The sequence below is a fragment of the Pseudomonas migulae NBRC 103157 genome, assembly GCF_002091715.1.
In the GTDB taxonomy this organism is placed as follows: domain Bacteria; phylum Pseudomonadota; class Gammaproteobacteria; order Pseudomonadales; family Pseudomonadaceae; genus Aquipseudomonas; species Aquipseudomonas migulae_A.
Map to the genome: position 1 here is coordinate 1 of NZ_BDAG01000049.1, position 44,049 is coordinate 44,049.

A 44,049-nucleotide genomic window follows, 5' to 3' on the forward strand; every position below is an offset into this window, starting at 1 on the left:
GCGCCCTGGGCCGCAGCAAGCAGGAAGTTGCACACAACCTGTTCGCCGGCGATTGCTCCGGCATGCGCAGCGAGGCCGGCTGGGTGCCGGAGCGCTCGTTGCCGGTGGCCGCGGTGCGCGGCGAACTGGCGCCGATTCCGGCAGAACTGGCGAATCAAAGCAGCCGTAACAACCAATTGCTGCTGGAAGCGGCGCTGCAAATTCGCGACGACATCGATCAAGCGATCCAGACTTACGGCCGCGACCGCATCGGCGTGATCCTCGGCACCAGCACCTCCGGCATCGATGAAGCCAGTCGCGGGCTGGCTCATTACATCCGCGAACATCAGTTCCCCGTCGAATACGACTATCAGCAACAGGAACTCGGTGCACCGGCGAATTTTCTCGCCGACTGGCTGCAACTGAGCGGCCCGGCCTATGTGATTTCCACCGCCTGCACCTCCAGCGCCCGAGCGTTGATGAGTGCCCAGCGCCTGCTGGACCTGGGCCTGTGCGACGCGGTGCTGTGCGGCGGCGTCGACACTTTGTGCAAACTGACCCTCAATGGGTTCTCGGCGCTGGAAGCGGTGTCCGAACAACGCTGCAACCCGTTTTCGGTGAACCGCCATGGCATCAACATCGGCGAAGCCGCGGCGCTGTTCCTGATGACTAAAATTGCTGGCGACAAACAGTCGATTGCCCTGTTGGGCAGTGGCGCCAGCTCTGATGCGCACCACATTTCCGCACCGGAGCCGACCGGCCGCGGCGCCCTGCAGGCGATGCGCAAAGCCTTGAGTCGGGCGAACCTGCAACCTGAACAGATCGGTTACCTGAACCTGCACGGCACCGCCACTCAACACAACGACGCCATGGAAAGCCTGGCGGTGTCGGCATTGTTCCCGGCCGGTGTACCCTGTTCGTCGACCAAACCGATGACCGGCCACACCCTCGGTGCAGCCGGCGCACTGGAAGCGGCGTTCTGCTGGTTGAGCCTGAGCGCTGACAATCCAAACCATGCGCTGCCGCCACACGTCTGGGACGGCCAACCCGACCCCGAACTGCCGGTCCTGAATTGGGTGACCCCGGCCAATCGCCTGGCGTCCATTGCACCTCGCTACCTGATGAGCAATTCCTTTGCCTTCGGGGGCAATAACGTCAGCCTGATTATCGGAGATGCCCCATGATTGACTGGCCGCTCGCCGAACTGCTGCCGCACGCTGGCGACATGATCCTCATCGATCAGATCCTGGCGTTCGATGACGAGCAGATCCACACCCGCCTTACCGTCAAGCCCGATGGTCTGTTCAGTCGTCCTGACGGCAGCCTGCCGGCGTGGGTCGGCATCGAATTGATGGCGCAGAGCGTGGCCGCCTACGCCGGTTGCCATGCGCGCCAGCGAGGCGATGCAGTGGCGTTGGGTTTCCTGCTCGGCACCCGTAAATTTGAATGCAACGTCGAACATTTTCCCGCCGGCACCGAGCTGACCATCCACGGGATGCGTTCGCTGGAAGACGACAACGGCATGGGCGTGTTCGAATGCCACATCAACGCCCCCGGCATTCACGCCACCGCTCGTCTGAACGTGTTTCGCCCGCCTCAGGCCGCTCAATACCTTAACGAACCCTCAGGAATCCAGTCATGACTGAATCCGTACTGGTCACCGGTTCCAGCCGTGGCATCGGCCGCGCTATTGCACTGCGTCTGGCTCAGGCCGGGCACGACATCGTGCTGCATTGCCGCAGCGGGCTGGCGGACGCTGAGGCCGTGAAAGTCGAAGTCGAAGCCTTGGGCCGCAACGCGCGCATCCTGCAATTCGATGTGTCCGACCGCGCCCGTTGCAAAGCCGTTCTCGAAGCCGACGTGGAAAGCCACGGCGCCTATTACGGCGTGGTGCTGAATGCCGGCCTGACACGCGACGGTGCTTTTCCAGCGCTGAGCGAGGATGATTGGGATGTGGTGATGCGCACCAACCTCGACGGTTTCTACAACGTGCTGCACCCGGTGATGATGCCGATGATCCGACGTCGCGCCGCCGGGCGAATCGTCTGTATCACGTCGGTTTCGGGGTTGATCGGCAATCGCGGGCAGGTCAATTACAGCGCCTCCAAGGCCGGTTTGATCGGCGCGGCGAAGGCGTTGGCGATCGAGCTGGGCAAGCGCAAAATCACCGTCAACTGTGTCGCACCCGGCTTGATCGACACAGCCATGCTCGACGAAAACGTACCCGTGGAAGAACTGATGAAAATGATTCCCGCACAACGCATGGGCACCCCGGAAGAGGTGGCCGGCGCGGTGAACTTCCTGATGTCGACGGAAGCGTCGTACATCACCCGGCAAGTGCTGGCCGTCAACGGAGGCCTGTGCTGATGAAGCGCGTCGTCGTCACCGGCATGGCCGGCATCACCTCATTGGGCAGCGATTGGAAAACCATCGCCGCCAACTTCGCGGCCAACCGCAGCGGCATCCGCCGGATGGACGAGTGGGATCGTTTTACCGAACTCAACACGCGCCTGGCCGGGCCCATCGATGACTTCAAGGTGCCGAACCACTGGACCCGCAAGCAACTGCGCAGCATGGGCCGGGTTTCGCGCCTGGCCGTCGGCGCGGCAGAACAGGCGCTGGCCGATGCGGGTTTGCTGGGTGACGAATCGATCAAGGACGGACGCATGGGCGTCGCGTGCGGCTCCTCCACGGGCAGCACCGACGAGATCAAGGCGTTCGGCAACATGCTGCTCAACTCCGTGGCCGAAGGCCTGAACGCCAACTCCTACGTGCGCATGATGCCGCACACCACGGCGGCGAACATCAGCATCTTCTTCGGCCTCACCGGCCGGCTGATCCCCACCTCAAGCGCCTGCACCAGCGGCAGTCAGGGCATCGGTTACGCCTACGAATCGATCAAGTTCGGCCGCCTGCCCTTGATGCTCGCTGGCGGAGCCGAAGAGCTGTGCCCCACCGAAGCCATGGTCTTCGACGCGCTCTACGCCACCAGCCTGAAAAACGACGCGCCGCAGACGTCGCCACGCCCCTACGACAGCGGTCGCGATGGCCTGGTGATCGGTGAAGGCGGCGGCATGCTGGTGCTTGAAGAACTGGAACATGCACTGGCTCGCGGCGCGCACATCCATGCTGAACTGGTCGGTTTCGGCAGCAACGCCGACGGCCAGCACACCACTCGCCCAGAGCAGGCCACCATGCGCCGGGCCATGGAACTGGCCCTCGAAGACGCCGGGTTGCAGCCGTCGGACATTGGCTACGTCAACGGTCACGGCACCGCGACCGAACAGGGCGACATCGCTGAAACGCTGGCCACCAGTTCGCTGTTCGGTGAGCACATGCCGATCAGTTCGCAGAAGAGTTTCCTCGGCCACACACTCGGCGCCTGCGGTGCTTTGGAGTCCTGGTTCAGCATCGAAATGATGAACAGCGATTTGTACGCGCACACCTTCAATCTTGATGAAGTTGATCCGCATTGCGGCAAGCTTGATTACCTGCGCGGCGAGTTTCGGCAGATGAGCAATCAGTATGTGATGAACAATAATTTTGCGTTTGGCGGGGTTAATACTTCGCTGATTTTTAAGCGCTGGTCGTGACGACGCAATCCTTGTAGGAGCCGGCTTGCTGGCGATAGCGGAGTGTCAGGCGACATCAATATTCATTGATCCACCGCCATCGCCAGCAAGCCGGCTCCTACAGGTTCAGGACATCACGACGATGGTTGCCCAGGATGGATCGAGGTTATCCAGCACACGGTTTACCGCCAGCTCCCCAAGCATGATCGACTGTTGAATTCCCGGCAGGGTGTGATTGTCGGTATCGGCGCCTTACGCACAGCTACCATCAAAGTGCAGGAATGAAATTGCCTGACTGTTCGGCATGCAAATGGACACGATAAAAAACCTGTAGGAGCCGGCTTGCTGGCGATAGCGGTGGATCAGTCGACATCAATGCCAACTGACAATCCGCCATCGCCAGCAAGCCGGCTCCTACAGGTTCGGGTCGTTCATGACTTGAGGGGTTCGACCTTACGCGTCAACAGCTCCACAAACGCCTTGGCCATGGGGGATTTCTGATCCTTGCGCTGTACCAGCCACACCGCCGAAACCGCCTCAGGATCGAGCAGCGGCCGATAGACCACACCATCTATCCGCATCCGCTGATAAGACGCCGGCAACACCGACACACCCAACCCCGCCGCCACCAAACCGATAATGGTCATGGCCTCACCCGCCTCTTGCGCGAAGTGCGGGCTGAAACCGGCGTCCCGCGCCAGGCTCAACAACTGAGCGTACAAGCCGCTGCCATAACTGCGTGGGAAAAACACAAACGGTTCGAGCGCCAACGCCGACAGAAACAATCCCGCTTCACTGTCCTGAACCAGCGGATGCTTGGAACTGAGCACCGCCACCAGCGGCTCGCGCATCAACTCCACCACGCTAAGCGAGTCCGGTAGCCCCAACGGCCGCATGATCCCGACCTCGATCGACTCGTCCACCAGCGCCTCGGCCACTTGGGTGCTGCTCATTTCGCGCAAGTTCAAATGCACCGCCGGAAAGCGCTGGCGAAACGAAAAAATTGCCTGGGGAATGGTCGAGTTGAACGGTGCCGACGAAGTGAAGCCAATCTTCAACTCCCCCAGCTCACCCAACTGCGCCCGCCGCGCCACATCCGCCGCTTTGTCGACCTGCGCCAACACCAACCGGGCTTCTTCCAGAAACAATCGCCCGGCCTCACTGAGCTCGACCCGACGATTGGTACGCTCGAACAATCGCGCACCGACTTCCTGCTCCAGCGCCTGAATCTGCTGGCTCAACGGCGGTTGCGAGATGCCCAGCACCTGAGCGGCGCGACCGAAGTGCAATTCTTCGGCGACGGCGATGAAGTAGCGCAGGTGACGCAATTCCATGAAAACTCCATTAGGTCGCAAAACCTCTTAAACAGGTCGAACAATATATTGGATTGAATCATTAGGCAGCTATATGCTTTTTTCATCGCCTGACCGGCTGCCTGCCCCGAGGTCTGAAGTGAAAACTGCTGTCGCCCCACTCGCCCACGAAGTTCCGCCCGCCGCGCTGGACGATGCCGTCGCCGAGCTCAAGGAAATCTACATCGAAAAAGGCACGCCGATGTTCATGCGTACGGTACTGGCCTTATTCTCCGGCGGCTTCGCGACCTTCGCGCTGCTGTACTGCGTGCAGCCGATGATGCCGCTGCTTTCCCACGAATATTCCATTAACGCAGCCCAGAGCAGTCTGATTCTTTCGGTGGCCACCGGCATGCTCGCCATCGGTTTGCTGATCACTGGCCCGATCTCCGACCGTGTCGGGCGCAAACCGGTGATGGTGGCGGCGCTGTTTGCCGCGGCGCTGTGCACCATCGCCAGTTCGATGATGCCGAGCTGGCACGGCGTGCTGGTGATGCGCGCGCTGATCGGGTTGTCGTTGAGCGGCCTGGCGGCGGTCGCCATGACGTACCTGAGTGAAGAGATCCATCCGCAACACATCGGCCTGGCAATGGGCCTGTACATCGGCGGCAACGCCATCGGCGGAATGTGCGGACGCTTGATTACCGGGGTGTTGATCGACTTCGTCAGCTGGCACACGGCGATGCTGGTGATCGGCAGCCTGGCGCTGATCGCGGCGGCGGTGTTCTGGAAGATCCTTCCCGAATCGCGCAACTTCCGCGCCCGCTCGCTGCACCCGCGCAGTCTGCTCGAAGGCTTCACCATGCACTTTCGCGACGCCGGTTTGCCGTTGTTGTTTCTCGAAGCCTTTGTGCTGATGGGCGCGTTCGTCACGCTGTTCAACTACATCGGTTATCGCCTGCTGGCCGACCCGTACCATATGGACCAGGCCTTCGTCGGGCTGCTCTCGGTGGTGTACCTGTCGGGCATCTACAGCTCGGCGAAAATCGGTGCATTGGCAGACAAGCTGGGCCGACGCCAGGTGCTCTGGGCCACTATCGTGCTGATGCTCGCCGGCCTGGCCCTGACGATGTTCACGCCACTGCCGCTGGTGATCATCGGCATGCTGATTTTCACCTTCGGTTTCTTCGGCGCGCATTCGGTGGCGAGCAGCTGGATCGGCCGCCGCGCCACCAAAGCCAAGGGGCAGGCATCGTCGCTGTATCTGTTCAGTTACTACGCCGGGTCGAGCATCGCCGGCACGGCGGGTGGGGTGTTCTGGCACTTGGGTGGATGGAACGGGATCGGGCTGTTTATCGGCGCGTTGCTGGTGGTGGCGTTGTTGATTGCGTTGAAGCTGGCGAAGTTGCCGCTGTTGCCCGGGGCTGCCCAGGTTTAAACCCGATCAAAAGCTGAAGTCGTACGCCGATCCCCTGTGGGAGATAGCCTGCTAGCTCTCACAGGGGGAATGCGTACGATCAAAGAGCCAGGCCGGCCCGAAGGCCGCCTCGCGTTGCTGTGGCGGTTGTCGCCCGCAAAGACCGCCAACCGCAACTACCTGAGCACCACCCGCGCCTCAAGCACCGCATCACGCTTTTCCAGCACCAGCGATTGCACCAAAGCCCCATCCCGCTCGGCACGATCCAGCCATTGCAGCAGCGTCTTCGCATCCCCGCTGAGGGTCAACCGCAACAGGTCGTTATCGGCATCCATCTGGTGCAGTTCGAGCCCCGCCGCTGCGGCGCTCTCGCTGATACGCAACGACAAGGGCTGATCAGCGACGACCGCACTGGTATTTCGGGGTTGCGCCCGTTGCAGCTGCGCAGCCAGGGCCAATTGCTGTTGATGCCGACGCTCGACGGCTTCCAGACGCTGACGGGTCGGTTGCCAGATCAGGCTGAACACCACGACCGCCAGCAAAAATGCGCCCACAGCCAGCAGCAGTCGTTGCTCTCGAATGGACAAGCGTTGCCAGACGGCCTTCATGTGTTGTCCTCCACGACCAGTGTCGCCTGCACGCGATTGCGCTCTTTGCTCGCACTGTCGACCCTGACCGGCACACCTTGCTGCCGCCCGCGCTCACGCAGTTGCTCAAGCTCGGCAAAACTGTTGGCGGTCAGCTGGACTTTCCAGCCGTCGCCTGCACGAAGCTCGATGCGCCGCACTTCGACATGACTCGCGCCGATGACCTGCTCGACCAGATCCACCAAACCGGTGATACGCGTCTTCTCCGGCTCGGCGGTCTGGCTCTGCAGCACCCGCAGTTGCGTCGCCAGATCCACGATGCGGCTCTGGTCAGGGTAAAGCGCCTTGAAGCGCTGCTCGTTCTGGCTGTAGAGCCGACGGGTTTCACCCTCGAGAAAATGGATTCGCGTTGCGCTGGCGCCCCAGGTCAACAGCAACAGCATCAGTAACGCCAAACCACCGATGTGCCAGGGCAGACGCTTGCTGCGCGGGGCGAAGGCTCCTTGCAGCAGGTTGATGGCCTGGGAGTGGCGAAGGCTCAGGCACTGGTCGACATCGACCGCGTCGTGACGCTCGTCGATCCACCGGATATCCGGGGGCAAGGCAGGTCTGAGCGAGGCCAGCCCGTCATCCGATACGGCCACGCGGGCCGGCATCCCGCCGCCGATCAGCCATCGACCGAACCATCGAACGACGACCGCCTCAGCCCCGGGCAATACATCGGCATCGACAAAGACGGATCGGACGCCAACATCCGACTCGGTCAACAGCGCGAGCACAGCGGCGAATCGCTCGCGACCGATCACCATCACCGGGTAGCACCTCTGCCGGTCGCGAGCGCCGATGCCAAGGTGCAATTTTTCCAGCGCGTCACTCAGTTGATCTTCTACGGCAAACGCGATGGCTTGCGCAGCGGGCTGACGCCTGGAAGGCCACGGATCGCTGCGCACCCAACTGCACATTTCCATGGGCAACAGCAGATCGACCGTTTGCCCGTTCAGTGCCTGTGCGACTTGTTTCAATGGCATGTGCTGACGTTGGCCGGTTGAAGACCAAAGGCAGCACGGCCAGTCGGGCGACGGCTCGGCAAGGCCCTCGGCGTTCAGGTAAAGCCAGGTGTTCATCGCGGCATCTCATGAGTACTCGAAGGAAGAAGACGTCGTTGCAGGATCTTGAAGTGGTGCGTGTCGGGATCTCGCTCGACATCAGTGGCCAGCAACAAACGGCTCTGCCCCTGAATGACCTGCACCGTGATCCGAAACCAACGGCTGCCGGTGCCCAGCCCATGACTGCTCAGGCCTGCGCCGGCGAGCAGCGGGTCCTGAGTAAAGGCCTGAACGCTCGCCCATGCAGTTGCCGACCGCTGCCGGACCAACGCCTCGGCGGTCGTCGCCTCCACGCCATCGAGTGCCCTCAATACCAGAGCCGGCGCGGTATTGATGTTCAGAGCGGCGTCTGCGGGAAGCACCGCGACCCAGGGTTCCAGTTGACGCAACAGCGGGCCGTCGACACCTGGAAGCAGGCGCAGCTGGTTCAGCTCCTGTAATGCACCGACCTGACTCAGTGGCAACGGCGCAAGATCGAGCAGCTCGAGCAAGCGCCCCCAACGATCAAGGGTGACCTGATCTATCTGGCCCTGAATCAACAGTGAATTGAGATTGAACCGCCCGGCGAGGTCTTCGATATCGACGCGCAACTGCGCGCCCTCGATGTCGAAGTCGGGCATCGTCCGCGCCCAGTCCTGGGTCAGATCGACGTTTTTTTGCGAAGCATTCGCGGCGTCCTGTAGCTGCAAAAGCGCCCAGGTTTCCCCGGCACTCGCGAGTTGCCGCAAGTGAATGTGATGCATCGATTTCCCGCTGCTTTGCAACGACAGCCGATGACTGCGCAGCAGGCCGCTGGTGATCAACAGCGCCAGACTCATCACCAGCAACACACTGATCAACGCGATGCCCCGTTGACGCCCGTTCATGGCAACGCGCCCGGCAACAGCAGCACCCGACGGATCGCCTCGAAACGGCCCACCGACACTTGCAGCTCCACGGCCATCGGTGCCCTCAGATCCTTTCCAGCCGGCCACTTGCTGCGCCATCCGGTTTGACGATCGAACAAGCGCCAGCTCAAGTCCCGAACATCGTCGAGCAGTTTTTGTCGCTGCATGATGGGCGTACCTTCACCCTGGCTTTCACGCCACAGCACTCCGTTGTCGAGTCGGTACGTCAGTGTCTGGCGCTCGCTGCGGGGCTGGTCCAGAGGATTGCGCCAGTGGCTGCGCTGCAATTGCAGCCCCGTTGGCTGGAGCACGACAGGCTGTTCGGTAACCTGCAACAAGTCCCGCTCAATCACCGCCACCGCCCGTTGCAGCCGTCGAAACTCCCGTTCGTGGGCCGTCGTGCCTTTCTGCGTGCGCACGACACCATCGAACAACCCCCAACTGGCCAGGCCGAGCAACGCGAATATCGCCATGGCGATCACCAGCTCCAGCAAGGTGAAACCGGATTGCCTATTCATGACGATCAGGTATCCAGCCAGTGGCGCGGTGCAAGGTTTGCTCGCGCCCGGAAAGGCTGACGTCAACGTCGACCTTGAGCAGTCGCGGGTCAGTCGATGCGCTGATGTGCTGGCGCAACAGCCAGTCGCGGCGATCCATGTGCACCACGCGTTGCTGTTGACCGAGGGCCAACCCGGGTTGCAGGCGCAATTCATTCAAATGGTTATCGGCCAGCCAGGCGGCGAAGAGTCGTTCCTCGACCGCGCCGGTCTGCTTCAACACGTATTGGCTCACCGACAGCACGGCCGCCGCCAGCGTCGCGAAGACCGCCAGGGCCACCATGATTTCCAGCAGCGTGAACCCACGCGTACGTGCCCGCGACAGCCCCCTATCCATCAATCACAGCCTCGCCCAGGCCATCGCTCGAAAGACTCAGGAGCGTGCTGTCCCGGGTCGCGAACGTCAGCGTGAAGGCGCTGGTCTCATCGCTGCTGAGCATCAGCAATTGCGGCGGTCCCTCATCGGCCCCCAGCATCAGGGAATGCCCATCCTGCTCAAGGTGTAGCCGCAGGGTTTCCGGCCACGTGTAAAACGCAGCCACCGGCTCCCAGCCTCGAGCATCGAGGCGCATCGCGCGGTAACCGCTGTCACTGAGCCGCAGGCCGTATTCCTCGCCATCCAGCACCGCCCGTTCACGCAGCTGTTGAATCAGACCTGCCATCCCGTGCGCTTCGTGCTGCGCCTGACGCAGCGGATTCGGGCCGACCACCAGACTCACCATGCACAGCAGCACGCCGATCACAACGATCACGATCATCAACTCGAGCAAGGTAAACCCGCGGCAACGCTGGCGCATGAATCAGTTGCCCCAATTGCCGATATCGGTCGCATGCCCTTCGCCGCCCACCACGCCATCGGAACCCAGGGAATACAAGTCGTAGCTGCCGTCGATGGATTGCACACCAGGATTGAGAAACTGATAGGGCGTGCCCCACGGGTCGACCGGCAGGTTTTTCAGGTAACCCTGAGGGTTCCAGTTCCTCGCCGCCGGCATGCCCGAAGGTCGTTTGCTCAAGGCTTCCAGCCCTTGCTGCGTCGAGGGGTAGTGGAAATTGTCGAGGCGGTACATTTCCAGGGCGGTGGCGATCGCCTGGATATCGATTTTTGCCGCGGTGACCTTGGCCTGGTCGGGGCGGCTCATGAACTGCGGCACCACGATGGCCCCCAGCACGCCGATGATCACGACCACCACCATGATTTCGATCAGGGTAAAACCGCGTTGCCCGCGGCGTGAGTTACTGCGTAAAGGTTGCATGGGTCAATTCACCAATTGGTTGAGGCTGAGAATCGGTAGAAGGATGGCCATGACGATCAGCAGCACGACGCCGCCCATCAGCACCAGCATGGCCGGTTCGAAGAGGCTCACGACCAGCGCGATGCGCGCCGCCAGGCTGTTTTCCTGTTGCTCGGCGGCCCGTACCAGCATGTGATCGAGTTCGCCTGCGCGTTCGCCGCTGGCGATCATGTGCAGCATCATTGGCGGGATGTCACCGCTGAGTTCCAGGCCCCGGGTCAGGGTTCCGCCTTCGCGTACGGAGCGGGCGACATCGACCATGCGTGCACGAATGGTCAGATTGCCGATGACAGCGGCAGCGATTTCCAGCGCATCCACCAGCGGCACGGCACTTTTGCCGAGGATCGCCAGAGTGCTGGCAAACCGTGCGGCTTCCATCGCCCGCAACACCTCGCCGGCTACCGGCAGTTTCAACGCCAGGCGATGCCAGCGCAGGCGCCAGAGCGGCTGACGCAAACTCCAGCGCCAGACACCGATCAACGTCGCCAGCACGCCCATCAATGCCAGGAAATGGTTGCGCAGACCGTCGCTCAAACCGATCAGCGCTTGAGTCAGCCAAGGCAGCGGCTGGCCGCTGTCGACGAAAATTTTCACCACGTCCGGCACCACGTAACCGAGCAGGAAACCCACGATCGCCACGCTGGCCAGCATCAGGATCATCGGGTAGACCAAGGCCATCTGGATTTTCTGCCGCGAGGCCTGACGCGCCTGGGTGTACGCCGCCAGTTGCTCCAGCACATGACCCAAGTGCCCGGAACGCTCACCGGCCGCGACGGTGGCGCGAAACAACTCGGGGAACGCCTTGGGAAACAGCCCCAGCGCGGTTGAAAGAGCATGCCCTTCCATCACCCGGCTGCGGACTGCCGACAACAGCCCGGCAACCTTGCGCCTGGCACTTTGTTTGGTCACCGCTTCCAGTGCTTCTTCCAAAGGCAGACCGGCCTGAACCAACGTGGATAACTGCAGCGTCATCAGCGCCAGTTCAGCCGCCCCCAAACGTCCGCTGCGGGGTTGCGCACCGGCGGGACCGCCCGTGCTGACCTCATTCAATTCACGCGGCCACAAACCACGCTCGCGCATCAGTTGTCGGGCATGACGGGGGCTGTCGGCTTCCAGTCGGCCCTTGCAGCGTCGGCCCTGGGCATCGTCAGCGCGGTAATCGAATGTCGGCACGCGCTAGTCCTCCTGGGTCACGCGCAGTAACTCGTCGAGGCTGGTCACGCCGGCGAGTACCCTTTGCCGACCGTCCTGAAACAGGCTGCGGGAGACCTTGCGCGTCTCATCGATCAACGCCTGCTCAGTGGCGCCTTGATGAATCAGCGCCGACACGGCCGGCGTGACGCTGATCAGTTCGTAGATTCCAATCCGCCCTCGATAACCGTGCTGGCACTGCTCACACCCCACCGCACTGAACAGCAGCGGTGGCGCCGCCGCATCAAGCCCGAGACGCTGACACATGGCCGCATCGGCGCGAAACGACGCCTTGCAATGCGGGCACAACGTACGCAGTAAGCGCTGGGCCAGAATGCCCACCAGCGACGACGCCAGCAGGTAGGCATCAACCCCCATGTCCACCAGCCGCGTCACCGCGCCCACCGCGCTGTTGGTGTGCAACGTCGAGAGCACCAAGTGACCGGTCAGCGAGGCCTGGACGGCGATTTCTGCCGTTTCGCGATCACGGATTTCGCCGACCATCACCACGTCCGGATCCTGACGCAGAATCGCCCGCAAGCCTCGGGCGAAGGTCATGTCCACTTTCGGATTGACCGGCATCTGCCCCACACCCGACAGGTGATATTCGATGGGGTCTTCGACCGTGAGAATGTTGCGTGTCTGATCGTTCAGGCTGCTCAACGCGGCATACAGACTGGTGGTCTTGCCGGAGCCGGTGGGCCCGGTTACCAGCAGAATGCCGTGAGGTTTGCCAAGCAACTGGCGCAACGCCGCGAGGGTGTCGGCAGGCATGCCGAGTCGCTGCAAATCGAGGCGCCCGGCCTGTTTGTCGAGCAACCGCAGCACCACCCGTTCACCGTGCGCCGACGGCAACGTCGAGACCCGCACATCGACTTCGTGCCCGGCCAGTCGCAGGGCCATTCGACCGTCCTGCGGGATACGTTTTTCAGCAATGTCCAGACGCGTCATGACCTTGATCCGCGACACCAGCAACGTCGCCAGTTCACGCCGGGGCCTGAGCATTTCGCGCAATTGCCCGTCGACCCGCATGCGCACCGACAGCGAGTGTTCGAAGGTTTCCAGGTGCACGTCCGAGGCATGCTCGCGCACGGCTTCGCTGAGCAGGGCATTGATCAGCCGGATGATCGGCGCGTCGCCCTGCTGCTCCAACAAGTCGGCAGTCTGCGGAACTTGATCGACCAGGCTGAGCAGATCCAGTTCGTCGTCCAGCCCCTGGGCCACCTGCTCTGCCGCGCTCTGACCTTCTCGGTAAGCGGCGGCCAGACGCATGGCAAACGCATCGGCATCCAGCACCAGGATCGGCAGGTTCCGTCCACACACCCGACGCGCTTCCGACAGCGCTGTCAGCGGCGTATCGGCCCGCAGCACAAGACTCAAGTCGGGCCCCTCGCACGCCAGCAGAACACCGAAACGCCGAGCGAAACCGAAAGGCAACTGTTCGATTTTTTCGCTCATGGCGTAACCGGGGTTTGCTTGCGTAAATCAAACACGGGCGCATCGATCGCCGGGTCGAACAACTGACGCGATTCTGCCGGCAGCAACAACGAGTTGTTCCCGTGCGCGCCCGGCTGGCTCAGCTTGCGCAGCGCGTTGTAACGCTGCTGGCTCACGTCGGCCAGATCTTCCTTGCTGCGCACGATGGTGGGCCGCAAAAAGACCATCAGATTGCTTTTGGTTTGCGTGTCCCGGGTCCAGCGAAACAGTGCGCCCAAGTAAGGAATATTGCGCAGCAGCGGCACGCCGCTTTGCTGGGTTCGAACGCTGTCGCGGATCAAGCCGCCGATCACGATGATCTCGCCATCGTCGGCGAGAATGGTGCTTTTGAGTGCACGCTTGTTGGTGATCAGGTCGGAAGAATCGATACCGGACACCGACGGTGCAATGTCCGAAACCTCCTGCTCTACCTCCAGGCGCAACGTCGAACCTTCGTTGATGTACGGCTTGATTTTCAGGCTGATGCCGACGTCCTTGCGCTCGACGGTGGTAAACGGATTGTCCGCACCGTTGCTGTTGGTGGCATAGGAGCCCGTCTTGAACGGCACGTTTTGACCGACGATGATTTCCGCTTCCTGATTGTCCAGGGTCAGCAGACTCGGTGTGGAAAGCAGATTGCTGTGGGTGTTGCTGGCCAACGCCGAAATCAACGCACCAAAGCGGTCATTGCCCAGTTGCAGGAGCGCGCCTTCCGGGGCCGACTTTTTTTCGTCGAAGGTCAGCCCGCCAATGATCGGAATGTCAGTGCCGGGGAAGTTGATAAAGCCCTTCGCGTCGCCGCTGCTGATGCCCCACTGGACGCCGACGGCTTCGGCGATGTCTCCGGAGATTTCGACGATGGCGGCATGGATCAGCACTTGGGCCCGGGGCTGGTCTAACTGGCGCACGATGTTTTCGATGGTGCGGATTTGCGCGGGCTCGGCGATCAGCACCAGCGCATTCTGGCTCTCGTCGGCCTTGACCATGAACGTCGCGCCGGACGAGTTATCCTTCACGCCGCCCAAGGTTGATGCCTGTTTTCGGGCCTGCCCCATGGTTTCGAGCACTTCGGCCAACTGCTTGGCATCGCTGTGGCGCAGGCGAATGACCCGGGCATTGTCGAGGGATGCGGTGGCGGGCGTATCGAGACTGCGTGCGAGGTCGATCAGGCGCTGGCGCACCGACGGTGGACCAATGAGGATCAGTCGATTGGTTCTGGTGTCGGCAAGCACTTGGATCGGCGTATCTGCGTTGCGCTTGCCCAGCGAAGACTCAATGATCGTCATCACGTCGGCGGCTTGGGCGTGATGCATCTGCACCACGGCATGCAGGTTGTTCTGCCCCGAATCCAGCTGACCCACGACCTTGGCAATGCGCTCCACATTGGCCGCCGTATCGGTGACGACCAGCGCATTGGCCGACACCGATGGGCCGACGTAACCATTGACCGACACCAACGGCCGGACCAGCCCGGCAATATCGGAGGCACTGCTGGTGTTCAGTTCGATGACCCGAGTGACGAACTGCGACGCCGTGGCGTTTTTTGCAGTGCCTTGGCCTGCACGGGTTTTCGCCTCGGTGACTGGCGTGATCAGAATGCGGTCACCTTCGTCGATCACCGTAAAGTTATGGGCATCGAGCACCGAATAAAACAACCGGCGAACGCCCTCGCGGTCGAGGGCCTGGCGGGACATGACGGTGATGCGCCCGGACACTCTGGGGTCGAGCACCACCGTGGTCCCGAGAATGGTCGAGATTTCTTCAACGATGTCGCGCAACTCGGCATTGTTCATCGCCAGTTGCCATTTTTCTTCATCGGCTTGCAACGTGTCGTGAAAGAGCGTCGTCGCCAAAGCGGCCAGAAAAAGAAGGGTGCGCAGGGGATGCGCGCCGATGAAGCTGTTCATGGGTGTGATCACTCTGGCGGCCCGGAAAGAGGGCGTAGAAAACGCGTAGCACTGACGGGTGTCTGTGGCTGGGATGCTGAGTCGAGTTGACGCAGGAAACCCGCGGAAGAGGTCTGCAACGTCAGCACCTCTTCTCGACCCTTGTTCCACAACACCGCTTGATTGACCTCGACACGACGCAGGACGCTGCCACCCGGCAACTGATCCCCCACCTGGTAAATCCGCGCACCTTGAGCGTCCGCCAGTAACGCTCTGGACAACCCGGTGCCGAGGACAAAACTCGCCTGCAAGGTCAGCAGCTCGGCACTGGGCAGCAATGTGGTTTCAGTCGCCAGACCGAGCACCGTTGCAATCGCTGTGGTATCGAGGGGCGCACGGGACGGTGGCGTCGGCACGGTCGCAGCGAACGACAACGGCGAGGCAAGGCTTTTGCGAAAGCCCCATTCCTGCCACACCAAAAATGCGGCGTAACCGACGGATAAAACCAACAGGCAGAGTGTGTTCAGGCGCCTGTTCACTCGGGCCGTTCACTTCGAACAATGCTGCACAATGACATTCGCCGCAGCACTCGGTGGCCGCACAGCTCATGGACAACGACCGCGCCGACATGCAGCACGATGAGCAATGAAAGGACGACACAGGCCCAAACATGAATGACGAGAAAGCGGGAGATGAGCTCAGGATCGCTCAGAGGCTGAGTTATTTCGACCAGGCCGAACACGTCGATCGGGCGATCCATCATCAAGACGCCGGTGACCAGCACGATACTGACGATGAGATAGATCAGCGTGTGCGCGAATAGTCCGAGTTTTTCCATGAAGCTAAAGGCCCTCACGCTGATATGCCGGGCATGAGAGGCGAAAATGAATAAGCGCCAGACGAAAAACGGTATGAACACCGTGGTCAGCGACACATTGAGAAAAGCGACCCATTGCGCCAGCTGTGGGGACACGTCGACGCAGGCCACAAAAAAACCGGAAATCAGGGTCCAGACGATGACTGCCGCCGATAACCAGTGCAGCCATACGCGTTGGGTGGAATAACCCAAAACCGTCATTTTTAAACTCGATTTTCAACAAGAGAATGAACCTTCAGGCGATCCATTCGCGGATCGCCTGAAGTGTTACGGCGGGCTTAAAGCTTGTTCCACGCCATATGCCAGTGCGCACCGACGCCAGGTTCAAAACCATTGGCGTTCGGGGTGTATTGCTTGCAGTAGCCCGACTCGGGGAATGGCTTGCATTCGAAGACTTCATTGGTCTTCGGCTGCAGCACTTTGGTCCCGGCGGTGTACTCGCTGAGGCCTTCGGGGAACACGAAGTCATGCTCGACGCCAGCGCCTTCACCGGTCATGTTGGTCGGCTGGGTGTCCTGGCGAGTAGTACGGCCATCCAGGGTAGTGCCGACCAGTGTCAGCGTGTGTTTGCCGGGATTACTGCGAACATCCATACCCAGCCAGGTCGGACCGCTTTCCACCTGTTTCGTCACGGAGCCGACCGGCTTGTTGTTCTCGTCGAACAAGGTCGCTTCGACGTTCATCGGGCGATTCGAGATCATGCTGAAGTCGACTTTAGCCTGGCCTTTTTCCAATACGTATTCAGCTTGCTGAGAAGCTACCGACATCCGTGCTGCGGCGTCTTCCTTCATGTCCAGCTGAACTTCGTAACGGGTTACGCCGCTTTCTTTTTGGGCGTAGAGGGTGTTGTTGCCCCGGACCGGTTCGATGTTGCCGCTCTCATCACGAATACCGGCGCGGATGAGTGTGTGAGTGGTGTTGATTTTTTCTGCCAGTTTGAACGCCCAGTTGTTTGGCGAGCCTTCTTCGGCAGTGGCGATGGTGATTTCAACGTCGTAATCCGGGCTGACACCGTTGGCAGAGAATGCACGGGCCTTGACCTTGTCACCGGTCAGCAACGACGTCGACGGCGCGATACCGCCAACGGAAGTCCAGCCACCCGGCAATTCTGCTTCCGCAATAATGTTCACATCGGCCGCGTTGTAAAACGCTGCGTCGGTATCGCCGACGGTCCAGATCGCCAGAATCACATGCTGGCCGGATTTGTCTGCCGGGATGGTGCAGTTGTGCTTGTCACCAGACTCAGGCTTCTGATTGGCGCCATCTTTGGTGCAAAACGGGGTGCTTTCGAAGGTGGCACGTTTCAGCGACTCGTTCGGGTTCCAGCCGTTGCGAGTGATGAAGTACTCGTGCTTGGTTGCCGGGTGAACCGCGGTGTAGCGCCATTGGAAATCGATGGTGCGATCCTTGATTTCTGTCAGGTGCCAACGGGTGGCGGACTGGGCATCCATCGCGGAGAACGATGGATGACCGCCACTCGGAATCTTGCCGTCGATCGGCCCTTGCAAAGGAGCACCGCCAACACCGGCCGGGAAACCTTTGAAGGTTTCACCAACACTTTGAGGTTCGTATTGCGCGCCGCCACAGTTGGTGTTCAAGCCTTTCTGGCAAAGCAATGCCCGTGAAGGTGGTACTTCAAGATAGCCATGGGCTGAAACAGTTTGAGACGCCAACATTGCCGATAACAGGATCATTGGAGAGGCGCATGCAGTGAATGCACCTCCCTTGTAGAACGTTTTTTTCATGATTGTGTTCCAGACTACTTATCGAAAAATAAGGCGCCTTGTGGGCGCCGCTGTTCGTAATTCCATTCGGTGTGCGGCACCGAACGAAGGTCTGAAACCTTACTGGGATGAGCGCGAGTTCTATGTAGGACAAGTCGCCGATTACATGGGGATTAATCTCTCTCTTCGCTTATCTGACAAAGAGAGAAAACATTCTTACAAGCAGAAACGGATTAGGCTGGCATACGTTTTTCAGGCAAAAAAAAGCCTGCCCGGCATTGACCGGACAGGCTGGATGGAACCTTGAAATGTTTACTCGTGATACTGCGCCGACAGCTCATGCACCGCGCGCAGGAACGCGCCCGCATGCTCCGGATCGACTTCCGGCGTAATGCCATGACCGAGGTTGAATACGTGCCCGCTGCCCTTGCCATAGCTGGCGAGGATCCGTCCGACTTCGGTGCGTATGGCTTCCGGTTTGGCGTAGAGCACGGTCGGGTCCATGTTGCCTTGCAAGGCAACTTTGTCGCCAACGCGAGCCCGGGCATTGCCGATATCGCACGTCCAGTCCAGGCCCAGGGCATCAGCACCCGCGTCGGCAATGCTTTCCAGCCACAGACCGCCGTTCTTGGTGAACAGAATGACCGGAACCTTGCGGCCTTCGTGCTCGCGGATCAGGCCGCTGACGATTTTGCGCATGTAGGCCAGTGAGAACTCCTGATACGCCGCTGCCGACAGGTTGCCGCCCCACGTGTCGAAGATCTGCACCGCTTGCGCACCGGCCATGATCTGGCCGTTGAGATAAGAAGTGACCGACTGCGCCAGCTTGTCCAGCAGCAGGTGCATGGCTTGCGGGTTGTCGTAGAGCATGGCTTTGGTCTTGCGGAAGTCTTTCGACGAACCGCCTTCGACCATGTAGGTGGCCAGCGTCCAGGGGCTGCCGGAGAAGCCGATCAGCGGCACGCGGCCGTTCAGTTCGCGGCGGATGGTGCTGACCGCGTCCATCACGTAACCGAGGTCTTTGTGCGGATCAGGAATCGGCAGGGCTTCGATGTCGGCCATCGTACTGACGACTTTCTTGAAGCGCGGGCCTTCACCGGTTTCGAAGTACAGGCCCTGGCCCATGGCATCGGGGATGGTCAGGATGTCCGAGAAGAGGATTGCCGCGTCCAGTTGCGGGTAGCGGTCGAGCGGTTGCATCGTGACTTCGCAAGCGAACGCCGGGTTCATGCACAGGCTCATGAAGTCGCCGGCCTTGGCACGGCTGGCGCGGTATTCCGGCAGGTAGCGACCGGCCTGACGCATCATCCACACAGGGGTGACGTCTACGGGTTGCTTGAGCAGGGCGCGAAGGAAACGGTCGTTCTTCAGGGCAGTCATGTCGGCATCCGGAAAAAAAGTGCGGGCATTTTCTCAGAGCGCGAGGCAAAAGGCACGGATGCAGGTCAGCCTTTTGTCTATCGGGTCAATTTGTCGCGGTGGAATGCGGTCTTCCCGACACCATAAACCAATGTGGGAGCGGGCTTGCTCGCGAAGAGGCCGTCACATTCAACAGAGATGTTGACTGACAAACCGCCTTCGCGAGCAAGGCCGCTCCCACATTTTGATCGCATTCCAGTTTTGGAAAGTGATCAGACGCCCAGGTAGTCCAGGATCCCTTCAGCCGCATTGCGGCCTTCGAAGATCGCCGTCACCACCAGGTCGGAACCGCGAACCATATCGCCACCGGCGAAGATTTTCGGGTTGCTGGTCTGGTGCTTGTACTGACCTTGTTCCGGCGCCACAACGCGGCCCTGGCTGTCGGTCTGGATGCTGAACTGCTCGAACCACGGCGCCGGGCTTGGACGGAAACCAAAAGCGATGACCACGGCGTCGGCCGGGATGATCTCTTCGGAACCCGGGATCGGCTCGGGGCTGCGACGGCCACGAGCGTCCGGTTCGCCGAGACGGGTCTCGACCACCTTCACGCCTTCGACCTTGTCTTCGCCAACGATGGCAATCGGCTGGCGGTTGTAGAGGAATTTCACGCCCTCTTCCTTGGCGTTCTTCACCTCTTTGCGCGAGCCCGGCATGTTCGCTTCGTCACGACGATAGGCGCAAGTCACCGACTTGGCGCCCTGGCGGATCGACGTACGATTGCAGTCCATCGCCGTGTCGCCACCGCCCAGCACCACAACCTTCTTGCCTTTCATGTCGACGAAATCTTCCGGCGACTTTTCAAAGCCCAGGTTGCGATTGACGTTGGCGATCAGGAAGTCGAGCGCGTCATGCACGCCCGGCAAGTCCTCACCGGCAAAGCCGCCCTTCATGTAGGTGTAGGTGCCCATGCCCATGAACACGGCATCGTATTCTTCGAGCAGTTGCTCGACGGACACATCCTTGCCCACTTCGGTGTTCAGGCGGAACTCGATCCCCATGCCGGTAAAGACTTCGCGGCGATTGCTCAGCACGGTCTTTTCCAGCTTGAACTCGGGGATGCCGAAGGTCAGCAGACCACCGATTTCCGGGTTCTTGTCGAACACCACCGGGGTCACGCCGCCGCGCACCAGCACGTCAGCACAACCCAGGCCGGCCGGGCCTGCGCCGATGATCGCGACACGTTTGCCGGTCGGCTTGACCTTGGACATGTCCGGGCGCCAGCCCATGGCGAACGCCGTGTCGGTGATGTACTTCTCCACCGAACCGATGGTCACCGCGCCGAAGCCGTCGTTGAGGGTGCAGGCACCCTCGCACAGACGGTCCTGCGGGCACACCCGGCCGCACACTTCCGGCAGGGTGTTGGTCTGGTGCGACAGCTCGGCGGCCTGGAGGATGTTGCCCTCGGCCACCAGTTTCAGCCAGTTCGGAATGAAGTTGTGCACCGGGCACTTCCATTCGCAATACGGGTTACCGCAACCCAGGCAGCGGTGGGCCTGATCGGCCGAATGCTGGGGTTTGAAGGGTTCGTAGATTTCCACGAACTCTTTCTTGCGTTGACGCAACAGTTTCTTCTTCGGATCTTTGCGCCCGACGTCGATGAACTGGAAGTCGTTATTCAGACGTTCAGCCATTGTTAAAACCTCATCAAACTCTTCAGGCGCATATCACTGCGGGTTGGCACGGGTGCTGGAAAGCAACGTTTTCAAGCTGGCAGCCTTCGGCTTGACCAACCAGAAACGGCGCAGATAGTCATCGAGGTTTTCCGCGAGTTCACGACCCCACTCGCTGTCGGTTTCCTCGACGTACTCGTTCAGCACACGTTGCAGGTGGCTACGGTAGGCTTCCATCGCTTCGCCGCTGATCCGCTGGATTTCCACCAGTTCGTGGTTGACCCGGTCAACGAAGGTGTTGTCCTGGTCGAGCACGTAGGCGAAACCGCCGGTCATGCCTGAGCCGAAGTTGTAACCGGTCTTGCCCAGCACGCAGACGAAACCACCGGTCATGTACTCGCAGCAGTGATCGCCCGTGCCTTCAACCACGGTGTGAGCACCGGAGTTGCGCACTGCGAAACGCTCGCCCGCAGTGCCGGCCGCGAACAATTTGCCGCCGGTGGCGCCGTACAGGCAGGTGTTGCCGATGATCGCACTGTCCTGAGTCTTGTAGACGCTGCCCTTGGGCGGAACGATGACCAGCTTGCCGCCGGTCATGCCTTTGCCGACGTAGTCGTTGGCGTCGCCTTCCAGGTACATGTTCAAGCCGCCGGCGTTCCATACACCGAAGCTCTGACCGGCCGTCCCTTTGAAGCGGAAGGTGATCGGCGCGTTCGCCATGCCCTGGTTGCCGTGCTTGCGCGCAATTTCCCCGGAAATCCGCGCACCGATCGAACGGTCGCAGTTGCAGATATCCAGCGCAAAATCGGCGCCGCTCATGTCGTTGATGGCCGAGGTGGCCATGTCGATCATTTTCTCGGCCAGCAGGCCTTTGTCGAACGGCGGGTTACGGTCGACCTGGCAGAACTGTGGTTTGTCCGCCGGGATGTGATCGCTGCCGAGCAACGGGGTCAGGTCAAGGTGGTTCTGCTTGGCGGTCTGGCCTTCGAGGACTTCCAGCAGATCGGTACGGCCGATCAGCTCTTCGAGGGAGCGCACGCCCAGCTTGGCCAGCCACTCACGGGTTTCTTCGGCGACGTAGGTGAAGAAATTCACCACCATGTCGACGGTACCGATGTAGTGATCCTTGCGCAGCTTCTCGTTCTGAGTCGCGACGCCGGTGGCGCAGTTGTTCAGGTGGCAGATTCGCAGGTATTTGCAGCCCAGCGCAATCATTGGCGCGGTGCCGAAGCCGAAGCTTTCAGCGCCGAGGATAGCCGCCTTGATCACGTCGAGGCCGGTTTTCAGGCCGCCGTCGGTCTGCACCCGGACTTTGCCGCGCAGGTCGTTGCCACGCAGGGTCTGGTGGGTTTCGGCCAGGCCGAGTTCCCACGGCGCGCCCGCGTATTTGATCGACGTCAGCGGCGATGCGCCGGTGCCGCCGTCGTAGCCGGAGATGGTGATCAAGTCCGCGTAGGCCTTGGCTACACCGGCGGCGATGGTGCCGACGCCCGCTTCTGCCACCAGCTTTACCGAGACCAGGGCCTTCGGGTTGACTTGTTTCAGGTCGAAAATCAGCTGCGACAAGTCTTCGATCGAATAGATGTCGTGGTGCGGCGGAGGCGAAATCAAAGTCACGCCCGGCACTGCGTAACGCAGCTTGGCGATCAGACCGTTGACCTTGCCGCCTGGCAGCTGACCGCCTTCGCCGGGCTTGGCGCCCTGAGCGACCTTGATCTGCAGCACTTCGGCGTTGACCAGGTATTCCGGAGTGACACCGAAACGGCCGGTCGCGACTTGCTTGATTTTCGAGCTCTTGATGGTGCCGTAGCGCGCCGGGTCTTCGCCGCCTTCGCCGGAGTTGGAACGCGCACCGAGGCGGTTCATGGCTTCGGCCAGGGCTTCGTGAGCTTCCGGCGACAGCGCGCCGAGGGAGATGCCGGCGGAGTCGAAGCGTTTGAGCACCGATTCCAGCGGTTCGATCTCGCTGATGTCCAGCGGCGTGTCCAGGGTCTTGACCTTGAACAGGTCGCGGATCATCGACACCGGACGGTTGTCCACCAGCGACGTGTATTCCTTGAACTTGCTGTAGTCGCCCTGCTGCACAGCGGCTTGCAGGGTGTTGACCACGTCCGGGTTGTACGCGTGATATTCGCCACCGTGGACGAACTTCAGCAGACCGCCTTGCTGGATCGGCTTGCGCGGGCTCCAGGCCTCAGCGGCCAGGGCTTTCTGCTCGGCTTCAATGTCGACGAAACGTGCACCCTTGATGCGGCTTGGCACGCCACGGAAGCTCAGGTCGCAGACTTCTTCGGACAGGCCGATCGCTTCGAACAATTGTGCTCCGCGGTAGGAGGCGATGGTCGAGATACCCATCTTCGACAGGATCTTCAGCAGGCCTTTGGTGATGCCTTTGCGGTAGTTCTTGAACACCTCATAGAGGTCGCCCAGCACTTCACCGGTGCGGATCAGGTCACCCAGCACTTCGTAGGCCAGGAACGGATAGACCGCCGAGGCGCCGAAACCGATCAGTACCGCAAAGTGATGCGGGTCGCGAGCGGTAGCGGTTTCCACGAGGATGTTGGAGTCGCAACGCAGGCCTTTTTCGGTCAAGCGGTGGTGCACCGCGCCGGTGGCCAGGGAAGCGTGGATCGGCAACTTGCCCGGGGCAATGTGACGGTCACTCAGGACGATCTGGGTGCGCCCGGCGCGAACGGCTTCTTCAGCCTGATCGGCGACGTTGCGCACCGCGGCTTCGAGGCCGACGCTTTCGTCATAGTTGAGGTCGATGATCTGGCGTTCGAAGCCCGGACGATCGAGGTTCATCAGCGAGCGCCATTTGGCCGGGGAAATGACCGGCGAGCTGAGGATCACGCGCGAAGCGTGTTCCGGCGACTCCTGGAAGATGTTGCGCTCGGCACCGAGGCAGATCTCCAGCGACATGACGATGGCTTCACGCAGCGGGTCGATCGGCGGGTTGGTGACCTGCGCGAACTGCTGGCGGAAATAGTCGTACGGCGTACGCACGCGCTGGGACAGCACGGCCATCGGCGTATCGTCGCCCATCGAGCCAACGGCCTCGTAGCCTTGCTCGCCGAGCGGACGCAGAACCTGGTCGCGCTCTTCGAACGTGACCTGGTACATCTTCATGTACTGCTTGAGCTGGTCGACATCGTAGAACGCCGAACCGTGGTCGTTGTCTTCCATGGTCGCCTGGATGCGCAGGGCATTCTTGCGCAGCCATTGCTTGTACGGATGACGGGACTTCAGGCGGTTGTCGATGGCATCGGTGTCGAGGATCTGACCGGTTTCGGTGTCCACGGCAAAGATCTGGCCCGGGCCAACGCGGCCCTTGGCGATCACGTCTTCAGGCTGGTAGTTCCAGACACCGATTTCGGACGCCAGGGTGATGAAACCGTTTTTGGTAGTGACCCAACGCGCCGGGCGCAGACCGTTACGGTCGAGCAGGCACACCGCGTAACGACCGTCAGTCATTACCACGCCGGCCGGGCCGTCCCACGGTTCCATGTGCATCGAGTTGTATTCGTAGAACGCACGCAGGTCCGGGTCCATGGTTTCGACGTTCTGCCACGCAGGCGGAATGATCATCCGCACGCCACGGAACAGGTCGATGCCACCGGTGACCATCAGCTCGAGCATGTTGTCCATGCTCGAGGAGTCGGAACCGACGCGGTTGACCAGCGGGCCGAGTTCTTCCAGATCCATCAGATCATTGGTGAACTTGGTGCGACGGGCCTGGGCCCAGTTGCGGTTACCGGTGATGGTGTTGATCTCGCCGTTGTGGGCGAGGAAGCGGAATGGCTGGGCCAGCGGCCATTTCGGCAAGGTGTTGGTGGAGAAGCGCTGGTGGAACACGCAAATCGAGGTTTGCAGGCGCTGATCGCTGAGGTCTGGATAGAAGGCGGTCAAATCCGCCGGCATCATCAGGCCTTTATAAATGATGGTCTTGTGGGAAAAGCTGCAGATGTAGTGATCGACGTCGGCGGCGTTGGCCACGGACGAGCGACGACGGGCGCTGAACAGCTTGATCGCCATGTCCTGATCGCTCAGGCCTTCACCGCCGATGTAGACCTGCTCGATCTGCGGCAGGCGCTCAAGGGCCAGGCGGCCGAGGACGCTGGTATCGATCGGCACTTTGCGCCAGCCGACCAGGGTCAGGCCTTCAGCCAGGATCTCGCGGTTCATGTTCTCGCGAGCGGCTTCGGCTTTGACCGGGTCCTGATTGAAGAAAACCATGCCCACTGCGTATTGCTTGGGTAATTCGACGCCGAAGGTTTCCTGGGCGATCGCACGCAGGAACACATCCGGCTTTTGAATCAGCAGACCGCAACCGTCACCGGTCTTGCCGTCGGCGTTGATCCCACCGCGGTGGGTCATGCAGGTCAGGGCCTCGATGGCCGTTTGCAAAAGGGTATGACTGGGCTCGCCCTGCATATGGGCTATCAGGCCGAAACCGCAGTTATCCTTGAATTCATCTGGTTGGTACAGACCTGCTTTCATAGACACTTTCTCACCAGGCTGCCTCTTATCAAGGCAAATTTCTTTTCAATTCAACCACTTGCATTCCACGCCGAACGTACGCCGGCTTAGCGGGGGCAAAAGGGTGGTCATTGTACACAGCGACACAGACGCTCACAAATTTGACGACGAACTGTCGCAAATCCATGTCGCATTTGTGAAAGGTTTAAAGCGATCTGCTGTGCTAGTCAAAACTTTTTTAATTCTGACCGCAACGACTCAAAGACTACTGTAACGCAGACACCACAAGGCACGCGGCCTGGAAGGCTGCGCGCACTTGTAGAAATTTTGAGGTGCTTGGAGAGGCGGCCTGGGTAAGGCCGCCGAATCTTCAGCGAGTTGTTGCCAGTTCCTGTTGGACGCTGGCGACAGTGCGAGGCCAAGGTTTACCAGCCTGAACCTTCGCTGGCAAGGCCTTGATAGCGGTCACGGCTGCATCGCGGTTGGCGAAGTTACCGTAAGTGATGACGTAAAGCGGCTTGCCGTTGAGGACTTTCTTGAAATAGCGGTACTCGCCGCCCTGCTCCTTGACGAAGTTTTGCGCGGTCGCTTCGGAGCTGGTGCCGAGGATCTGCACCACGTAGTTGCTCGTCGGTTGTCCGGCGTACCAGGTACCAGCAGCGCCTTTAGCAGCAGCGGCTGCGGCTGGTTTCTCGGCAGGCTTGGCGGTAGCGACGGCGGCTGGCTTGGCTGGCGCTGGAGCCGGCTTCACCGCAGGCGCCGTCGGGACCGGCTTGGCTGTCGCGACCTGAGTCGGCGCAGGCGTCGGCTTGGCCGCAGGTGTTGGCGCCGGACCGGCCGGAACGCCCGCAGGAGGTGCGGTGGTGGTCACGGTCGGCGGCGTATCGCTGGAGCCTTCGACCGGCACACCATCGTCACCTTCGGTGATGCCACCGGCCGCTTCGGCCAGCGGGCCACGCATGACCGGCTGCGAATTGCCGACCAGCGGCAATGGCATCGGTTGCGAGTTGCCAGCGAATTCCACGGCAGGTGCGCCGCCGCTGTTAGGTTGTGGCGTGCCCTGGCCCAGCGGCAGTTGCGCCTGTTCGTTGGCGGGTGCGCCGGTGGTCGGTGCTTTGCTGCGACCCGGCATCAACCAGGCGGCGGCTACCGCGACCACGACGACAGCGGAAATCGCCAATACGTGTTTCTTCGGCATGTTGAACCCCATACTTGGACGCTTGACCGCTGAGCGGCTGGCAATCATGGCTTCGATCATTGCATCGCGGGCAACCTGGTTGATGTTGCCAGGCCAGCCGTCGGAGCTTTCGTGAATATCAGAGATCTGATCTGCGGTAAAAAGTTCGATACCGCGGCCAGCGCCTTCGAGCCGCTGGTCCAGATACTCGCGGGTTTCTTCTTCGGTGTAAGGCTGCAGTTCGATGACGTGAAAGCGCTCTTCTTCAAGATTCAACGCTTCCAGTTGGGCGATCAGCGAGGACTCGCCGAACAGGAACACATGCGGGCGACCTTCCGGCGCACCAGCGGCCAACTCCATCAAGGCTTCCAGTGCGGACTCGTCCAGCTGCTCGGCGTCGTCCACCAGCAAATAGACTTCCTGCCCTGTCAGCGCGAGCTGCACGACCTGAGCCAGGATCGGGCCAATCTCTGCCTGAGCGACGTTCAGCGCCTGGGCCACCTGACGCAGCACGCCAGCGGCATCGCCGGCGCCACGAGCGGAAACCACCACGCTCTGAACGGATTGCTTGTTGGTACTGGCCACCAGAGCCTGACGCAACAGGGTCTTGCCACTGCCTTGCGGACCGGTAACCACCAGCAGCAACTGACTGTAGCGGGCCAGGTGATGCAGTTGCCCCAGCACCGGCTTGCGCTGGGCCGGGAAGAATTTGAAGCCAGGCACCCGTGGAGCAAATGGGTCATGACTTAACTGGTAATGGCCGAGGAAAGCCTCGTCGGCGTGCAAACTAGTCATCGGGATCTTATTAACCTTTAAGCTGAGCCAGGGCGCGGTAGTCCGCTCCCAGCGTGGCCTGTAGAACCTCTTTCGGATAATCGTCGGTCACCACCGCTTCACCCATGTGGCGCAGCAGCACCAGGCGTAAACGACCGTCGATCACTTTCTTGTCAATTGCCATGTGTTCGAGGAAATCGGCTTCCGTCATCTCTTCCGGCGGGATGACCGGCAGGCCGGCACGCTGGAACAGGCGAATGCCACGATCACGCTCCTGCTCGCTGATCCAGCCCAGGCGCGCGGACATCTCCAGGGCCATTACGGTGCCAGCAGCTACCGCCTCACCATGTAGCCACACACCATATCCCATGTGGGTTTCGATGGCATGGCCGAAGGTGTGCCCCAGGTTCAAGGTGGCACGAACGCCGGTTTCCTTCTCGTCGGCACCGACCACCGCCGCTTTGGCCGCGCAGGAACGCTCGATCGCATACGTCAGGGCGACCTGGTCCAGGGCGCGCAGGCGATCGACGTTTTCTTCGAGCCAGGTGAGGAACGGCTCGTCGCAAATCAGCCCGTACTTGATGACTTCAGCCAACCCGGCGGACAACTCGCGGGCCGGCAGAGTGTTGAGTGTGGCGGTATCGATCAGGACCACGTTCGGCTGATAGAAGGCGCCAACCATGTTTTTGCCCAGCGGATGATTGATTCCGGTCTTGCCGCCCACCGAGGAGTCGACTTGCGACAACAGCGTGGTCGGAACCTGAATGAAATCGACACCGCGCTGGTAGCAGGCAGCCGCAAAACCGGCCATGTCACCAATCACGCCGCCGCCGAGGGCGATCACGGTGGTGCGGCGATCATGGCGTGCGGTCAGCAGACCGTCGAAAATCAGTTGCAGGGTTTCCCAGGTCTTGAAGGCTTCGCCGTCGGGCAGCACCACGGAAATCACCGAGAACTGCGCAAGGCTGCGGGTCAGACGTTCGAGATAGAGCGGCGCAACGGTTTCGTTGGAGATGATCGCCACTTGCCGTCCGCGAATATGCGGGGCCAGCAGCTCGGGCTGATCCAACAAACCTTCGCCAATATGAATCGGGTAGCTGCGCTCGCCTAGATCGACCTTGAGTGTCTGCATGTGTCCCCACAGTGAAGATGGAATCAGGCGTCCTGCCTTGAGTTATCGAATGTCCACGGCATCTGTTGGTGTGACGCCGTTCGGTAGCCTTGTGCCACAACCTTGAGCGGTCGTGGCAGGACGCCGAGGATAGCGCATTTCGCGCTCTGCTTTAACGGGGAGGCAGCTGCTGCAGGCGGTCAAGAATGTCGAGCACCACCATTCGCGGCGGTCGCTCATCGGTTTCCACCACCAGGTCGGCGATTTCCCGATACAGCGGATCGCGCAATTCCAGCAGGTCCCGAAGGGTCTTGGCCGGATCGGCAGTACGCAACAAGGGTCGATTGCGGTCACGGGCGGTGCGGCCGACCTGCTGCTCGACAGAAGCATGCAGATAAACCACCCGACCACCGGCACGCAGTGCTCGACGATTGGCTTCGCGCATGACCGCGCCGCCGCCGGTCGCCAGCACCACGCCATCGCAGCCGCACAGCTCGGCAATCATCGCCTGCTCGCGGTCCCGAAAGCCCGGCTCGCCTTCCTTATCGAAAATCCATGGGATATTGGCGCCCGTGCGCAATTCAATTTCCTTATCGGAATCTTTGAATGGCAGGCGCAGCTCTTTGGCCAGCAACCGGCCGATGGTGCTTTTTCCAGCCCCCATCGGTCCAACAAGAATCAAATTTCGCACAGAATCAATGACTCACAGCAATCGCCTGGTTGTTCATGATACGCGGAGTGAGAAATACCAGCAGCTCGGATTTTTTCTCCGAAACCACGTCACGCCGGAAAAGGCGGCCAAGATACGGCACATCACCGAGAAATGGCACCTTATCTACGACCTTGCTCTGAGTATTTGAGAAAACACCACCAATCACGATGGTCTCGCCGTCATTGACGAGGACCTTGGCGTTGACCTCGTTTTTCTTGATTGGCGGTACATCCTGCACCTTGTTCAGGTAGTCCGGTTCGTCCTTGGTGACCTTGACCTCCATGATGATCCGGTTGTCCGGCGTGATCTGCGGCGTCACTTCCAGCGACAGCGAAGCTTCCTTGAACGACACCGACGTAGCACCACTGGAGCTGGCTTCCTGGTATGGAATCTCGGTGCCCTTGAGGATTTTTGCGGTTTCCTTGTCGGAGGTAACCACCTTGGGTTGCGAGACGATTTCGCCGTTACCGGTTTTTTCCATCGCGGTCAGCTCGAGATCCAGCAGCACGTTGTCGGTAATGAAGGCGATGCCGAGCCCCGAGGTGTTGGCGGCGGTGCCCATGTCGACGAACGGTGAGTTGGTGCTGGTGCTGCCGGGTGTGCCGATGGTCGACGACGCGTTGGCGCCATTGCTGACCCCGGACGTGTTCCAGTTGCCCTTGTTCTGCACCGAACCACCCCATCGCACACCGAGGCTTTTGTCGTAGTCGACGTTCGCTTCGACAATCCGTGCCTCGATCATCACCTGACGCACCGGAATATCCAGTTGCGCGACGATACGGCGCAGCTCGTCAAGGCGGTCCTGGGTCTGATAGGCAATGATGTTATTGGTCCGTTCATCGACGGTAATCGACCCCCGTTCGTCGACTTTCGCCTCGGCACTGGTCACCGACTGGAACAGCTTGGCGATATCGGCCGCCTTGGCGTAGTTGACTTGCAGCAGCTCGCGTCGCAGTGGTGCCAGCTCGGCGATCTGCTTCTGCGACTCCAGTTCCTGGCGCTCGCGGGCGGCAATCTCATCGGCAGGTGCCACCAGCAACACGTTGCCGATCTTGCGTTTGTCCAGCCCCTTGGTTTTCAGCACCAGGTCCAGCGCCTGATCCCATGGCACGTTCTGCAAGCGCAAGGTAATGCCGCCCTGCACCGTGTCGCTGGCGACCAGATTGAGGTTGGTAAAATCGGCGATCAGTTGCAGCACCGAGCGCACGTCAATGTCCTGGAAGTTCAGCGAGAGCTTTTCACCGGTGTAGGCAAAACGCTCCGCGTTGCGCTTCTGCAAGTCGTCCACGGTCATCGGGCGGACGCTGACAGTCAGCTTGTTGTCGGTCTGATAGGTCGAGTAATCGAACGCGCCGCTGGGCTCAATGCTGATGGTCGCCCGGTCCCCCGTGGCGCTGGCGTTGACGAATTGCACGGGCGTGGCGAAATCCTTGACGTCCAGGCGAACCCGCAACGGTTCCGGCAATTGGGTCCTGGCGAAACCAACGACAATCCTGCCATCGCGTTCCTGAATGTCCGGAGCGATGGACGGATCCGACAGGTCGATGACCACATTGCCTTCACCCTGGGTCCCGCGCTGGAAATCCACGCCGCGGATCGCTTTGCTCACTGGCGTATAGGCCTTGACCGGCGCCGGAGTGGCCGTGGCGACACGTGGCGGTCTGGCTGCCGGTGCAGAGGCTGCATTACTGGTTCCGCGCCCGACCACCACAAACAGATTATTGCCTTCGACACGAGCGGTGTACGGTGCCAATTGAGTCAGGTTGATGATTAGCCGCGTGCGGTCCTTGGCTTCCACCACCGTGGCGCTGCGGGCATTGCCGCCGCCCAGGTCGCGGGTTTTGCTCGCCAGCTGGTTGATCACACCGGGCAGGTCCAGCGCAATCCGCGCAGGTTGCTCCGTCGTGTAACCGTGGGGTGTCGGGGGCGCTCCATCGAACGACAACTTCAACTCGACGCGGTCCCCCGGGAGCGCAGCGACATCCAGCGCTTTAAGGGTGGCCGCTTGTACCATCGGCGACAGCAACGCTATCCATAGCGATATTCCGAAGGTTGCGAAAATCCTGTTCATTATTCGAGTTCCACTATGAGTGCTCTTTCAAAGGGATGGTCCGCGGCCGTTCCAGCCAGGCGCCTTCGCCGTCGGGAACGATTTCGACCACATCGACTTGCGAGCCGCTGATGGCGACGATCCGGCCATCGTTACGTCCCAGGTAATCGCCGACCTTCAACCGATGCACACCGCCCGCCCCGCGCAACAGCGCAAAGGAGCCAGCCGCATTGGAAATCGTGCCGACCATTTCAAACTGCTCGATGTTGAATCCTTCGAGGTACTGCTTGACCCGGTTGGGATCAGGCTTGACGTTGCGTGAGCCGTGTTTCTGGCCAGCCAGGTCGACTTTGACCTGCCGGGAAAAGGGGCTTCGCAGGTTAGCGGCGCTGTAGGTGAACGTTGGGTAAGACCGGAATGTCGGCGTTGGTTCAATCTTCCCCGGCGCACGCAGGCGCATTTCGTTCATGTACGCGTCCAGGTCGCGGAAGTCAGTGTCACCGCCACAACCGGCCAAAACGATCAGAACTCCGATCATCGGGATAAAACGCATCGGGGTCATTTCTGCAGCCCCTTGTCGTTATAGCGGTATGTCTTGGCGAGGATGCTCATGCGCAATTTCGTCCCACCCTCGGGGTTGGCCGGCGCAAGGTCGAAGTCATGCAGGGTGACGATTCGCGGCAACCCGGCCACGCCACTGACGAACGTGGCGAGGTCGTGATATGCGCCGGTGACGGTGATCTGGATCGGCAGTTCGATGTAGAACTGCTGGGTGACCTCAGGCAGCAGTTTGATTTCTTCGAACTCCAGGCCACTGCCCAGGCCGGTTCGCGTGATGTCCTCCAGCAGACCAGGCACTTCGGTGTCGCTGGGCAACTGCCGCAAGAGCACGCCAAAGGAATTCTCCATTTCCTTCATCTGCTGGATGTATAGCTCCAGGTTTGCCGCCATGTGCGCCTTGGAGGCGAATTGTTCCTTGAGCGTCGACTCTTCCTCACGCTTGAGTTCGAGCTGACTCTCAAGGTCGCTGATGGAAAAGCTGTAGCCCAGCGCCAGCACCAGAATCATCAACAGCGCACCCGCCAGCGCCTTGATGGCGGGCGGCCATGAGCCCATGTTGTTGGTGTCCAGGTCGTTGATGTCGATCTTGCGCAAGCCTTCCATCCATTCGGCCGGCCTCATTGAACAGCCTCCGTAACGGCAGGCTGGGTCTGGCGAACGGTCAACTGGAAGACGTTGGCCTGATCCAGCTGGCCAGCCGTGGTCGCCTTGACCTCCGTCAGGTTCGGCGCGTCGAACCAGTCCGATGCATCCAGATTGCGCATAAGGTCTGACACGCGGTTATTGGAATCTGCCGCGCCGGTAATGGACAGGGTCTTGCCTTCCATTTTCACCTCGGTGAAATACACTCCGTCAGGCAAGGTACGCGCCAACTGATCGAAGATTCGCCCGCTGATCGGACGATTGCCTTGCAGGTCCTGGATGATGCGCATGCGCTCGACCAATTGCTGGCGACGGGCTTTCAGCTCACTGATCTGCTTGATCCGCTCGTCGACCACCGTCACCTGTTTACTGATGTAATCGTTTCGGGCGACTTGTCGATCGATGGCGCTACTGATGGCCTGATCCGCAATCAGCACCGCTCCCACTGACCCTACCACCACACCGACCAGCGCCAGCAAGAAGCGTTTGCGACGCTGCTCACGCAGCTCTTCGCGCCAGGGTAAAAGGTTGATCCGCGCCATCAGTCGAAACTCCTGAGGGCCAGCCCGCAAGCGATCATCAGCGCCGGCGCGTCGCCGGCCAGGGCGCCGGCGTTGACCTTGCTGCTCAGGGTCATGTTCGAGAAGGGATTGGCCACCTGCGTCGGCGTGCCCAAACGTTGCTCGATCAACCGGTCCAGCCCCGGGACCGAAGCGGTGCCGCCGGCCAGCAGGATGTGATCGACCGCGTTGTACTGCCCGGACGCGAAGAAAAACTGCAATGACCGCGACACCTGCTGGACCAGCGCATCGCGAAACGGCTGCAGCACTTCGCTGACGTAGTCGTCCGGCAAACCGCCCTGTTTTTTTGCCAACCCTGCCTGTTCGAGGGTCAGGCCATAACGTCGCTGGATTTCTTCCGTCAATTGACGACCGCCGAACAATTGTTCGCGGGTGTAGATGATGCGTCCGTTGTGCAGGACGCTGAGCGTGGTCATGGTCGCGCCGATGTCGACCACGGCAATCGTCAGGCGCTCCTGAGCGGGTGCCAGCTGTCCGGTCAGCAAACCGAAGGATCGCTCCAGCGCGTAGGCCTCGACATCGACTACGCGGGCGGTCAGGCCGGCCAGTGCGAGCGCCGCCTCACGGACTTCGACGTTTTCCTTGCGACAGGCTGCCAGCAGCACATTGACCCGCTCGGGGTTGCGCGCGGATGCACCCTGGACTTCGAAGTCGATGGCCACTTCGTCCAGCGGATAAGGGATGTACTGATCCGCCTCGATTTTCAGCTGGTTTTCCATCTCGTCGTCGGAAAGACCGGCATCCATTTCGATGGTCTTGGTGATCACCGCCGAGCCGGCAACGGCCACCGCGACGTTCCTGAGACTGGTTCTAGCCTTGAGCAGCACGCGCGTGAGTGCCTGACCCACGCCTTCGAGCTCGGCGATATTTTTCTCGACTACCGCGCTGGCGGGCAGCGGCTCTACCGCATAGGCTTCGACCCGGTAGCGGTCGCCGTGGCGGCTGAGCTCCAGAAGCTTTACCGACGTGGAGCTGATGTCGATCCCCAGAAGCGTATTGGCTTTTTTATTGAAGAGTCCTAGCACTACCAATTCCCTATGACTATCCGTGAGTTACGGACTCTGTAATGTCGATTGCGTTCCATCCTCCCGTCTTGACAGCTGCGCAAATGACGCCCTCGACGGAAAAATGCTTATAATGCCCAGCGTTTTTTTCCGCTTTTTACGTCAAGCGCGGGTCGTTCTCCTTTTATCCTGAACCCTGATGCCTCATTCATTCTTTGCCCTGGATATCCCAAAGCCTTGATTCGTCTGCTGAAGTTTTTCGGTTGGTCCATCGTCGCCGTTTTCTGCGGACTGCTTCTTGGTCTGAGCGGCGCTTTTCTTTACCTTAGTCCCGGATTGCCGTCTGTGGAGGCACTGAGAAGTATTCAGTTGCAGATTCCTCTACGGGTATACAGCAGCGACAACAAGTTGATCGCAGAATTTGGCGAAATGCGCCGCACCCCGATCCGTTTCGCCGACATTCCCCCCAATTTCATTAATGCGTTACTAAGTGCTGAAGACGACAATTTCGCCAACCACTACGGCGTCGATCCTGGCAGCCTGATGCGCGCCGCCACCCAATTGGTCAAAAGCGGCCACATTCAGTCCGGCGGCAGCACCATCACCATGCAGGTGGCGAAGAACTTCTTCCTGACCAGCGAACGCAGTTTTTCGCGCAAGACCACTGAAATCCTCCTGGCGCTGCAGATCGAACGGCAGCTGACCAAGGACGAGATCCTTGAGCTGTACGTCAACAAGATCTATCTGGGTAACCGCGCCTACGGTATCGAGGCGGCGGCGCAGGTGTATTACGGCAAGTCGATTCGTGACGTCAGCCTGGCGCAGATGGCGATGATCGCCGGCCTGCCAAAAGCCCCGTCGCGCTTCAACCCGCTGGCCAACCCGGCGCGCAGCAAAGAACGTCGCGACTGGATCCTGGGGCGCATGTACAAGCTCGGAAAAATCACCGAAGCCGATTACACCGCTGCGATCAACGAGCCGCTGAACGCCAGCTATCACGTGCCGACCCCGGAAGTGAACGCACCCTACATCGCTGAAATGGCTCGCGCCGAAATGGTCGGCCGCTATGGCAGCGATGCCTACACCGAAGGTTTCCGCGTCACGACCACCGTGCCGAGCAACCTGCAGGAAATGGCCAACACCGCGCTTCACGAAGGCTTGATGACTTACGATCAGCGCCATGGTTATCGCGGCCCCGAGTCGCGCCTGCCGGGCAAGACGCGTGAAGCCTGGGCCACCGAACTGACCAAGCAACGCACGATCAGCAGCCTTGAACCCGCCATCGTCACCCAGGTCGACAAGACGGGCCTGCAAGTGATGACCCGTACCGGCGACGAGCACGTTGGCTGGGACAGCATGAAATGGGCGCGGCCATTCCTGAACACCAACAGCATGGGTGCCAACCCGAAGCAGCCGTCGGACGTTGCCCAGGTCGGCGACTTGATTCGCGTGCAGCGCCAGCCGGACAACTCGCTGAAGTTCAGCCAGATCCCTCAGGCACAAGGCGCGCTGGTTTCCCTTGATCCGCAGAACGGCGCCATTCGCTCACTGGTCGGCGGCTTCGCCTTCGAACAAAGTAACTACAACCGCGCCCTGCAGGCCAAGCGTCAGCCGGGCTCGAGCTTCAAACCGTTCGTCTACAGCGCCGCACTGGATAACGGCTACACCGCCGCCAGCCTGGTGAACGACGCACCGATCGTGTTCGTCGACGAATACCTGGACAAGGTCTGGCGACCGAAGAACGACACCAACACCTTCCTAGGCCCGATCCGCCTGCGCGAAGGGCTGTACAAGTCGCGCAACCTGGTGTCGATCCGACTGGTGCAGGCGCTGGGCGTTGATCGCACCATCGACTACATCAGCAAGTTCGGCTTCAACAAGCAGGACCTGCCGCGCAACCTGTCGCTGGCCCTGGGCACCGCGACCCTGACGCCTATGGAAATCGCCACCGGCTGGAGCACGTTCGCCAACGGCGGCTTCAAGATCACCCCGTACATCATCGACAAGATCGAAAGCCGCAATGGCGACACGCTGTTCGTCGCCAATCCGCCGAGCGTGCCGAAAGGCGATGCAGCACCGGACGGGATTGCCGTCCCCGCCGCCGAGGCCTTTACGGTCAACGCGACACCCGGCGAAGCTCCGGGCCAACCCGCGCCTCAGGCTCCAGCCGTGGCCGAACGCATTGTCGATGGCCGCACCACTTACATCCTCAACAGCATGCTTCAGGATGTGATCAAACTCGGTACAGGCCGCCGCGCGCTGGCCATGGGCCGCCCCGACATCGCGGGCAAGACCGGTACCACCAACGAATCCAAGGACGCGTGGTTCTCGGGCTACAACGCCGATTATGTGACCACCGTCTGGACCGGCTTCGACCAGCCGGAAAGCCTGGGCAAACGTGAATTCGGCGGTACTGTGGCGCTGCCGATCTGGATGAACTACATGGCTGCCGCGCTCAAGGACAAGCCACCGCATACGCAGCCAGAGCCGGAAGGCATTCTGAGCCTGCGGGTTGACCCGGTCAGTGGTCGCGCCGCCACGCCTGGCACGCCAGGCGCGTACTTCGAGCTGTTCAAGGCCGAAGACACGCCGCCGTCGGTGAATGAGCTGGGTAACGGCAACGCACCGGGAAGCCCGCTGCCAGCCGATGAAGCGGCGCCGATCGATTTGTTCTGATCGTGTAACGCAATGCAAAAGCCCCGCCTTCGAGAGAAGTGCGGGGCTTTTCCATTTTCAGCGTGCAGCTTTTTCCAGCGTCCAGCCCAACACATCCAAGGCATCACAGCCGTCCTGGACCAACATGTGGGCAGCATTGGCAAAATGCTCCAGGTCGTGTCCTTCGGCTTCTTTGACGCACAGGCAGGTGACGCTGTTGAGCAGATTACGCGCGGCTTTGAGTCGGTGGACGGCGGTTTCGAGGAGATCGGAAGCGCGGGCTTCGGTGTCAATGTACAGGGTGGGGCCGACGCTGAAGTTGCCTTGGAGCGGGTGGAATTTGGGCATGGTAGGAATCTCATCTGATTGGTGAAGCTCCCACCTATTCGCGGCTAAACGAATCAGGGTGGTAGCCGTACGCGGGTTAGCCGACCGGACAGATGAACCCGGCACACCCGAAGGTGTCCCACGCACAGCCACCATAAACATGTACATGTCAGGCAGCAAAAAGCGCCACGATTATACGGGCGCTTGTGCATCATCTGTAACGACCGGCTAAAGTCGATCGCCGATTATTCGGCGACGAGCAAACTATAGGTGAGCCTCCAGCAACGCGAAACCCGGTTTTTGCGTATCGGAGATGTCCTACACGTTTCTCGGAAATGCCTTGTTTTTGAATTTTTTTTCCCCAGCAGCGCTCTCGCCTCTGGGCAGATAAATTGCTTTCGGTATGTTCAAACCCTAGCCGCGCTCTAGATCGACAAGTCGTGTGGTGGGACCGCTCGCCTTAAGGCGCTCAGTGACAATATCAGGCCACCTATTGCGGGAGCGACGTTTGGCAATGTTGTAGGTGAATTCCTGAATTCGATCGTTCGGGTACAGTATTGGCTCGAGTATCAGTTTTGCCACATCGTTACCGGTTAAGTAGTTTTTGCCGCCAGCGTCCTTCTTCGCTTGCTTCAATTGCGCCAGTGTTTGTTTGAAGCTGTCGCTCATTTTTGGCCGCACGGCCAGCTGGCTTTTTACAAATGCATCCGACTCACTGTGATTACCGTCTTCGTCGAAATAAGGGCCATTGTTCATGTAGGAACGGATGTATTCCCAAAAGCCTTTTTGCATCGCCAACGATTTGCCGAAGGGCGCGCCGAGGCTGATCATCAGAGCCGATTCTGGCTCTTCAAATTTCCACATACGAATTTCCAGTGAAGCGTTTTTCATGCCACCAATTTGGGTGCCTACCAGTTGAAACTCATTGGCTACGGCTTTTATGCCATCCCATGGAGAGTGATATAGATCGCCCTCATGATCGAAGTACACTTCGCGAGTACGGCGGTTAAAGAGAATGGGCAGAGGTAGAGGACGGAGGGTTTCCCATAAAAATGGCGCTAGGAACAAGGGAGCACATATTGCAAGCATGATAAACAGCCCTTCAAGCTCTCCACTTTGTATAAAGCTGAGCAGCCCAAGCCCCATCCCCCCGACCCCGCCCATACCCCCCAATACTCCCGTTAGCATTCCTCGATCAGAGTCACCACTTGCTTGCAACGTTAAGTAATTTTCCGTGTGTTCATCAGTAATAAACAGCTCCATCGGCTGTTCGCCCGTGGGCTTACTCGCTTCGAGAATTACAGTGGGCGCAGCGCTGTCAGGTGGTGTTGCTGGCGTATCTATATCCATGCTCGTTCCATGATTTTTACCGCTGGCAGTGTCAGTCCTTCTCGTGGGGAGTAGATCAACTCACCCTCAATCCGCCGCAGGTCCCGTAGACCATCCTCATGGTAAACACGACGGTATGGGGTGACCCCAGCAGGAACAGGAATACGGGTGCCGCTGTGTCGCACAAAGTCTCTACCCGTCCATTCGACCTTTTTTATTTGGTCGGCGTGATAGCCGAGTGTATCGCCCCAAACTTCGATGCCCTTGAAATGGATCATGCCATCGTTCAGCGGTGCATTTTCTCCCGGTAGTTTCAAGATCAGATACGTAGAGGTGACTTGTCCTTGATAGGGGTGCATTTCCGCCAGCCGGCTGGCATCAAAGCTGATAGGAAACAGAACGGGGTACAGCTTATCCATGGAGAGGCTATAGCTGTGGGACCAAACCTCGTCCGGACGGATACCATAGCGGCTGCTTTTCACCCATTTTTCCAACGGCGAGTCGACCGTATATAGACGGGCAACGATCCCGCCCACAATCACAACCGCGAGCCCCAATAGTTTGGCCCCCAGGTGTGGCACTACGTTGAGTCCTCTGGCGATAGTCGCAGCGTCACCTGCTATAACAGCAGCCCGTGCGACTCGTAGTGCTCGAATGGCCTGGGCCTGGATTTTGATACTGGCCAGCGAGGCACCAGCCACGGTCAAGTTCGCGGTCATGGTGTCGAAATCTCCCATTTTGTAGGCCTCTAAGGCATCTATCCCATAGAGTACGACGTCAAACGCCAGAAAGACGCCCTGCGCCAAAGCAGTAGTGGCGGCACGCCCTAACGCGTTAACCAAAAGCAGCCGAGAGGAGATTGAAGAACTGCCGCTTTGGCGGACGGATGACGCCCAATTGACTTCAGCCACTCGCTGAACGACCGCCGCAGCTGCGGCGCCTATGCCAACCGCAGCGCCCACTCCGATAAATCCGTTTTTGATCGTTTTGTTATCAACAAACGAATTGCCGGACGATACGAAATTCACCCCCGCCACCAACGTCACAATCGATTTAATCGGCGCCTTGCTCAGCGCACCTTTCAAATCAAACACACTGGTCAACTCGACACTCGCCGCCAGATTCACCGGCAACGGCGGCAGCTTGGTGCTGGCCGGGACCAAATGCATGAAAGGGATACCGTCAGCCACGCCACTGGCCAGCGGTGCGACGTTTAAATGGGCGGGCAATGTCTGGCGCGTCCCAATCAAATCGCTGTACCACTCGCCCAACTGACGCGGTGTGACGCCCGAGATCTGGATGCGCTGATCGCTGCGGGCAAGCGCCGCCGCCATGTACAAATACCCCGCGGTGCCGGTGGCCTTTTCGCCCTGATGCAGTTGCAGCCCGGCGACCGGAGCGATAGCCAGAAACAAAGCCTCAACGCTCGATGCAGGGTTGTGTTGTTTGAGTTTGTCGGCGGTCCCGTTGATCGCCTCTGCGTATCCAAAGGCACGGGTGAGTTGGCTCGCGCCCTCTTGCAGGGGCGCGGTGTTGTCGTTGACCACATCGCCCAGATCAACGAGGTATTTGATCTCGCCAACGCCCAGCCGTCGCGGCAATCCGAGCAAGGCCCAAAGCAGCCATGGCTTGCCGGCCTTGTCGCCTTCCAGACTCAGAGTAATGGCCTCGGCCCCGTCACTGGTACTCGCGGGCCCTAGACACGCCGCCGCGAAATGTAATTCCAATGCCTCGCGGGCAATCGCCTGGGTAATGTCGAAATGACCACAAGCCGTGTCCAGGCTGGAAGCACCAGTGCCGTGCTGGGTGTTGAACCACGCCACCCAGAGTTGGGCCAGACGCCGCATGTCGGCGGCATACAGGTCGTTCTGAGTTTCCTGATCGTTCCACGCCCGCTGGAGTTCGTCGTAGCGCGTAATCGACGGCAACTGCGCTTTGAGTTGGCGGTCGCCTTCGCTGAGCGACTTGATGACGCCCGCCATTGCCCACTCTTCAGCGTGATGCTCCTGATAGCTGTCGAAGGCGTCTTTGCGGACACGCATCAACGCAGCGAGGTCGAGCAGTACGCCCCAGGCGTCATCAATCAGCGCGTAGGTTTGCTGCTCGCACGCCTTCATCTGCTTTCGCACTTTGAACCAAGCAGGCGCGTGTTCCGTTTCGGACTCTGCGCTCCAGCCATAGCGGGTCGCATCGTTGTATTCGCCAATCTGCTGGGCGACAGCGTCAACGTTGCCGCTGAACGGCGCAACCCCCGGTACAAAACTGCGCATGATGCGCTCGCGCACGGCGGGGTCTTTTTTCGCGGACTGGTATTGCGCTTCACTCCAGCGAACGGGCGACCAGACCAATCCAGCAGGGGTGCCAGCCCTCAACACCAGGTGGGGTTTGACTCGGGTGTCGATCACTCTTCCCGCACGTAGTGTTTGGGTGAGCTGGGCTTTTTCCACCTGATACTCCACCAATTTGGGAGGGCTGCTTTCCCACACGTAGAGCCAGCCGTCGCGCAACAAACGCGAGGTGTAGCTGAGCGCATGGCCGGTCAAATCAGGATGGCGGGGGCCCAACTCAGGAAACGAGCCGCTCAACCCCGGCAAGTCATAGCCTTCGGCATCAATCGCATCGGTAGGGCCGAGGGCGTATCGCAGCGGTAAAACGGCGGCGAATAGTGGGCACGTTCCAACGCGGATGTTGTTCTGGGCGCTCATGGGTTTGTCTCCGGGTCGGCGGGAAGGCTCAGCGCGTGCAGAAGCGCCTCAGGCAGGGTGATTTGCGCGGCCAGACCTTTATTGGCCGGCGCCGCGTCGAATTCCGACGCCTGGTTTTCCCACGCGCATACGGATGCGTTGTCCTGTCGTAGCCAAACGCTTTCCACGCCAAACCAAAAGCCTGTTGGCCATTGCACACCGGCCATCCAGGCGCGGCACAGCACACAACCATCCGCCAGTCGCAGCCATAGCTCTCGCCGGTGCTCATCAAAAATGCGCAAACGACGTTGCAGGATCGGGAGCAATTGTTGAGCGCTCAGCGGAGTAGAAAGCCAAACACCATGTTGCAAGTCGGTGCCGCCCCACCACGCGGCATAGGCTGCGCTGCCAGTCGAGGCATTCAGCAAAAAGGGCCCTGCTGCGCCAATGGCCTCGTAGGCAGTTCCCTTGAAAAGCGATTGAGGAGCGTCTGCGCTGTAGTGCTGATGAAGCCAGTCGATAGCGTCTTCATATTGAGCACCATCAAGCAGGAGCAGTCCTTTGTTTGGAGCGTCGGGGGTCATGCTTCACCCCCCTCTGCTGCCTGGTGTTCCAAGGCGGCATCGCATACCGGGCAAATACCGGAATCGGCCTCGCGAAAGACGATGTTCTGTTTGAGTAGGGCCTCCATGGGAAGGGTGTCGATAACCACCGCCTCGGCAGCTTGGGGAGCTGCTGACAGTGCCGTCTGCCCGGGTAGGCCAGTTAGCGGTGAACCGCCCACAACAATGGCCACGCTGCTGAAAATCCCGTTGGCATTAATGACGATGAAGTGACCGCCACACTCCCATGTCAAACTCTGACTGCCCTTGACCACCACATTGTTTGCCGTGACATGGGCATGCGGCCCGGCCTGAATCACCAGTGTCCCTTCCGCTGTCAGGCTACTGTTGCCGGTGATGGAGATCACCTCGTTACCGCCGATCACGGTGTGGCGAGCACCTTGGGTCGTGTGCAACTCGTCGCCCTTGATCAGGCTCGCGCTGTTGCGGTCCACCTGCTCGAAACGGTCGTTGCTGATCAGGCTGTGGCTGTCGCGGGTGATCTGTTCGCGGCGGTCGTTGCCGATTTTGGTGTCGCTGTCGTTGAAGATCAGTTGGTCGAGGTCGCGCTCGGCGCGCAGGTAGATTTGTTCCTGGCCGGCGCGATCTTCTATCGACAGCTCGTTGTAGCCGCCGGTATGCGGCGAGCTGTGGCTGCGCAATACGGTTTTGGTTTTATGGTCAGGCAACGGATAGGGAACCGCATTGACCTTGTTCGGCACACAACCGGTGATCAGGGGATTGTCGGGATTGCCGTCCAGATAGGTGACGACGATTTCCATGCCGATACGCGGAATGGTCACCGCGCCGAAACGTGGACCCGCCCAGTGGCTCGACACCCGCAGCCAGCAACTGCTTTTTTCACTGTTGCGTTCGGCCCGGTCCCAATGAAATTCGACTTTCACGCGACCGTATTCATCGCAGTAAATCTCTTCGCCGGCGGGGCCGGTCACGCGGGCGGTTTGGCTCACCAGCAGGGTTTTTCTTTTCCGCATGGGCGGACGGTAAAACACGTCCCACGGGATGGTGCTGAAGCTGTTGCGATAGCCTTGGGTAAAGCCGCCCTCAGGTTGGACGTTGCTGGTGATGGCCTCTTCCAGTGCCTGAGGCTGTTTTCCAGCATGCGTCACGTTGAGCAACAGCCATAAATCATTGCAGCCTCCGCGCGGATGCTCAGTCAGGTCAAAAAAATGACCACTGCGCAAAGTTGGCTGATCGCTTTTGCCCTCGACCAGCTGGTAATCGGCACGGTGACGCTCCAGGGCCTGACGAGCGAGTTGCTTGCCGAGTTTTTCGTTCTCGATCAATACGGGATAGCGATAATCTTCGAGCTCAGGAATGAACTCGGCCGTGAAGCGGCTTTCCAGCAACAGACTCGGGCGTTCGAAGTCGTAATACCGACGCGTGGTCGTGCTGGTTCGGTTGCGAAAACCCATGGAGAACTGGCTGACGACCGGATGCTCTGCCACCATGCCGGACTCTTGCAGATAGGGAGTTTCGCCCAGTTTGGGGAACCAGGTCTGATCGTCGGTGAACACCAGCACATGCCCTTCCGGCGAATGCTGGTGATGCCACGCGATGCCATCCTCGGCGCACAGGCGCTGGACGAACTCGAAATCGGTTTCCCCGTATTGAGTGCAGTATTCGCGCTCGGGGCTGGTGCTGACATGGAAGGCAAAGGCATCGGCCTGAATGCCGTGACCTTTGAGCACCTGAGCGATGATTTGCGACGCCGTCAGGTTCTGGAAAATTCGCTGATCGTAGCTGAATTGCAGGTAGTGCAGCCTCGGTACGAGCTTCAGGTGATAACGGGTCAGGCGTTTGCCGGGCTCACCCACGAAAGCGTCTTCGATATGGCCATGAAGACCTTCGCCGTTCAGGCCGAACTGGAGATACGCAGGTTGGCTGAGCATGCTCTCCAGATCGAAATCAGGGTTTTCGCTGACCAGCTCGACCTTTATTGAGTACAAGGCGCTGATCGCCTCGACACCCTCAAAGGCGAGCACCTTGAAATCGTTACGAACAGCAGGGATGTGCAGCGCAAATTGCGCCGTATTGGCCGACTTGAACATACGCTTATCCTTAAGCACAGAGGATGTGAAAGCGCGATGTCAAAACCGTCCTGGTTAGTGCACGCGGCATTGGCGAGCACCCTACCAACGGGGTTATGGGATAGATGTAGGAACGATCCCGAACTCCCGAAGGACGCTTCCCAACGAAGGATTGCCTTCAATGAAGACCTAATAAGCCCCGACTTCGAAAGAAGTGCGGGGCTTTTTTTGCGCATGGAATTTCAGGTGAACCGAAGATGCTCGTCGCCTGTCAGGCCGTCATCGCTGGCAAGCCAGCTCCTACAAAGAATAGGAGCCACTCACCAAACCTCTGTAGGAGCTGGCTTGCCAGCGATGAGACCCTCACAGACACCACAAAGCCTGCAGGCACAAAAAAGCCCCGACTCACCAGAGCCGGGGCTTTTTTTGATGCGA

General features: G+C 60.1%; 37 protein-coding genes. 7 read left to right on the top strand and 30 right to left on the bottom strand.

Going from position 1 to position 44,049, the window contains the following annotated elements; all coding sequences use genetic code 11:
• The 4 genes from PMI01S_RS26950 to PMI01S_RS26965 all read left to right on the top strand — a co-directional run.
• A partial coding sequence (locus PMI01S_RS26950) for a beta-ketoacyl-[acyl-carrier-protein] synthase family protein (protein WP_139811122.1) occupies positions 1-1,163 on the top strand: 1,163 nt, incomplete at its 5' end.
• On the top strand, positions 1,160-1,621 hold the full coding sequence (locus PMI01S_RS26955; RefSeq protein ID WP_084323129.1) for a hotdog family protein: 462 nt from the start codon (positions 1,160-1,162) through the stop codon (positions 1,619-1,621). The genes PMI01S_RS26950 and PMI01S_RS26955, both read left to right, overlap by 4 nt.
• Positions 1,618-2,346 (top strand): 3-oxoacyl-ACP reductase FabG, encoded by a 729-nt coding sequence (gene fabG / locus PMI01S_RS26960; protein ID WP_084323130.1) that lies wholly within the window; start codon positions 1,618-1,620, stop codon positions 2,344-2,346. Before PMI01S_RS26955 ends, fabG begins: the two co-directional genes overlap by 4 nt.
• Positions 2,346-3,572 (top strand): beta-ketoacyl-ACP synthase, encoded by a 1,227-nt coding sequence (locus PMI01S_RS26965; protein WP_084323131.1) that lies wholly within the window; start codon positions 2,346-2,348, stop codon positions 3,570-3,572. The genes fabG and PMI01S_RS26965 overlap by 1 nt, the downstream gene beginning before the upstream one ends.
• Positions 3,573-3,982: 410 nt before the next feature.
• Here the strand turns inward: PMI01S_RS26965 and PMI01S_RS26970 are convergent, their stop codons facing one another.
• Positions 3,983-4,885, bottom strand: a complete 903-nt coding sequence (locus PMI01S_RS26970) for a LysR family transcriptional regulator (RefSeq protein WP_084323132.1) — start codon at positions 4,883-4,885, stop codon at positions 3,983-3,985.
• A 118-nt stretch (positions 4,886-5,003) separates the two neighbouring features.
• On the opposite strand from PMI01S_RS26970, the gene PMI01S_RS26975 reads away from it, so the two are divergent.
• A complete protein-coding gene (locus PMI01S_RS26975; protein ID WP_084323133.1) occupies positions 5,004-6,281 on the top strand; it encodes an MFS transporter in 1,278 nt (425 codons plus the stop codon).
• 155 nt (positions 6,282-6,436) lie between these two features.
• Here the strand turns inward: PMI01S_RS26975 and PMI01S_RS26980 are convergent, their stop codons facing one another.
• From PMI01S_RS26980 to gbpA, 13 genes are all read right to left on the bottom strand, one after another.
• On the bottom strand, positions 6,437-6,868 hold the full coding sequence (locus PMI01S_RS26980) for a type II secretion system protein M (protein ID WP_084323134.1): 432 nt from the start codon (positions 6,866-6,868) through the stop codon (positions 6,437-6,439).
• Positions 6,865-7,971 (bottom strand): type II secretion system protein GspL, encoded by a 1,107-nt coding sequence (gene gspL / locus PMI01S_RS26985; RefSeq protein WP_084323135.1) that lies wholly within the window; start codon positions 7,969-7,971, stop codon positions 6,865-6,867. The genes PMI01S_RS26980 and gspL overlap by 4 nt, the downstream gene beginning before the upstream one ends.
• Positions 7,968-8,819, bottom strand: a complete 852-nt coding sequence (locus tag PMI01S_RS26990; protein ID WP_084323136.1) for a type II secretion system protein GspK — start codon at positions 8,817-8,819, stop codon at positions 7,968-7,970. The genes gspL and PMI01S_RS26990 overlap by 4 nt, the downstream gene beginning before the upstream one ends.
• Positions 8,816-9,358: a type II secretion system protein GspJ gene (locus PMI01S_RS26995; protein ID WP_084323137.1), complete on the bottom strand. Its 543-nt coding sequence runs from the start codon at positions 9,356-9,358 to the stop codon at positions 8,816-8,818. Before PMI01S_RS26995 ends, PMI01S_RS26990 begins: the two co-directional genes overlap by 4 nt.
• Positions 9,351-9,734: a type II secretion system minor pseudopilin GspI gene (gene gspI / locus PMI01S_RS27000; RefSeq protein ID WP_084323138.1), complete on the bottom strand. Its 384-nt coding sequence runs from the start codon at positions 9,732-9,734 to the stop codon at positions 9,351-9,353. Before gspI ends, PMI01S_RS26995 begins: the two co-directional genes overlap by 8 nt.
• The gene (gene gspH / locus PMI01S_RS27005) at positions 9,727-10,194 is read right to left on the bottom strand and encodes a type II secretion system minor pseudopilin GspH (RefSeq protein WP_084323139.1); all 468 of its coding nucleotides are present in this window, start codon (positions 10,192-10,194) and stop codon (positions 9,727-9,729) included. The genes gspI and gspH overlap by 8 nt, the downstream gene beginning before the upstream one ends.
• Before the next feature lie 3 nt (positions 10,195-10,197).
• Entirely contained in the window at positions 10,198-10,653 is a 456-nt protein-coding gene (gene gspG / locus PMI01S_RS27010; protein WP_084323140.1) for a type II secretion system major pseudopilin GspG, read from the bottom strand.
• Between the two features lie 3 nt (positions 10,654-10,656).
• Complete coding sequence (gene gspF / locus PMI01S_RS27015) at positions 10,657-11,865, bottom strand: type II secretion system inner membrane protein GspF (RefSeq protein WP_084323141.1); 1,209 nt, start codon at positions 11,863-11,865, stop codon at positions 10,657-10,659.
• A gap of 3 nt (positions 11,866-11,868) precedes the next feature.
• Positions 11,869-13,341: a type II secretion system ATPase GspE gene (gspE, locus tag PMI01S_RS27020; RefSeq protein WP_084323142.1), complete on the bottom strand. Its 1,473-nt coding sequence runs from the start codon at positions 13,339-13,341 to the stop codon at positions 11,869-11,871.
• Positions 13,338-15,266 carry a type II secretion system secretin GspD gene (gene gspD / locus PMI01S_RS27025; protein ID WP_084323143.1) on the bottom strand — a complete coding sequence of 643 codons (1,929 nt, stop codon included), beginning with the start codon at positions 15,264-15,266 and terminating at the stop codon, positions 13,338-13,340. The genes gspE and gspD overlap by 4 nt, the downstream gene beginning before the upstream one ends.
• An 8-nt stretch (positions 15,267-15,274) precedes the next feature.
• Entirely contained in the window at positions 15,275-15,784 is a 510-nt protein-coding gene (locus PMI01S_RS27030) for a hypothetical protein (RefSeq protein ID WP_084323144.1), read from the bottom strand.
• Positions 15,781-16,323 (bottom strand): cytochrome b, encoded by a 543-nt coding sequence (locus PMI01S_RS27035; protein ID WP_084323145.1) that lies wholly within the window; start codon positions 16,321-16,323, stop codon positions 15,781-15,783. The genes PMI01S_RS27030 and PMI01S_RS27035 overlap by 4 nt, the downstream gene beginning before the upstream one ends.
• Positions 16,324-16,400: 77 nt before the next feature.
• Positions 16,401-17,867 carry an N-acetylglucosamine-binding protein GbpA gene (gene gbpA / locus PMI01S_RS27040; protein WP_084323146.1) on the bottom strand — a complete coding sequence of 489 codons (1,467 nt, stop codon included), beginning with the start codon at positions 17,865-17,867 and terminating at the stop codon, positions 16,401-16,403.
• Here gbpA and PMI01S_RS31780 point away from each other — a divergent pair.
• Positions 17,866-18,153 (top strand): hypothetical protein, encoded by a 288-nt coding sequence (locus tag PMI01S_RS31780; protein ID WP_084323147.1) that lies wholly within the window; start codon positions 17,866-17,868, stop codon positions 18,151-18,153. The two genes, gbpA and PMI01S_RS31780, sit on opposite strands and share 2 nt — an antisense overlap.
• Before the next feature lie 5 nt (positions 18,154-18,158).
• Here the strand turns inward: PMI01S_RS31780 and hemE are convergent, their stop codons facing one another.
• The 11 genes from hemE to PMI01S_RS27105 all read right to left on the bottom strand — a co-directional run bounded on the left by hemE (position 18,159) and on the right by PMI01S_RS27105 (position 33,987).
• Positions 18,159-19,226: a uroporphyrinogen decarboxylase gene (gene hemE, locus PMI01S_RS27050; protein WP_008025187.1), complete on the bottom strand. Its 1,068-nt coding sequence runs from the start codon at positions 19,224-19,226 to the stop codon at positions 18,159-18,161.
• 251 nt (positions 19,227-19,477) lie between these two features.
• Positions 19,478-20,896 carry a glutamate synthase small subunit GltD family protein gene (locus PMI01S_RS27055; protein WP_084323148.1) on the bottom strand — a complete coding sequence of 473 codons (1,419 nt, stop codon included), beginning with the start codon at positions 20,894-20,896 and terminating at the stop codon, positions 19,478-19,480.
• A gap of 33 nt (positions 20,897-20,929) precedes the next feature.
• Complete coding sequence (gene gltB / locus PMI01S_RS27060) at positions 20,930-25,375, bottom strand: glutamate synthase large subunit (RefSeq protein WP_084323149.1); 4,446 nt, start codon at positions 25,373-25,375, stop codon at positions 20,930-20,932.
• A 349-nt stretch (positions 25,376-25,724) separates the two neighbouring features.
• A complete protein-coding gene (locus tag PMI01S_RS27070) occupies positions 25,725-27,326 on the bottom strand; it encodes an AAA family ATPase (protein WP_084323150.1) in 1,602 nt (533 codons plus the stop codon).
• A gap of 10 nt (positions 27,327-27,336) precedes the next feature.
• On the bottom strand, positions 27,337-28,437 hold the full coding sequence (gene aroB / locus PMI01S_RS27075; RefSeq protein ID WP_084323151.1) for a 3-dehydroquinate synthase: 1,101 nt from the start codon (positions 28,435-28,437) through the stop codon (positions 27,337-27,339).
• 151 nt (positions 28,438-28,588) lie between these two features.
• Complete coding sequence (gene aroK, locus PMI01S_RS27080) at positions 28,589-29,107, bottom strand: shikimate kinase AroK (RefSeq protein ID WP_017336125.1); 519 nt, start codon at positions 29,105-29,107, stop codon at positions 28,589-28,591.
• A 4-nt stretch (positions 29,108-29,111) separates the two neighbouring features.
• Positions 29,112-31,199 (bottom strand): type IV pilus secretin PilQ, encoded by a 2,088-nt coding sequence (locus PMI01S_RS27085; protein ID WP_084323152.1) that lies wholly within the window; start codon positions 31,197-31,199, stop codon positions 29,112-29,114.
• 13 nt (positions 31,200-31,212) lie between these two features.
• The gene (locus PMI01S_RS27090) at positions 31,213-31,740 is read right to left on the bottom strand and encodes a pilus assembly protein PilP (protein WP_084323153.1); all 528 of its coding nucleotides are present in this window, start codon (positions 31,738-31,740) and stop codon (positions 31,213-31,215) included.
• Positions 31,737-32,360, bottom strand: a complete 624-nt coding sequence (gene pilO / locus PMI01S_RS27095) for a type 4a pilus biogenesis protein PilO (RefSeq protein ID WP_084323154.1) — start codon at positions 32,358-32,360, stop codon at positions 31,737-31,739. The genes PMI01S_RS27090 and pilO overlap by 4 nt, the downstream gene beginning before the upstream one ends.
• Positions 32,357-32,923, bottom strand: coding sequence for a PilN domain-containing protein (locus tag PMI01S_RS27100; protein ID WP_084323155.1), 567 nt, complete (start codon positions 32,921-32,923; stop codon positions 32,357-32,359). Before PMI01S_RS27100 ends, pilO begins: the two co-directional genes overlap by 4 nt.
• Positions 32,923-33,987: a pilus assembly protein PilM gene (locus PMI01S_RS27105; protein WP_084323156.1), complete on the bottom strand. Its 1,065-nt coding sequence runs from the start codon at positions 33,985-33,987 to the stop codon at positions 32,923-32,925. Before PMI01S_RS27105 ends, PMI01S_RS27100 begins: the two co-directional genes overlap by 1 nt.
• A gap of 216 nt (positions 33,988-34,203) precedes the next feature.
• Between PMI01S_RS27105 and PMI01S_RS27110 the strand changes: the two genes are divergently transcribed.
• The gene (locus PMI01S_RS27110; protein ID WP_084323157.1) at positions 34,204-36,642 is read left to right on the top strand and encodes a penicillin-binding protein 1A; all 2,439 of its coding nucleotides are present in this window, start codon (positions 34,204-34,206) and stop codon (positions 36,640-36,642) included.
• 57 nt (positions 36,643-36,699) lie between these two features.
• Here the strand turns inward: PMI01S_RS27110 and PMI01S_RS27115 are convergent, their stop codons facing one another.
• From PMI01S_RS27115 to PMI01S_RS27135, 5 genes are all read right to left on the bottom strand, one after another.
• Positions 36,700-36,969: a hypothetical protein gene (locus PMI01S_RS27115; protein WP_084323158.1), complete on the bottom strand. Its 270-nt coding sequence runs from the start codon at positions 36,967-36,969 to the stop codon at positions 36,700-36,702.
• Positions 36,970-37,362: 393 nt separating this feature from the next.
• The gene (locus PMI01S_RS27120; protein ID WP_084323159.1) at positions 37,363-38,298 is read right to left on the bottom strand and encodes a hypothetical protein; all 936 of its coding nucleotides are present in this window, start codon (positions 38,296-38,298) and stop codon (positions 37,363-37,365) included.
• The gene (locus PMI01S_RS27125) at positions 38,289-40,982 is read right to left on the bottom strand and encodes a toxin VasX (protein ID WP_084323160.1); all 2,694 of its coding nucleotides are present in this window, start codon (positions 40,980-40,982) and stop codon (positions 38,289-38,291) included. Before PMI01S_RS27125 ends, PMI01S_RS27120 begins: the two co-directional genes overlap by 10 nt.
• Positions 40,979-41,545: a DUF4123 domain-containing protein gene (locus PMI01S_RS27130; RefSeq protein WP_084323161.1), complete on the bottom strand. Its 567-nt coding sequence runs from the start codon at positions 41,543-41,545 to the stop codon at positions 40,979-40,981. Before PMI01S_RS27130 ends, PMI01S_RS27125 begins: the two co-directional genes overlap by 4 nt.
• Positions 41,542-43,635, bottom strand: coding sequence for a type VI secretion system Vgr family protein (locus PMI01S_RS27135; RefSeq protein WP_084323162.1), 2,094 nt, complete (start codon positions 43,633-43,635; stop codon positions 41,542-41,544). Before PMI01S_RS27135 ends, PMI01S_RS27130 begins: the two co-directional genes overlap by 4 nt.
• Between the last annotated feature and the right edge of the window lie 414 nt (positions 43,636-44,049).

Excerpts from the sequence above, each read along its gene's own strand:
- PMI01S_RS26970 (WP_084323132.1), bottom strand. The coding sequence starts at position 4,885 with ATGGAATTGCGTCACCTGCGCTACTTCATCGCCGTCGCCGAAGAATTG.
- hemE (WP_008025187.1), bottom strand. The coding sequence starts at position 19,226 with ATGACTGCCCTGAAGAACGACCGTTTCCTTCGCGCCCTGCTCAAGCAA.
- gspL (WP_084323135.1), bottom strand. The coding sequence starts at position 7,971 with ATGAACACCTGGCTTTACCTGAACGCCGAGGGCCTTGCCGAGCCGTCG.
- PMI01S_RS27135 (WP_084323162.1), bottom strand. The coding sequence starts at position 43,635 with ATGTTCAAGTCGGCCAATACGGCGCAATTTGCGCTGCACATCCCTGCT.
- aroB (WP_084323151.1), bottom strand. The coding sequence starts at position 28,437 with ATGCAGACACTCAAGGTCGATCTAGGCGAGCGCAGCTACCCGATTCAT.
- PMI01S_RS27070 (WP_084323150.1), bottom strand. The coding sequence starts at position 27,326 with ATGACTAGTTTGCACGCCGACGAGGCTTTCCTCGGCCATTACCAGTTA.
- PMI01S_RS26995 (WP_084323137.1), bottom strand. The coding sequence starts at position 9,358 with ATGAATAGGCAATCCGGTTTCACCTTGCTGGAGCTGGTGATCGCCATG.
- PMI01S_RS26965 (WP_084323131.1), top strand. The coding sequence starts at position 2,346 with ATGAAGCGCGTCGTCGTCACCGGCATGGCCGGCATCACCTCATTGGGC.
- PMI01S_RS27130 (WP_084323161.1), bottom strand. The coding sequence starts at position 41,545 with ATGACCCCCGACGCTCCAAACAAAGGACTGCTCCTGCTTGATGGTGCT.
- gbpA (WP_084323146.1), bottom strand. The coding sequence starts at position 17,867 with ATGAAAAAAACGTTCTACAAGGGAGGTGCATTCACTGCATGCGCCTCT.
- gspG (WP_084323140.1), bottom strand. The coding sequence starts at position 10,653 with ATGCAACCTTTACGCAGTAACTCACGCCGCGGGCAACGCGGTTTTACC.
- gspH (WP_084323139.1), bottom strand. The coding sequence starts at position 10,194 with ATGCGCCAGCGTTGCCGCGGGTTTACCTTGCTCGAGTTGATGATCGTG.
- PMI01S_RS27035 (WP_084323145.1), bottom strand. The coding sequence starts at position 16,323 with ATGACGGTTTTGGGTTATTCCACCCAACGCGTATGGCTGCACTGGTTA.
- PMI01S_RS27085 (WP_084323152.1), bottom strand. The coding sequence starts at position 31,199 with ATGAACAGGATTTTCGCAACCTTCGGAATATCGCTATGGATAGCGTTG.
- PMI01S_RS26980 (WP_084323134.1), bottom strand. The coding sequence starts at position 6,868 with ATGAAGGCCGTCTGGCAACGCTTGTCCATTCGAGAGCAACGACTGCTG.
- pilO (WP_084323154.1), bottom strand. The coding sequence starts at position 32,360 with ATGAGGCCGGCCGAATGGATGGAAGGCTTGCGCAAGATCGACATCAAC.
- PMI01S_RS27055 (WP_084323148.1), bottom strand. The coding sequence starts at position 20,896 with ATGGCTGAACGTCTGAATAACGACTTCCAGTTCATCGACGTCGGGCGC.
- gltB (WP_084323149.1), bottom strand. The coding sequence starts at position 25,375 with ATGAAAGCAGGTCTGTACCAACCAGATGAATTCAAGGATAACTGCGGT.
- PMI01S_RS27120 (WP_084323159.1), bottom strand. The coding sequence starts at position 38,298 with ATGGATATAGATACGCCAGCAACACCACCTGACAGCGCTGCGCCCACT.
- PMI01S_RS27100 (WP_084323155.1), bottom strand. The coding sequence starts at position 32,923 with ATGGCGCGGATCAACCTTTTACCCTGGCGCGAAGAGCTGCGTGAGCAG.
- gspI (WP_084323138.1), bottom strand. The coding sequence starts at position 9,734 with ATGGATAGGGGGCTGTCGCGGGCACGTACGCGTGGGTTCACGCTGCTG.
- PMI01S_RS26955 (WP_084323129.1), top strand. The coding sequence starts at position 1,160 with ATGATTGACTGGCCGCTCGCCGAACTGCTGCCGCACGCTGGCGACATG.
- gspD (WP_084323143.1), bottom strand. The coding sequence starts at position 15,266 with ATGAACAGCTTCATCGGCGCGCATCCCCTGCGCACCCTTCTTTTTCTG.
- gspE (WP_084323142.1), bottom strand. The coding sequence starts at position 13,341 with ATGAGCGAAAAAATCGAACAGTTGCCTTTCGGTTTCGCTCGGCGTTTC.
- PMI01S_RS26990 (WP_084323136.1), bottom strand. The coding sequence starts at position 8,819 with ATGAACGGGCGTCAACGGGGCATCGCGTTGATCAGTGTGTTGCTGGTG.
- PMI01S_RS27125 (WP_084323160.1), bottom strand. The coding sequence starts at position 40,982 with ATGAGCGCCCAGAACAACATCCGCGTTGGAACGTGCCCACTATTCGCC.
- fabG (WP_084323130.1), top strand. The coding sequence starts at position 1,618 with ATGACTGAATCCGTACTGGTCACCGGTTCCAGCCGTGGCATCGGCCGC.
- PMI01S_RS27115 (WP_084323158.1), bottom strand. The coding sequence starts at position 36,969 with ATGCCCAAATTCCACCCGCTCCAAGGCAACTTCAGCGTCGGCCCCACC.
- PMI01S_RS27090 (WP_084323153.1), bottom strand. The coding sequence starts at position 31,740 with ATGACCCCGATGCGTTTTATCCCGATGATCGGAGTTCTGATCGTTTTG.
- PMI01S_RS31780 (WP_084323147.1), top strand. The coding sequence starts at position 17,866 with ATGATTGTGTTCCAGACTACTTATCGAAAAATAAGGCGCCTTGTGGGC.